The sequence below is a fragment of the Methylovulum psychrotolerans genome, from assembly GCF_002209385.1.
Taxonomy (GTDB): Bacteria; Pseudomonadota; Gammaproteobacteria; order Methylococcales; family Methylomonadaceae; genus Methylovulum; species Methylovulum psychrotolerans.
The window spans coordinates 4,784,415-4,840,105 of sequence record NZ_CP022129.1; the positions used below are offsets into that span (position 1 = coordinate 4,784,415).

59 protein-coding genes and 3 pseudogenes (2 of these 62 cut by a window edge) are annotated in these 55,691 nt (G+C 49.7%); 28 read left to right on the forward strand and 34 right to left on the reverse strand.

Translation table 11 applies throughout. From position 1 onward, the window contains the following. The 3 genes from CEK71_RS21580 to CEK71_RS21590 form a co-directional block, all read left to right on the forward strand. Nucleotides 1-237, forward strand: partial view of a hypothetical protein gene (locus CEK71_RS21580; RefSeq protein ID WP_232463712.1) — the 3' portion only. It extends 216 nt beyond the left edge of the window; only the last 237 of its 453 coding nucleotides appear in the window; its start codon lies off the left edge, out of view; the stop codon is at nt 235-237. 10 nt (nt 238-247) lie between these two features. Next, entirely contained in the window at nt 248-697 is a 450-nt protein-coding gene (locus CEK71_RS21585) for a universal stress protein (RefSeq protein WP_088621307.1), read from the forward strand. Nucleotides 698-953: 256 nt separating this feature from the next. Next, nucleotides 954-1,385 carry an NINE protein gene (locus CEK71_RS21590; RefSeq protein ID WP_088621308.1) on the forward strand — a complete coding sequence of 144 codons (432 nt, stop codon included), beginning with the start codon at nt 954-956 and terminating at the stop codon, nt 1,383-1,385. Nucleotides 1,386-1,453: 68 nt separating this feature from the next. On the opposite strand, the gene CEK71_RS21595 is transcribed toward CEK71_RS21590, so the two are convergent. Together CEK71_RS21595 and CEK71_RS21600 are read right to left on the reverse strand one after the other, a co-directional pair. Then, complete coding sequence (locus CEK71_RS21595) at nt 1,454-1,717, reverse strand: RNA recognition motif domain-containing protein (RefSeq protein WP_088621731.1); 264 nt, start codon at nt 1,715-1,717, stop codon at nt 1,454-1,456. 554 nt (nt 1,718-2,271) lie between these two features. Continuing rightward, a complete protein-coding gene (locus tag CEK71_RS21600; RefSeq protein WP_088621309.1) occupies nt 2,272-2,823 on the reverse strand; it encodes a hypothetical protein in 552 nt (183 codons plus the stop codon). A gap of 559 nt (nt 2,824-3,382) precedes the next feature. Here CEK71_RS21600 and CEK71_RS21605 point away from each other — a divergent pair. The 4 genes from CEK71_RS21605 (at nt 3,383) to CEK71_RS21620 (ending at nt 9,470) form a co-directional block, all read left to right on the forward strand. Further along, on the forward strand, nt 3,383-4,285 hold the full coding sequence (locus CEK71_RS21605; RefSeq protein WP_088621310.1) for a LamG-like jellyroll fold domain-containing protein: 903 nt from the start codon (nt 3,383-3,385) through the stop codon (nt 4,283-4,285). A 294-nt stretch (nt 4,286-4,579) separates the two neighbouring features. Then, on the forward strand, nt 4,580-4,966 hold the full coding sequence (locus CEK71_RS21610; protein ID WP_088621311.1) for a M10 family metallopeptidase C-terminal domain-containing protein: 387 nt from the start codon (nt 4,580-4,582) through the stop codon (nt 4,964-4,966). Nucleotides 4,967-5,240: 274 nt separating this feature from the next. After that, nucleotides 5,241-7,610, forward strand: coding sequence for a hypothetical protein (locus CEK71_RS21615; protein ID WP_088621312.1), 2,370 nt, complete (start codon nt 5,241-5,243; stop codon nt 7,608-7,610). A 189-nt stretch (nt 7,611-7,799) separates the two neighbouring features. After that, nucleotides 7,800-9,470 carry an RCC1 domain-containing protein gene (locus CEK71_RS21620; RefSeq protein WP_157679555.1) on the forward strand — a complete coding sequence of 557 codons (1,671 nt, stop codon included), beginning with the start codon at nt 7,800-7,802 and terminating at the stop codon, nt 9,468-9,470. On the opposite strand, the gene CEK71_RS21625 is transcribed toward CEK71_RS21620, so the two are convergent. From CEK71_RS21625 to CEK71_RS21640, 4 genes are all read right to left on the reverse strand, one after another. Beyond that, complete coding sequence (locus CEK71_RS21625) at nt 9,443-11,674, reverse strand: relaxase/mobilization nuclease domain-containing protein (RefSeq protein ID WP_088621314.1); 2,232 nt, start codon at nt 11,672-11,674, stop codon at nt 9,443-9,445. The two genes, CEK71_RS21620 and CEK71_RS21625, sit on opposite strands and share 28 nt — an antisense overlap. Beyond that, a complete protein-coding gene (gene mobC, locus CEK71_RS21630) occupies nt 11,664-12,152 on the reverse strand; it encodes a plasmid mobilization relaxosome protein MobC (protein ID WP_088621315.1) in 489 nt (162 codons plus the stop codon). Before mobC ends, CEK71_RS21625 begins: the two co-directional genes overlap by 11 nt. Nucleotides 12,153-12,346: 194 nt before the next feature. Then, nucleotides 12,347-13,294 carry a replication initiation protein gene (locus tag CEK71_RS21635; RefSeq protein ID WP_088621316.1) on the reverse strand — a complete coding sequence of 316 codons (948 nt, stop codon included), beginning with the start codon at nt 13,292-13,294 and terminating at the stop codon, nt 12,347-12,349. A 563-nt stretch (nt 13,295-13,857) separates the two neighbouring features. After that, entirely contained in the window at nt 13,858-14,277 is a 420-nt protein-coding gene (locus tag CEK71_RS21640) for a hypothetical protein (RefSeq protein ID WP_088621317.1), read from the reverse strand. 114 nt (nt 14,278-14,391) lie between these two features. Between CEK71_RS21640 and CEK71_RS24370 the strand changes: the two genes are divergently transcribed. Next, nucleotides 14,392-14,589, forward strand: coding sequence for a ParE family toxin-like protein (locus CEK71_RS24370; RefSeq protein WP_088621318.1), 198 nt, complete (start codon nt 14,392-14,394; stop codon nt 14,587-14,589). Between the two features lie 171 nt (nt 14,590-14,760). Here the strand turns inward: CEK71_RS24370 and bioB are convergent, their stop codons facing one another. Further along, nucleotides 14,761-15,723 carry a biotin synthase BioB gene (bioB, locus tag CEK71_RS21650; RefSeq protein ID WP_088621319.1) on the reverse strand — a complete coding sequence of 321 codons (963 nt, stop codon included), beginning with the start codon at nt 15,721-15,723 and terminating at the stop codon, nt 14,761-14,763. A 61-nt stretch (nt 15,724-15,784) separates the two neighbouring features. Here bioB and CEK71_RS21655 point away from each other — a divergent pair, with 61 nt between their 5' ends. Both CEK71_RS21655 and CEK71_RS21660 read left to right on the forward strand, forming a co-directional pair. Beyond that, entirely contained in the window at nt 15,785-16,492 is a 708-nt protein-coding gene (locus CEK71_RS21655; protein WP_088621320.1) for a ComF family protein, read from the forward strand. Nucleotides 16,493-16,666: 174 nt separating this feature from the next. Beyond that, a complete protein-coding gene (locus CEK71_RS21660) occupies nt 16,667-17,314 on the forward strand; it encodes a hypothetical protein (RefSeq protein ID WP_088621321.1) in 648 nt (215 codons plus the stop codon). A 76-nt stretch (nt 17,315-17,390) separates the two neighbouring features. Here CEK71_RS21660 and tgt read toward each other — a convergent pair whose 3' ends face one another. Together tgt and CEK71_RS24025 are read right to left on the reverse strand one after the other, a co-directional pair. After that, complete coding sequence (gene tgt / locus CEK71_RS21665) at nt 17,391-18,503, reverse strand: tRNA guanosine(34) transglycosylase Tgt (protein ID WP_088621322.1); 1,113 nt, start codon at nt 18,501-18,503, stop codon at nt 17,391-17,393. 345 nt (nt 18,504-18,848) lie between these two features. Further along, nucleotides 18,849-18,977 (reverse strand): hypothetical protein, encoded by a 129-nt coding sequence (locus CEK71_RS24025; protein WP_269766590.1) that lies wholly within the window; start codon nt 18,975-18,977, stop codon nt 18,849-18,851. A gap of 9 nt (nt 18,978-18,986) precedes the next feature. Here CEK71_RS24025 and CEK71_RS21670 point away from each other — a divergent pair, with 9 nt between their 5' ends. The 4 genes from CEK71_RS21670 (at nt 18,987) to CEK71_RS21685 (ending at nt 21,590) form a co-directional block, all read left to right on the forward strand. Then, on the forward strand, nt 18,987-19,304 hold the full coding sequence (locus CEK71_RS21670) for a hypothetical protein (protein WP_157679557.1): 318 nt from the start codon (nt 18,987-18,989) through the stop codon (nt 19,302-19,304). A 44-nt stretch (nt 19,305-19,348) separates the two neighbouring features. Further along, nucleotides 19,349-19,642: a CopG family ribbon-helix-helix protein gene (locus tag CEK71_RS21675; RefSeq protein WP_005166297.1), complete on the forward strand. Its 294-nt coding sequence runs from the start codon at nt 19,349-19,351 to the stop codon at nt 19,640-19,642. Then, a complete protein-coding gene (locus tag CEK71_RS21680) occupies nt 19,632-19,901 on the forward strand; it encodes a type II toxin-antitoxin system RelE/ParE family toxin (RefSeq protein WP_005166293.1) in 270 nt (89 codons plus the stop codon). The genes CEK71_RS21675 and CEK71_RS21680 overlap by 11 nt, the downstream gene beginning before the upstream one ends. Nucleotides 19,902-21,278: 1,377 nt before the next feature. Continuing rightward, on the forward strand, nt 21,279-21,590 hold the full coding sequence (locus CEK71_RS21685) for a RepB family protein (protein WP_005166290.1): 312 nt from the start codon (nt 21,279-21,281) through the stop codon (nt 21,588-21,590). A gap of 23 nt (nt 21,591-21,613) precedes the next feature. On the opposite strand, the gene CEK71_RS21690 is transcribed toward CEK71_RS21685, so the two are convergent. Then, complete coding sequence (locus CEK71_RS21690; protein WP_068550206.1) at nt 21,614-21,883, reverse strand: hypothetical protein; 270 nt, start codon at nt 21,881-21,883, stop codon at nt 21,614-21,616. 290 nt (nt 21,884-22,173) lie between these two features. On the opposite strand from CEK71_RS21690, the gene mobQ reads away from it, so the two are divergent. From mobQ to CEK71_RS21710, 3 genes are all read left to right on the forward strand, one after another. Next, entirely contained in the window at nt 22,174-24,030 is a 1,857-nt protein-coding gene (gene mobQ, locus CEK71_RS21700) for a MobQ family relaxase (RefSeq protein ID WP_198328380.1), read from the forward strand. A 145-nt stretch (nt 24,031-24,175) separates the two neighbouring features. Then, nucleotides 24,176-26,485 carry a hypothetical protein gene (locus tag CEK71_RS22970; RefSeq protein ID WP_157679559.1) on the forward strand — a complete coding sequence of 770 codons (2,310 nt, stop codon included), beginning with the start codon at nt 24,176-24,178 and terminating at the stop codon, nt 26,483-26,485. 354 nt (nt 26,486-26,839) lie between these two features. Then, entirely contained in the window at nt 26,840-28,414 is a 1,575-nt protein-coding gene (locus tag CEK71_RS21710; protein WP_088621325.1) for an RCC1 domain-containing protein, read from the forward strand. 230 nt (nt 28,415-28,644) lie between these two features. On the opposite strand, the gene CEK71_RS21715 is transcribed toward CEK71_RS21710, so the two are convergent. The 7 genes and pseudogenes from CEK71_RS21715 to CEK71_RS23790 form a co-directional block, all read right to left on the reverse strand. Then, entirely contained in the window at nt 28,645-29,130 is a 486-nt protein-coding gene (locus tag CEK71_RS21715) for a PEP-CTERM sorting domain-containing protein (RefSeq protein WP_088621326.1), read from the reverse strand. Between the two features lie 68 nt (nt 29,131-29,198). Then, nucleotides 29,199-32,549, reverse strand: coding sequence for an ExeM/NucH family extracellular endonuclease (locus tag CEK71_RS21720; RefSeq protein WP_088621327.1), 3,351 nt, complete (start codon nt 32,547-32,549; stop codon nt 29,199-29,201). A gap of 239 nt (nt 32,550-32,788) precedes the next feature. Next, nucleotides 32,789-32,971 (reverse strand): hypothetical protein, encoded by a 183-nt coding sequence (locus CEK71_RS21725; RefSeq protein ID WP_088621328.1) that lies wholly within the window; start codon nt 32,969-32,971, stop codon nt 32,789-32,791. 16 nt (nt 32,972-32,987) lie between these two features. Next, entirely contained in the window at nt 32,988-34,115 is a 1,128-nt protein-coding gene (locus tag CEK71_RS21730; RefSeq protein ID WP_198328382.1) for a replication protein, read from the reverse strand. 80 nt (nt 34,116-34,195) lie between these two features. Beyond that, nucleotides 34,196-34,528, reverse strand: a complete 333-nt coding sequence (locus CEK71_RS21735) for a ribbon-helix-helix domain-containing protein (RefSeq protein ID WP_088621329.1) — start codon at nt 34,526-34,528, stop codon at nt 34,196-34,198. 10 nt (nt 34,529-34,538) lie between these two features. Further along, on the reverse strand, nt 34,539-35,168 hold the full coding sequence (locus CEK71_RS21740; protein WP_088621330.1) for a ParA family protein: 630 nt from the start codon (nt 35,166-35,168) through the stop codon (nt 34,539-34,541). Nucleotides 35,169-35,410: 242 nt separating this feature from the next. After that, nucleotides 35,411-35,692: pseudogene (locus CEK71_RS23790) on the reverse strand (ArdC-like ssDNA-binding domain-containing protein). Nucleotides 35,693-36,019: 327 nt separating this feature from the next. On the opposite strand from CEK71_RS23790, the gene CEK71_RS21750 reads away from it, so the two are divergent. Both CEK71_RS21750 and CEK71_RS21755 read left to right on the forward strand, forming a co-directional pair. Beyond that, nucleotides 36,020-36,334, forward strand: a complete 315-nt coding sequence (locus CEK71_RS21750; RefSeq protein WP_088621331.1) for a type II toxin-antitoxin system RelE/ParE family toxin — start codon at nt 36,020-36,022, stop codon at nt 36,332-36,334. 16 nt (nt 36,335-36,350) lie between these two features. After that, nucleotides 36,351-36,674, forward strand: coding sequence for an addiction module antidote protein (locus CEK71_RS21755; RefSeq protein ID WP_088621332.1), 324 nt, complete (start codon nt 36,351-36,353; stop codon nt 36,672-36,674). Nucleotides 36,675-37,214: 540 nt separating this feature from the next. Here CEK71_RS21755 and CEK71_RS22975 read toward each other — a convergent pair. Continuing rightward, nucleotides 37,215-37,520 carry a hypothetical protein gene (locus CEK71_RS22975; protein WP_157679561.1) on the reverse strand — a complete coding sequence of 102 codons (306 nt, stop codon included), beginning with the start codon at nt 37,518-37,520 and terminating at the stop codon, nt 37,215-37,217. Between the two features lie 315 nt (nt 37,521-37,835). On the opposite strand from CEK71_RS22975, the gene rfbC reads away from it, so the two are divergent. The 4 genes from rfbC to rfbA are packed head-to-tail and all read left to right on the forward strand — an operon-like array spanning nt 37,836 to nt 41,319. Then, nucleotides 37,836-38,387, forward strand: coding sequence for a dTDP-4-dehydrorhamnose 3,5-epimerase (gene rfbC, locus CEK71_RS21760; RefSeq protein ID WP_088621333.1), 552 nt, complete (start codon nt 37,836-37,838; stop codon nt 38,385-38,387). Nucleotides 38,388-38,404: 17 nt separating this feature from the next. Then, nucleotides 38,405-39,478 (forward strand): dTDP-glucose 4,6-dehydratase, encoded by a 1,074-nt coding sequence (rfbB, locus tag CEK71_RS21765; RefSeq protein ID WP_088621334.1) that lies wholly within the window; start codon nt 38,405-38,407, stop codon nt 39,476-39,478. Further along, nucleotides 39,478-40,368 carry a dTDP-4-dehydrorhamnose reductase gene (rfbD, locus tag CEK71_RS21770; protein ID WP_088621335.1) on the forward strand — a complete coding sequence of 297 codons (891 nt, stop codon included), beginning with the start codon at nt 39,478-39,480 and terminating at the stop codon, nt 40,366-40,368. Before rfbB ends, rfbD begins: the two co-directional genes overlap by 1 nt. A gap of 33 nt (nt 40,369-40,401) precedes the next feature. Then, nucleotides 40,402-41,319 carry a glucose-1-phosphate thymidylyltransferase RfbA gene (gene rfbA / locus CEK71_RS21775; protein WP_088621336.1) on the forward strand — a complete coding sequence of 306 codons (918 nt, stop codon included), beginning with the start codon at nt 40,402-40,404 and terminating at the stop codon, nt 41,317-41,319. Nucleotides 41,320-41,639: 320 nt separating this feature from the next. Here the strand turns inward: rfbA and CEK71_RS21780 are convergent, their stop codons facing one another. After that, complete coding sequence (locus tag CEK71_RS21780; protein WP_157679633.1) at nt 41,640-43,136, reverse strand: tetratricopeptide repeat protein; 1,497 nt, start codon at nt 43,134-43,136, stop codon at nt 41,640-41,642. Nucleotides 43,137-43,597: 461 nt separating this feature from the next. Here CEK71_RS21780 and CEK71_RS21785 point away from each other — a divergent pair, with 461 nt between their 5' ends. Beyond that, a complete protein-coding gene (locus CEK71_RS21785; RefSeq protein WP_088621338.1) occupies nt 43,598-43,975 on the forward strand; it encodes a hypothetical protein in 378 nt (125 codons plus the stop codon). Nucleotides 43,976-44,020: 45 nt separating this feature from the next. Here CEK71_RS21785 and CEK71_RS21790 read toward each other — a convergent pair whose 3' ends face one another. The 3 genes and pseudogenes from CEK71_RS21790 to CEK71_RS21800 all read right to left on the reverse strand — a co-directional run bounded on the left by CEK71_RS21790 (nt 44,021) and on the right by CEK71_RS21800 (nt 45,941). Then, complete coding sequence (locus CEK71_RS21790; RefSeq protein ID WP_088621339.1) at nt 44,021-45,370, reverse strand: DUF3298 and DUF4163 domain-containing protein; 1,350 nt, start codon at nt 45,368-45,370, stop codon at nt 44,021-44,023. A gap of 86 nt (nt 45,371-45,456) precedes the next feature. Next, a pseudogene (locus tag CEK71_RS24235) lies at nt 45,457-45,588 on the reverse strand (IS3 family transposase); the annotation flags it as partial. Beyond that, nucleotides 45,525-45,941: a TerD family protein gene (locus CEK71_RS21800; protein ID WP_088621340.1), complete on the reverse strand. Its 417-nt coding sequence runs from the start codon at nt 45,939-45,941 to the stop codon at nt 45,525-45,527. The gene CEK71_RS21800 and the pseudogene CEK71_RS24235, both read right to left, overlap by 64 nt. A gap of 42 nt (nt 45,942-45,983) precedes the next feature. Between CEK71_RS21800 and CEK71_RS21805 the strand changes: the two are divergent. Next, a pseudogene (locus tag CEK71_RS21805) lies at nt 45,984-46,208 on the forward strand (transposase); the annotation flags it as partial. 161 nt (nt 46,209-46,369) lie between these two features. Here CEK71_RS21805 and CEK71_RS21810 read toward each other — a convergent pair. Both CEK71_RS21810 and CEK71_RS21815 read right to left on the reverse strand, forming a co-directional pair. Next, entirely contained in the window at nt 46,370-47,302 is a 933-nt protein-coding gene (locus CEK71_RS21810) for a ParB/RepB/Spo0J family partition protein (protein ID WP_157679563.1), read from the reverse strand. 7 nt (nt 47,303-47,309) lie between these two features. Continuing rightward, entirely contained in the window at nt 47,310-48,368 is a 1,059-nt protein-coding gene (locus tag CEK71_RS21815) for a ParA family protein (RefSeq protein WP_088621343.1), read from the reverse strand. A 119-nt stretch (nt 48,369-48,487) separates the two neighbouring features. Between CEK71_RS21815 and CEK71_RS21820 the strand changes: the two genes are divergently transcribed. Next, nucleotides 48,488-49,051: a hypothetical protein gene (locus tag CEK71_RS21820; RefSeq protein ID WP_157679565.1), complete on the forward strand. Its 564-nt coding sequence runs from the start codon at nt 48,488-48,490 to the stop codon at nt 49,049-49,051. Here CEK71_RS21820 and CEK71_RS21825 read toward each other — a convergent pair. From CEK71_RS21825 to CEK71_RS21845, 5 genes are all read right to left on the reverse strand, one after another. Next, nucleotides 49,038-49,265 (reverse strand): transposase family protein, encoded by a 228-nt coding sequence (locus CEK71_RS21825; protein WP_232463713.1) that lies wholly within the window; start codon nt 49,263-49,265, stop codon nt 49,038-49,040. The two genes, CEK71_RS21820 and CEK71_RS21825, sit on opposite strands and share 14 nt — an antisense overlap. Before the next feature lie 129 nt (nt 49,266-49,394). Further along, nucleotides 49,395-50,087 carry a hypothetical protein gene (locus CEK71_RS21830; RefSeq protein WP_088621345.1) on the reverse strand — a complete coding sequence of 231 codons (693 nt, stop codon included), beginning with the start codon at nt 50,085-50,087 and terminating at the stop codon, nt 49,395-49,397. A 34-nt stretch (nt 50,088-50,121) separates the two neighbouring features. Continuing rightward, nucleotides 50,122-50,520 (reverse strand): hypothetical protein, encoded by a 399-nt coding sequence (locus CEK71_RS21835; RefSeq protein ID WP_088621346.1) that lies wholly within the window; start codon nt 50,518-50,520, stop codon nt 50,122-50,124. 31 nt (nt 50,521-50,551) lie between these two features. Then, the gene (locus CEK71_RS21840) at nt 50,552-51,625 is read right to left on the reverse strand and encodes a Fe(II)-2OG oxygenase family protein (protein ID WP_088621347.1); all 1,074 of its coding nucleotides are present in this window, start codon (nt 51,623-51,625) and stop codon (nt 50,552-50,554) included. A gap of 161 nt (nt 51,626-51,786) precedes the next feature. Next, on the reverse strand, nt 51,787-52,287 hold the full coding sequence (locus CEK71_RS21845; protein WP_332455546.1) for a transposase family protein: 501 nt from the start codon (nt 52,285-52,287) through the stop codon (nt 51,787-51,789). Here CEK71_RS21845 and CEK71_RS21850 point away from each other — a divergent pair. Both CEK71_RS21850 and CEK71_RS21855 read left to right on the forward strand, forming a co-directional pair. Further along, on the forward strand, nt 52,275-52,586 hold the full coding sequence (locus tag CEK71_RS21850) for a transposase (RefSeq protein WP_088621349.1): 312 nt from the start codon (nt 52,275-52,277) through the stop codon (nt 52,584-52,586). The two genes, CEK71_RS21845 and CEK71_RS21850, sit on opposite strands and share 13 nt — an antisense overlap. Beyond that, complete coding sequence (locus CEK71_RS21855) at nt 52,583-52,996, forward strand: IS3 family transposase (protein WP_157679567.1); 414 nt, start codon at nt 52,583-52,585, stop codon at nt 52,994-52,996. The genes CEK71_RS21850 and CEK71_RS21855 overlap by 4 nt, the downstream gene beginning before the upstream one ends. A gap of 208 nt (nt 52,997-53,204) precedes the next feature. Here the strand turns inward: CEK71_RS21855 and hypD are convergent, their stop codons facing one another. The 5 genes in view from hypD to hypB are tightly spaced (at most 43 nt apart) and all read right to left on the reverse strand, a layout consistent with a single transcriptional unit that may run on beyond the window. Further along, the gene (gene hypD, locus CEK71_RS21860) at nt 53,205-54,335 is read right to left on the reverse strand and encodes a hydrogenase formation protein HypD (protein WP_088621351.1); all 1,131 of its coding nucleotides are present in this window, start codon (nt 54,333-54,335) and stop codon (nt 53,205-53,207) included. Then, nucleotides 54,332-54,562 (reverse strand): HypC/HybG/HupF family hydrogenase formation chaperone, encoded by a 231-nt coding sequence (locus CEK71_RS21865; RefSeq protein ID WP_088621352.1) that lies wholly within the window; start codon nt 54,560-54,562, stop codon nt 54,332-54,334. Before CEK71_RS21865 ends, hypD begins: the two co-directional genes overlap by 4 nt. A 43-nt stretch (nt 54,563-54,605) precedes the next feature. Further along, entirely contained in the window at nt 54,606-54,896 is a 291-nt protein-coding gene (locus CEK71_RS21870; protein WP_088621353.1) for a type II toxin-antitoxin system RelE/ParE family toxin, read from the reverse strand. Then, nucleotides 54,893-55,108, reverse strand: a complete 216-nt coding sequence (locus CEK71_RS21875; protein WP_088621735.1) for an addiction module protein — start codon at nt 55,106-55,108, stop codon at nt 54,893-54,895. The genes CEK71_RS21870 and CEK71_RS21875 overlap by 4 nt, the downstream gene beginning before the upstream one ends. A gap of 40 nt (nt 55,109-55,148) precedes the next feature. Beyond that, a protein-coding gene (hypB, locus tag CEK71_RS21880) for a hydrogenase nickel incorporation protein HypB (RefSeq protein ID WP_088621354.1) crosses the window boundary here: on the reverse strand, nt 55,149-55,691 show its 3' portion. It continues 243 nt past the right edge of the window; only the last 543 of its 786 coding nucleotides appear in the window; its start codon lies off the right edge, out of view — the gene reads right to left on this strand; its stop codon occupies nt 55,149-55,151.

The following is a 55,691-nucleotide window of genomic DNA, read 5'->3' on the forward strand; positions in this document are numbered from 1 at the left end:
CTGCTGAGTTTTTTTGCCCTGCCGGTGATGGCGACCCTGATCTTACAGCAAGGCGGGGTGGCGGTGTTTTTAGTGATGGTGGCGATTATTATCTGGCATTGGGCGGTGGTAGGCCACATCTTACGCCACGCCTTAGATAAGCACATCAGCTTTAGTTTGGGCTTAGCGTTGTTATATTTAGTGGCTTCTTATAAAGTAATGGCTTTATTGTTCCCGGAACTACCCAGTGTTAACTAACGAGGCGAGCATGGCAATGTATCAGCATATCTTATTGGCGGTCGATTTTTTTGAGCATGACCAGATAGTCATTGACCGGGCGAAAGCATTGGCGGCCAGCTATCAGGCAAAACTAAGCCTAATTCACGTTGTCGACAATACCCCGATGGTCGATGCCGGTTATGGCGATATGCCGTATCCCATCGACTTGGGCAATGAGCTGATGGCTATTGCCCAGGCTAAGCTGCATAAATTGGCGGCGGCGTTGGCAGTGGCCGAGGCGGACATTTGGTTAGAGTCGGGCAGCGCCCACCAAGAGATTGTCCGCGTCGCCCAAGAGCAACAGGCCGATTTGTTGGTGGTCGGCTCGCACGGTCGGCATGGTTTGGCATTATTGCTGGGGTCTACCGCCAACAGCATCCTGCACCACGCCCGCTGCGATGTCTTGGCAGTACGCTTGCCGGATCAGCCCGCCGCCTGAGCGGGTGTTCTGCCTTACGCGCTTTTAAGTAGTGGTGCAAAAGTCTTTTAACATTCGTGAATTCAACCCCACCCCTCCTGAGCGAAGCCGAAGGGGAGGCTGGGAGGGAGTTACAGAGCTACCAATGTTAAATGTTAAAAATATATGAACACCCACTTACTGCTACGCGCTGCACCATAAAGCCTGCGTAAATGCGGGCGGTTGCCGAAAAAAAGTGTTTCAAAAACAAAAATTAGAATAACTATAGAGGAAAAAAATGAGTGGCACTATTGAGAGTTATGACCCTGCAACAGAAACCGGCACGATAAGCAGCGAGGGCCGTCTGCTGGCTTTCCGGCTGGGTGATTGGGTTGCCGTTGCCGCGCCTGAAGCGGGCGATGCCGTGCGGTTTATTGAGGAAGAAGGCGTTGCGAAAAGCGTTGACCTGGTCGGGGCGTATTTGGAAAAGCCCAAGCCCGTTAAATACAAATATCTGGCGGCATTGTTGGCGTTTACCTTAGGTTGGGCAGGCGGTGGCCGCCTATACTTGGGGTTTTACCGTTTGGCTTTCGCGCAGATGCTGGTGACGTTTGCGTTGTTTATCACCCAGTATTTTGTTGTCTACGCGCCAGTCTGGGGCTTTATCGAATGTGTGCTTATTTTGGCCGGGCATATAAATCAAGATGCCAAAGGGCGGCCATTTAAATAAGCCTTGACCGCCGCCCCGCAACCTTAACCGCAGGTTGCGGGGCAGAAGGCCTTACGGCAACCGCCCGTTTAGTGGCGGCGGCCTTTTTTGGCGGCGGGTTCTTCAAACTTTACTTTTAACGGCTTGCCACAATACAAGTTGCCGTCCAACGCCGAAATGGCGGCACGGGCTTCATGGCCTTCCATGCCGATAAAGGCAAAGCCTCGGCATTTGCCGCTAAAAATATCCGAAACCAATTCAATGGAGCGGACTTTGCCATATTGCGAAAATAAGGCTTGTACGCTGGTCTCGGTGGCGTCGCTAGGTAAGTTTCCTACAAAAATACGTTTCAAAAGACATGTCCTAAATTCAGAGGTGGGTTGATGGGCCGGATGTTGCCGGTTTTGCCACAGTCCCGCAAGACGGGGTGTGCCGGGAAAATAACCGCTTAAAGCGGCGTTTGCCTGGGGTGCTTGCAAGTCTTTAGGCAAGTTTGGCCTGTCTGTTACCGTCAGGGGCCTTTGGGGCAGACGGCAGCAAGCAAGCCGAAACCGCTTAACCGTATCTATCAATACCAACATAGCTGAGCCGCTTATACCGCTGAAGCGGCAAGTAGGCATTTGCGCAGCATATAAAGGCAAAAAGCGAGGGAGTTTCTGGAAAAGTGCTGATGGATATGCAAAGCGTAACTAGAAAATGTCGGCACAAGACCGGCAAATTTTCTACTAGCTCCGCCATTATAGTGATAACGTTCTGTTATAGCTATCTAAAAGTTTGGTTGGGCAAGCAATGGGGCTTAAAATATACCGATAGCCGCCTGTTTTTTGAGCCAAAAGCAGGCGTTTGGGGAAAACGGGGCTTGTCCGCCGGACAGTTTGGGCCTGCGGTGCAAAAGCAGGCTAGCGGCTCAGTCATGTTTGGGGCAGGGGCTGAGCGGGTTGAATTTGGCAGCGTTATCGGACTCATGGCCAGCGATTTTAGCAAGGTTGGGCAACTGGCTTAAACGCCCGTTAAGCCGATTTAGAAAAGTCTGCACAGGTAGAGGGTCTTGGACTGGCGCGAGACCTTGTTGCAATATTTCATTGGCGGCGGGGCTGCGGGCAAATTCGGACAGTAAATTCGCTATGCGTAGCCCGGCTTCTGGGGCAATTACCCCGTCTTTGCGGCCTTGGCTCAGTAAAGCGGCAATGGTTCTGGCTTCTGCCGCGGCCAAGTTGCGTAACCTGTTGTCATGTTGTGTTGCCAGTAGCGCGTAAGGCAGGAGCTGATAAAATTTTTTTATAACCGCTTGGCCTTCCGGGGTGGTGTCCAGCATTTCGTTGCTGAACGCCACTAACTGTTGGCTGCTGTCTACGCCGCCTAACAGTTGTGCGGTATGGTCATCCATACTGTTTATAGGCTCGGCTTGGACGGACAAACCCGCTAACGCTAAGGTAATCGCAATCAAGGTTTTTTTCATATAAAGGCTCTGCATAAGTGATGATCGGTTGTCCACTTGTCAATCCAGACAGAAACAACTTATATTTATAAATGGCTACAAAAAAATAACCACTTACTCACAATAACAGCAATACTAGGGTGAAAAAAATTAACTAATACCAAAAAAACTGTGATTTTTTCACAAAAAATAGGCAATCCTCTCCTAGACATTGATTTTTAAAGAAAAATATTTTTAATACCCAAGGCTAAAAAATAAGGATTTTGCTGTTTTTATTCAAAAATGTGCAGCAACCCCAAAAAAGACCGCCGTTGTTTGCGGTAGCGAATAATGCGACACACCCTTAGATTAATATCTTTTTTGTTTTCATAACGACTGATATAATAGTCTTAGGTATCTAAATGTTTTTAACCTTGGGTTTTTGGTATCCCAGTGACGTGCCCATTGCCCTTACGTTAGACTTCCATAGAGATGCCGTCACTAATCAAGCAACACAAATAGCCAAATACTCAGGCTAAGGCGGGGTTTTAGCCTGTCGTTTGCTTAACGTTGGACTCTATTAATATGGGGGAATAAGCGTATGAAAAAAATAAAGGCGGCAATGTTACTGGGGGCGCTGCTGATGGTTAGCGGCACAGCCATAGCAGATTTAAATGATGGCTTGATTGTGCATTATAGTTTTGATGACTGCACAGCGAAGGACAGTTCAGCTAACGCATTGGACGGGACAATAATAGGTGACCCAAAATGTGTGGACGGCATAGCACTTGATGGCACAACAAATAATAAGGCATTAGAATTTAATGGTAATGATGTTATTGAAAGGTTATTTTCCGGTAATCCGGCCGCCCATTACACCGTCAGCCTTTGGTTAAAGGCAACCGATAATAATTCGGGCATTTTTTCGGTGGATGCCGGCGTAACGGGAGGCGGTACGGCAGGCAATGACCGCCATATTTATTTGTCGTCAGGGAGGATTTGCCACCGCGTTTGGAGTATGAACAAGAAAGACCAAAATGGTGATGGTTCAACACAATATATTTCTTGTACAGACCAAACCATCGGTAACGGGTTTACGTTGGTCACGTTAGCGGTTACCGGCAAATCCACCCGCTACTACATTAATGGCGAATTAGTAAAGCAATCCCTTTCACGCCCCTCTGAATTTAATTGGGATAACCGCTTCTATGTAGGCTATAGCTATGATCGGGCAAGTCAAAAATTTAAGGGGGTCTTAGACGAGTTCCGCTATTACCGACGCGCCTTAAAAACCAGTGAAATCAAAGAATTATACAAACAAAGCATCACTGTTGCCGGAACAATGAAGGGGTTAAACCCGGTCGGTTTCAGTGCGGAATGCCAGAATGTGACGACCGGGCAAAGCGTGATGCTCACTACCCGCCACTTTAATTGTGAAGCTGCCGGATTAACCATTTCGCCTAATGACGTGATCCATATTACCGTTGATGGCAAAGCAAAATAACAAGTCCGCTTTATGCCGCAAGCCGTTAAAAAAGCGGCGCAACTGCGTCGCTGGCAATTATTTTTCGGCTTATAAGTGGGTGTGCATATGTCTTTTAACATTTAACATTGGTGTCTCTGTAACCCCCTCCCAACCTCCCCCTTGCCAGGGGGAGGGGCTTTTTCCCCTCATTTTCGTCTGTTCGACGGGGAAGGTACTCCCTCTTACAAGTGTAGGTTTTTAAAAAGTGACGGGGCAAAGCGTTGAGAGTAAATTGATGAGTGTCATCAACATCCGTTTACCGAAGGTGCCGCCATGCCCCGCCATCCAGAACTATACCAATGGATCGACGGCGGCTTGGGCAACGACACCCTGACCGGCGGCGCAGGCTCGGACGTTTTCCGCTTCAACACCGCACCTTCCGCCGGCAACACCGACACCGTACTCGACTTTACGGTCGCCGACGACACCATCCAACTGGAAAACGCCGTCTTCACCCAACTGACGGCCACCGGCGTGCTCAATGCCGCCGAGTTTAAAATCGGTGCGGCGGCGGTCGACGCCAACGACTTTATCATCTACAACGCCGGCACCGGCGCCCTGTCTTATGATGCCGACGGCAACGGCGCGGGCGCGGCGGTGCAGATCGCCATCTTGGGCGTGAACTTGGCCTTGACCAACGCCGATTTTGTGGTGATTTGATAGGGATGGGGGTTGCTGCACGTTTAACAACAATATGCCGGGGCGGCTTTTTAAGTGCGGGGCCGGCATAAAAAACGTCAGCATTGTTTAAGGCAATACCTTCGCCAAACGCATAAACCCAGTTAAAACAAGCGCTTTAGATAAACTTGAACCATTGGTTTTGTAACGGCCTGCGTCAGTTTGCTCAATCCGACTCAACATCCAAATGGGCGGAGGTATTATTAATAATTGTCTATTTTAACCACTTTTTTTAATCATTATTTTGGGTACTAGCATGACCGTAACAGCAACAAAAAACACTTTATCATATTCTGGGCATTCCTTAGGGGAGTTTCGTAACAAATACGCTTTTGCTGTGATTAAGGCCGATGGTTCAGTGGTCACTTGGGGAGCTACTACTTTCGGCGGTGACAGCAGTGCGGTGGCGGATCAGCTTAACGGCACCCTGGACGTGAGGCAAATCTTCTCCACAGATAAGGCCTTTGCTGCGTTGCGGGCGGACGGTTCGGTGGTCACTTGGGGGGATATCGGCTACGGTGGCGACAGCAGCGCGGTGGCAGGCAAGATTGACGGCACTCCCAACCACACCGTGACGCAAATCTTCTCCACAGAATTTGCCTTTGCCGCCTTGCGCACGGACGGCTCGGTGGTCACTTGGGGGAATAGTATAGAGGGCGGCGACAGCAGCGCGGTGGCAGGCCAGATTAACGGCACTCTCAACGGCACTGCGGCTGTGACACAAATAGCTTCCACATACGAAGCCTTTGCCGCGCTACGCACGGACGGCTCGGTGGTTACTTGGGGGGATCGCTCTGCTGGCGGCACCACCAGCACCGCAGTGGCGGCACAACTTAACGGCACCGTGGATGTGGCGCAAATTTTTTCCACTTATGGTGCTTTTGCAGCGTTGCGCACAGACGGTTCGGTGGTCACTTGGGGGGATAAAACTAATGGTGGCAACAGCAGCGCGGTGGCAGGCCTCGACGGCACCGTGGACGTGACACAAATAGCTTCCACAGAATTTGCCTTTGCCGCCTTGCGCACGGATGGCTCGGTGGTCACTTGGGGATATAGCCCTAATGGCGGCGACAGCAGCGCGGTGGCAAGCCAGATTGACGGCACTCCCAACCACACCGTGACGCAAATAGTTTCCACAAACACTGCCTTCGCCGCGTTGCGTACGGACGGTTCGGTGGTCACTTGGGGTAATAACTCTGCTGGCGGCGACAGCAGTACGGTAGCAACCAGCCTCAACGGCAGCGTGGATGTGACACAAATCTTTTCCACAGTAAGCGCCTTTGCCGCCTTGCGCAGTGATGGCTCGGTGGTCACTTGGGGGAGTAGCTCTGGCGGTGGCGACAGCAGCACAGTGGCAATCGGCGGCACCCTGGACGTGACACAAATAGCCTCCACACAAACTGCCTTTGCCGCACTGCGTACGGACGGCTCGGTGGTCACTTGGGGGGATAGCACTAATGGCGGCAAAAGCAGCGCAGTGGCTGCACAGCTCGACGGCACAGTCGATGTGGTGAGCATTTATACCACAGACGGGGCCTTTGCCGCGTTACGCGCCGACGGCTCGATAGTCACCTGGGGCAATGCCAGTCTTGGCGGCAACAGCAGCACAGTCGCCAGCCAACTGACCTCCGGCGTGGTCGGTGCCGCCAACATCGGCGGTAACGATGTCTACATCAACCATGCCCCCACCGGCACGGTCAGCATCGCCGGCACGGATACCCAAGGCCAAACCCTCACCGCCAGCAACACCCTCGCCGATGCCGACGGCTTGGGGGCCATCACTTACAATTGGATGATTGGCGCCAGCGTCATCGGCATCGGCAGCAGCTATGTGCTTCAGGCCGGCGATGTCGGCCATACCCTGACCGTCACCGCCAGCTACACCGACCAATACGGCAAGGCCGAGAGCAAAGCCAGCGCCGCCACCGGCATGGTCGGCATCGTGGTGCTCGGCACCGCCGGCGCCGACACCCTGACCGGCACGGCGGGCAATGACCGTCTTGATAGCCGCGGCGGTATTGACACCCTGAGCGGAGGGCTGGGCAATGATGTGTATGTCGTCGACAACAGCGCCGATGTGGTGAACGAAGCCAGCGGCGGCGGCACTGATTCGGTCTACGCCTCGGCCAGCTATAGTTTGCCGGCGAACGTCGAGAACCTGTTTTTGACCGGCACCGCCGCCATCAACGGCACTGGCAACACCCTCGCCAACATCGTCTCCGGCAACAGCGCCGACAATGTCTTGTCCGGGGGTGACGGCAACGACACCCTGCTCGGCGGCTTGGGCAACGACACCCTGACCGGCGGCGCAGGCTCGGACGTTTTCCGCTTCAACACCGCACCTTCCGCCGGCAACATCGACACCGTACTCGACTTTACGGTCGCCGACGACACCATCCAATTGGAAAACGCCGTCTTCACCCAACTGACGGCCACCGGCGTGCTCAACGCCGCCGACTTCCGTATCGGCACGGGCGCGGCCGATGCTAACGACTTTATCATTTACAACGCCGGCACCGGCGCCCTGTCTTATGATGCCGACGGCAACGGCGCGGGCGCGGCGGTGCAGATCGCCATCTTGGGCGTGGGCCTGGCCTTGACCAACGCCGATTTTGTGGTGATTTGACCGGCCACTAAGTGTGTCGGGCAAACCCTCCTGATCGACACTCCACCCTCAGTAAACTGACGATAAAATCCAGCTTACCCAAGCCCCGCCGTTACGGCGAAAAATCGCGTAGCAGCATAAAACCTTTGGGTATTGTTTAATATCATTCCGCTTTAACCCTTTTTAATTCTTATTTTTTTGAGGCATAGCATGACTATAACGACAACAAAAAACACCTTATCATTTCCTGGACACTCTTTGGGGGAGTCGCGTAACAATTCTTCATTTGCCGTAATTAAAGCCGATGGTTCGGTGGTCACTTGGGGAAATAGTAATTTTGGCGGTGACAGCAGCGCAGTGGCAGGCCAACTTAACGGCACTCTCAACGGCACTGCGGCTGTGACGCAAATCTTCTCCACAGCCTTTGCCTTTGCCGCGTTGCGTACGGACGGCTCGGTGGTCACTTGGGGAACTGGCATTAATGGTGCTAATAATGGCGGTGACAGCAGCGCGGTGGCGACGCAGCTCGACGGCACCGTGGATGTGAAGCAAGTCTTCTCCACAAACACTGCCTTTGCCGCGCTACGGGCGGACGGCTCGGTGGTCACTTGGGGGGCTACGGTAACCACGAATGGCACTAATAATGGCGGTGACAGCAGCGAGGTGGCAAGCCAGCTTAACGGCGCCGTGGACGTGACGCAAATCTTCTCCACAAACACTGCCTTTGCCGCGCTACGTACGGACGGCTCAGTGGTCACTTGGGGGGATAGCTCTGCTGGCGGCAACAGCAGCGCAGTGACAGTACAACTTAACGGCAGCGTGGATGTAACGAAAATAGCTTCCACACTGGGGGCTTTTGCCGCGTTGCACACCGATGGTTCGGTGGTCGCTTGGGGGAATAGTAATTTTGGTGGCAATGGCGGTACGGTGAACAACGTGACGCAAATCTTTTCCACAGATTATGCCTTTGCCGCCTTGCGCACCGATGGTTCGGTGGTCACTTGGGGATATGGTACTTTTGGCGGCGACAGCAGCGCGGTGGCGGCACAGCTCAACGGCACGGTGGACGTGACACAAATCTTCTCCACACACGATGCCTTTGCCGCCTTGCACACCGATGGCTCGGTAGTCACTTGGGGGATGGGTGCTGATGGTGGCGACAGCAGCGCAGTGGCAGGCCAGCTCAACGGCACGGTGGACGTGACACAAATCTTCTCCACAGATTATGCCTTTGCCGCCTTACGCGCCGATGGCTCGGTAGTCACTTGGGGGCAGCCTACTTTGGGGGGTAGTCCCAGCAGCGCGGTGCTGGCACAGCTCGACGGCACCGTGGATGTGACGCAAATCTTTTCTACAGGCTCTGCCTTTGCCGCCTTACGTGCCGACGGCTCGGTGGTCGTTTGGGGGGCTGGCAGTGATGGTGGCAGCCCCAACAGCACGGTGCTGGCACAGCTCAACGGCATAATCGATGTGGTAAGCGTTTATACCACCGGTGGGTCTTTTGCCGCCCTGCGCACGGACGGCTCGATAGTCACTTGGGGAACCAGCGACAGCAGCGCACCGGGAAACATCAGCAGCAGCGCAGTCGCCAGCCAACTCACTTCCGGCGTGGTCAGCGCCGCCAACATCGCCACCAACGATGTCTACATCAACCATGCCCCCACCGGCACGGTCAGCATCGCCGGCACGGACACCCAAGGCCAAACCCTCACCGCCAACAACACCCTCGCCGATGCCGACGGTTTGGGGGCCATCACTTACACTTGGATGAGTGGGGCCAGCGTCCTCGGCACCGGCGGCAGCTATGTGCTTCAGGCCGGCGATGTCGGCCATACCCTGACCGTCACCGCCAGTTACACCGCTTGGCTCATGTATTCCTGAATACTTTCTAACTTTTCTTTTATATTTTCAATGACTTGAATCGGATTGTTGTTTTCATAGGCTTGCTGTTGTTTTTCGCATATTTTTTTGTGATAGCTGACGTAATCAGGATAATATCCATCGCTCCGTAATCTGCTGAAATCCGTAGCTGGCTTTGGTTTGAGCCGAATTTCATCGACTACGGTTTCTAGTCGTTCAAGCTGTTTATTGATACGATCAATTTTTCTACAGCTTTCCCAAGTGTGTTGATCTGCTCGCTCTGCTGCTCTAAGTCCTTGTACAAGGATTCGGGTGCTTTGAGTTGCAATATCTTCAAGAGTGCTTTCTCGATGTCTGCCTGTTGTGTACCAATGGTCATCTGCATTGGTTTCAATTCGGTTTTTACTAAATCCCTGACAATGCTGTTCAAATCCAGTTGATTTAATGCTCTGGTTAATTGCGTGGTCAATTGGGTTCTCAAGTTTTCCTGAAACGCTTGTTGTAACTGCTCGGAAAAGTTGCCCTGTTCGATCTTGGATAGCTCGGTTTGCTGTGCTGAAATCAATGCTTGTTGTTGTTTGAGTTGGATTTTTAAGCTCTGCTCGACTTCGCTGTATGCGGTCAAAATGCTCTTTAATGAACTGACCTGTTGACTCAAGGCTTCGTTTTGCTCGGCTAACAAGCTGTTTTGTTGACTCAATAAGGCGTTTTGTTCCGTTAAAAATTGGTCGATCTCGGTCAGCATGACTTACCTCTGTTTTAAACTGTTCAAGTAATTGATTTGGTTTGTTATTGCCTGTGAATTCTGCTGTATCATTTCGCGCTGCGCTGCGATGGTTTTTAGATTTGAACTGGATTGATAGCCCAGATAGGAAGTCATTAAGAGCATCAACACTGTGAATATCCATGCTCCCAGAACTATGTAACTCGCTTTCTGGCTGCTCAGTTTTTCTGTAATCAGCGTTTGTAGGTGGCTCTCGGTCTGTTCGCTTTGCCTTGCTATGGCTTGCTGTACTTGGGCTTGGATGCTCTTGCTCAAACTCTGTTTGTCGATGGAGATGCTCTGCAACTGGCTGTTGATATGGGTTTGTAGAGCCTGAATTGAGGTTGAAAACGAATCTATGCTCGATGTCACTTTCAAAATTTCCGCAGTATCTATATTCGCTAAGTTTGCCAGAAGTGCCTCTATTTGCTCCGTATAGCTCGCTGACAGCGTTTTTATGGCTTGGGGTGATAGATTCCCTATCTCGGTCAAAATCGAGCTTATACGCGATTCTAGGGCTATTGTCGTTTGTTGTACTTTTTGCAAAAGAGAGATGCTGTTGATTGTAGGCTGCTCGCTTTGCTCGATAAGTTGCTCGAAGTTGATCAGCGTCTTGGAGAGCTGCTGCAAGCTCGCTTGGAGTTGGTCGGCTTGCTGCTGCTGCTCTGAGATGCTCTGAATAAGATCCAATTTCGAATTTTTCATGATAGAAATCGCCTTTCAGTCGATGTTTGTTGCCGTTGTTAAGTGTGACTGTCAAAAATTCTTTGCTCGGTTTTATCGAGTCAATTCCATCCAGTTGCGTGATACAAGCCACTATGTCGGCTCTGTTCTCTGCTGTTTGGGTCTTTAAGAGTGTTTGAACATAGTTATCAATTGCCTTGCAAAACTGCTTTTTAGGCAAGGTTTCTAGCTCTTGGCTCGAAAGGATGTTTTTTGCATGTTTGTTCAGCTTGGCAACGTGGTTCGGCTCTTGTGTCGTGTGCATTAGCAGCAAATCGTCAGGGCGCGACCACTGATATTTTGTGTTGAAGTAATCCCGTAATGAGTCGAAATGTTTCTCATGCCCTGGGGGCGCAATATTGAGTGATTTTCCACTCTGTAAATCAAGGCGTGGTACTAAAACATGAATATGCTTTGAGCCATCATCATCCGTATGTTGAACGGCAAACAGATGATATTGAGATGGGTCTAACCCTGAGAAAGCATGTTGTTCAAAGTCGGTTAAAACCTCCCTGATCTGCTCGTCTGTAGGGGCATCATCCTTTGACCATGCAATCACGCCACTGGTGTATTTCCACAGATGGGGGCTTGCATCACAAATGGCGTTAAATGTGGTCGCATCACCTTGCAAAACCTCAATGCCTGCACGGATATTGCCAAGATGATCAAACTTGTCGAGTAAGTATGCCGATGCTTTGGCAGCATTGCCTTTGCCATGATTCAAAAATTTAATATGCACTTTCGTCCTCCTCGGCTAATTGGGTTGAGGACAATTGTTTTTTTAGCCGTTCAGGGCTTTGCCGACTGATTTTCGGTAGGACAGGGAAAAGTTGTTCTAGTTCATTCTGTATGCCTTTAAGGACAAGCATTAGGCTAAAAATATCAAGTTTACGCTGTTGCTGTTGATCTGCATTTTTGATGACGTTTAAGGCTCTGGCAATTTGGTTGAGGTTGTTGCCGATTCTGGAAAGCCCAAGCAATAAATCAGGGTCGGTTTTTTGGTAACGCTTAACCACTTCAAACACCGTTTTAATTTTAATTCTGGGGCGTTGCATGTCTTGGGGCTGTTGCACGGTAACAGCATCTTGCATGACTTCACGTTGAATTAAAGACTGGATGAAATCGGTGAAGTTGGTGTTTTCTTTTTTGAGGTGTTGCTCCAGTTGCTCAAGCTGTAGATCGGTGAGTCTAAATTTTTTGATCTTATCTTTTGCCATATCCCACCTCTCTAACAGGCTTTTGCTTTTGGGGTCTTAGGGGTGAAACCCCTAACAAGTCCCTGTGACATAAATTTCGGAGAAATTTGTGGTCACAGGTAGGCTTGCTTATTTCATTAGCAGCATATTCCCATTATACAATTTTAATTTGGTGACTGAGGTTAAATGATCAAAAAATGCAATAACTCGTTTAACTATTTAAAATCGGTATGGGTTCTAAGGGCTGTAAAAATCCGTTTGGCTGTTTCAGGTCTGACTGATTCTGGATCACGCAAAATATTAGCAATCCAGAGTTTAAAGTCATCATAGGTTGGAAATGTTGAAAGGTCTGATATATCACTTACACGGCTTAAAATCGCACTGTATTTATTAACTTGTGCATCAGTGAGCTTACAAAACATATCTATGGTTTGTTGATCTCGTCCTGTTTCGATAACTTTCGGTTTTTTCTTCTCTTTGACAGTGAACTTAAAGCCAACCACAGAACGACCAAGCTTCACGTTCTCATAGCTTAGGTCTATATCTGTATTGGTGGTGATTTCTTGCAGTGATGGCTTGATGACACGATCTTTTAAGTTGCCGATTCTTCTATATGATTCAGGCAGTCCAAGCTGTTCAAAAAGTTCATCTAGGCTGATCTGGAAACCGCCCATGCTTTGGTGTTTTTTGGCTAGGTGGTAAAAGTCCAGTGAATAGTCCTTTTTGAGCCGTAGTACCACTTCTTTTTTATACTTGGTATATGGGTTAAGGGCATCAAATTCACGCAATAGCAGCAGAACTTCATCGCTAAAATATAACGCTGTACCGCCTTGCCCTGCCTTATAGATTACCTTATTGAGCCAACGCATTTTTATTCGATCACCATTCTCAGCGGTATAGCCAAAAAAGCGGGTAAACAATCTTTCGGATGCTGTTTCTAGGGCTGTATAAGCGGTTGATAGATCAACGCCACACTCTGCTGAAAACTCACTGGAGGAAATGAAAATGGGTTCATTACTCGATATTTTTGTGGTTCTAGCCAGTGGGGTTGCCATGATAAATAGCCGTTTCTCATCTAATGACATTCCCCTAAAACACTCAACAACTTTGTTTTGTAGAACAACCCAGTCTTTGGGGTAATGTTTTTTTATGTCTATTGTCATAATAATCTACATTGTTTAAGTATGTATATTTTTATATATTAAGCTACAAACATAATCAAGTAGTTTAATACTTGGCGTTTGTAGTTTTTAAACTTGGCGTTTGTAGTTTTTTAAGGGCGTTTAACTTGGCGTTTGTAGTTTAATACTTGGCGTTTGTAGTTTTTTAAAGTCTGAAAGCTATATGTACCAATGCTTACAGGCTGCCGAAAAATATTTAAAAGCTTTTTAAAAGTATAAAAAGCGGGTAGGGGGGTCAAAAACACCCCTATGGCACTCGCTTCGCTCGTGACATTTTGACTTCGCTTCGCTCAGTCTGAGGGGGTGTTTTTTCGGTTAAAGCCGGATGTGAATTCAGAACAGCAAAAGCGACTATGAATTCGCTTCGCTCATAAAGCTTTATGCTCGCTTCGCTCGATCTAGGTTTAAATACCTATGGTCGCTTTGCTCGGTTCTGACAGTTCCAAAGCGACTGGAAGCCTGTAATCAGGGAAAAGGCGGGGCGAAAATTTGATTTTGCTCAATCGCTCGTAGACACTCGCTCGGTAAGTTATTGTTTAGATTTACTAAAAACCCAAACCAAAATCATTTTTCGGTTTCGACTCTGGCTCTGGTTCATAACTCCGTTGCCTAGAAATCTGAGCTTCAGGACTTGGATTTTTAATTTCTTGAATATCCATTTTTATCGTTTTAATACTCGTCAGACATGCCTCATATTTATCTCTATGCCTTGCTAGATGGTCGTTTCGTGGTTCTAGAATTTTCTCACAGTGCATATATTTCAGCATCCGTTGATCATTTTTGACCATGTTTTCAAGTTTGTCATAATCCTCATGGGTTAGGTTTCGATGACGCGCTTGGCTCATGTATTCCTGAATACTTTCTAACTTTTCTTTTATATTTTCAATGACTTGAATCGGATTGTTGTTTTCATAGGCTTGCTGTTGTTTTTCGCATATTTTTTTGTGATAGCTGACGTAATCCATCCCTCCCCATCAGGGGAGGGGGGCGGATTCCATTGCAACTTGTTGTTTTAAATTAATTTGTTAAACTTTTCAATATCCGGTAGCTGAGCTATTTATCCGAATATTAAAAACTGGATGATCGAGTATCAGCAATTCAAGCGCGACCCCTATCATCCGAGTTTACAATTTAAATGTGTCCACGCCACTAAGCCCATTTATTCGGTTAGGGTCAATAAGGATTATCGGGCGGTGGGTATTATCCAAAACCATGAAATCCTATGGTTTTGGATTGGCTCACATCAAGTTTATGATAAATTGCTTAAACAGCTTTAGCCGCGTAGGTCGGGCAGGCGGTTTTGCCCGACATTTGCCCGTTCCGCCAGAATCTGGGCAACCGTACCTAGCAGCCAACACGCTTAAGGGCGATGATGCAAATACAAGGTATGGCCAGCCGCGCGGCAATCTGTCGGGCAAAACCGCTTGCCCGACCTACGCGGCTCCTACTTAATTCGCGTAACTGGAACCACCCGAATGCAAGCCTAACCGATCAAACAACGCCATATCATGGTTGGTCATCGGGTTATCGGTGGTCAACAGTTTGTCGCCATAGAAAATCGAGTTCGCGCCCGCCAAAAAGCACAGCGCCTGCATTTCGTCGCTCATTTCTTTACGGCCTGCCGACAGGCGTACCCGTGAGGTTGGCATCATGATCCGTGCGACGGCGATGGTGCGGATAAACACCAAAGGGTCTAGCGGTTCGGTACCCATTAACGGGGTGCCTTCGACCTGCACCAACATGTTAATCGGCACGCTTTCGGGGTGTTTGGGCATATTCGCCAGTTCGATCAGCAGTTTGGCGCGGTCGGTGCTGCTTTCGCCCATGCCGACGATACCGCCGCAACAGACGTTAATCCCCGCATCCCGCACCCGCGCCAGGGTGTCCAGACGGTCTTTATAAGTGCGGGTGGTGATGACTTCGGAATAATAATCTTCCGAGGTGTCCAAATTGTGGTTGTAATAATCCAAGCCGCCTTCTTTCAGCCGCGCGGTTTGGCTATCGGTCAGCATCCCTAAGGTGACACAGGTTTCCATGCCTAGGGCTTTAACGCCTTGCACCATTTCGACCACCCGCTCTATATCGCGGTCTTTCGGTTGCCGCCACGCCGCGCCCATGCAAAACCGTGACGCGCCTTGATCTTTGGCCTGTTGCGCCGATTCCAGCACTTTGGCTATCGGCATCAGGGCTTCGGGGGTCAGGCCTGCATCATAACGCGCACTTTGTGGGCAATAGCCGCAGTCTTCCGAGCAGGAGCCGGTTTTGATGCTCAATAAACTGCTGATTTGCACTTCATTCGGGTCAAAGTTTGCCCGGTGGGTAGTTTGGGCTTGAAAAATCAAGTCGTTAAAGGGCAGGGCAAACAGGGCTTGAACTTCGGCAAGCTGCCAATCATGGCGTAATAAAGACATTGGGGGCGACTCCGGCTATAGTTATTGTTAAGCGTAAAACCACACTTATCAACTTGTTATTATGGATTGGGTAGACAACTGGCTTAATATTATACAGGATTACTGGCTGCCGCCTACCTGTCTGTTATGCGGCAATGCGGGCGAGCGGCCCCGTGATTTGTGCCAAGCGTGTTACGGGCAATTGTTGCGCCCTACCCAGCATTGCTACCAATGCGCCGAACCCCTGCCCAGCCCTAGTGCCGTGCCCCTGCGCTGCGGACGCTGCATCAGCCGCCGCCCGGCGTTTGACGAAACCCACGCCGCGTTTGTTTATGACGATGCGTTGCGCTATTTGGTGACGGGCTTAAAGTTTGCGGCGCATTATAAAAATGCCCGCTTGCTGGGGCATTTGCTGGCCGAGACGGTACGGCAAAACGCCGAAACGCCCCAGTTGCTGATCCCCGTGCCGCTGCATAAGCACCGTTACCGCCAGCGCGGTTTTAACCAGTCGCTGGAAATCGCCCGCACTGTCGCCCACAGCCTCAACATACCCTTAAGGGTCGACGCGTGCCAACGCTGCCACGACACCCCGCAACAAAGCCGCCTGAACGCCAAACAGCGCCGCCAAAACCTGCGCCACGCGTTTGTCGTCGCCAAACCGTTAAACGTCCGTCATGTGGCGATTATTGACGATGTGATGACCACCGGCAGCACCGTGCATGAAGTGGCGAAAGTGTTGAAAAAAGCCGGGGTGGAACGGGTGGATGTGTGGGTTTGCGCCAGGGCTTAAGCTATCGCTAAAAATTTTGCACTTCAGTTGGGCAGGCGGAAAGTAAGGGGATAGGCCAATAAATTAGCGGTATAATCCTTAAGATTAAGCGGCAGAAAAGCCGATTAATGAGGTATAAAGCCTCCTTAAACACCCTGACAAACTTAGAAACCTCATCAGAATAAGAGTTTAACCATGGCCATATCAGAACAGCAACGGCAAAAAAAACTTGCCAAGAAAAAACAAAAACGCGCGGCGGCGGTAAAAAAATCGCCAGTGATGTCAACCAGCAAAGCCAAGCCTTATGCCGGGTTTCCCATTTATGAATGTCTGATCCCAACGAATTTATTTATTGATGGTATCGGCGAGTTGGTGGTGACGCGCCGACTGCCTAACGGCTATATTGCCATGAGCGCTTTTGTTATAGATGTCTTTTGCTTGGGGGTAAAAGATGCCATGTTTAGGGTGCTGCCGGAAGGGGATTATGTGCAGGGTATTAGGGCGAGAATGTCGGAAGTCAATGGCCGGAGCTTTGAAGCATTGACCCCTGGCTGCGCCAAAAAACTGCTGGATGGCTTGGTGGACTATGCTAAGGGTTTGGGTTTTGCGCCCCATGCGGACTACAACAATGCCAAAGACCTGTTGGCTGCCCCAGATGCCGATGAGGCCTGTCCGGTGCAGTATGTCTACGGCAAAGACGGCAAACCGTTTTATATGAACGGCCCTTATGAGTCGCCTGCCGCTATACAAAGAATTATCAGGACGCTGACGGAGAGTTGCGGCGAGGGTGGCTTTGACACGCTGGTCGGCTTGTCTGAGGGCGATGATTATGATGATGATTAGTGAGTTAGGCCGACGGTAATGGGAGCGCGGGCATCCTGCCCGCTGTTGCGGCCAAGATGGCCGCGCTCCCAGGGTGTTACGCCGGACGGTTGGCCGGTTCGCGCAGGCGGTAAAATTCTTTTACAAACGCTGTCAGTTCTTGGCGTTCGATGGCATCGCGCAAGCCCTGCATCAGGCTGAGATAGTAATACAGGTTGTGGATGGTATTCAGCCTAGGGCCGAGCATTTCTTGGCATTTGTCCAAGTGCCGCAAGTAAGCACGGGAATAGTTCTGGCAGGTGTAACAGGGGCATTCTTCATCTAAAGGGCGGTTATCAAATTCATATTGGCTGTTGCGGATTTTTATCACGCCAAAGCGGGTGAACAAGTGGCCGTTGCGGGCGTTACGGGTCGGCATCACGCAGTCGAACATATCAATGCCGCGCTGCACCGCTTCCACCAAATCTTCCGGCGTACCCACTCCCATCAGATAGCGCGGCTTATCGCTGGGCATTTGGGTGTGGATCGCATCTAAGGTCGCCATCATCTCGTCTTTGGGTTCGCCCACCGACAAGCCGCCAATCGCATAGCCGTCAAAACCTATATCGACCAAGCCGTTAATGGATTCTTGGCGCAGTTGCGGATACATGCCGCCTTGGACAATGCCGAAGAGGGCAGAGGGGTTATCGCCATGTGCGGCTTTGCTCCGTGCCGCCCAGCGTAAGGACAGGCGCATGGAGGCGGCGGCTTCGTCTACGGTGGCCGGGTAGGGGGTGCATTCGTCAAAAATCATGACGATGTCTGAGCCTAACTCGCGCTGCACTTGCATCGACTCTTCCGGCCCCATAAAAATCTTGCTGCCGTTAATCGGCGATTGGAAAGTCACGCCCTGCTCGCTGATTTTGCGCAACGCCCCTAAGCTGAACACCTGAAAGCCGCCGGAATCGGTCAGGATAGGTTTTTGCCAGCGCATAAAATCATGCAAATCGCCATGCGCTTGAATCACGGCGGTGGTCGGGCGCAGCATCAGGTGGAAGGTGTTGCCGAGGATGATTTGTGCCCCGATGCCGGTCAGTTCTTCCGGGGTTAAGGATTTGACCGTGCCATAAGTGCCGACGGGCATAAATATCGGCGTTTCCACCACGCCCCGCGCAAAAGTCAGCCGTCCACGCCGCGCGTAGCCGTCGGTGTTGAGTAAATTAAATTCCATACAGTCGTGTGTTTCGGGTTGGTGGGGCTTTACGTCCCTGTGGTAAAAAAGTGGGGGCTTAATGAAATGATGGGCGCGAGCGTCTGCTAGGCGTGGCGGATAGTTTAATCGGATGTGCTTGGGTACACAAGTTAAGGGCGGGTAAAGATGTTGGCGCTATAGGTAGGTTTTGAGGGCTTTTTCTGAGAATATACGGGAAGCCGTTATCCGTATGGCGACCTTAAACCTCACCATAGAGCCATAAGTAAGTAGATGTGCATATATCTTTTAACATTCGTGAATTCAACCCCACCCCAGCCCTCCCCTTCGCAGGGGAGGGAGTACCTCTTACAAGTGTAGGTTTTCTTACCCTCCACCCCCTTCTGCGTAAATAGCCAAAGTCACGCCGTTGATTTCCGTCAAACCGGGCCATGCCTCAGGCCGCCCCGGTTTGACGGGCAGGAGTTGGTGGTTCAGCAAGGCGGCGACAATCAAAGACCAACCGTGTTGGAAAATGCCGCATGGGCAAGTAACGATATGCAAGAGTACATAAGGTGTTCAAAGCAAAAATACGAGCAGATCAGCGACAGAATAGCCTATGAGCGTGACTTGAAAAAAATCGGGCAATTGAGCCGTATCCTGGATAAAGACAGACAGGCACTTGCTGATATTTTACCGCAGTTGATGCCTTACTATGAGCAGATGCAACAGGCTGTTAATAAACGGAAAATTTTACTTGAGAATGAGCGACAGCCATCATTTAAACCACGTTATGACCAAGAACAGCCTAAGCCGAAAAAAGACAATGACCTAACTTTTTAATGTGTTACAATAGCATTCAAATGTAACACATTGGAGTGAAAAACATGACAGAAGCGACTTTTACCTTTCGGGTAGACCATGACCTAAAGCAAGAATTTTCAAGCCTTGCTAAGACTGTTGATCGGTCGGGGGCGCAGCTAATCCGTGACTTCATGCGTGACTTTGTTAAGAAGCAACAGGAAGCCGCAGACTATGACAAATGGTTCAAGCAGCAGGTACAGATCGGCTTAAATGAAGCCAATGCAGGCAAGTTGATTCCACATGAGGACGTAAAGGCAGAGTTTGCCGCTAGACGTGCTGCAACATTGGCGAAACTGGCAGCGAAGAATGAAGATTGAGTGGACTGAAACAGCTCGCCAAGATCGTAGAAATATCTATGATTATCTTGAAGAACGCAACCCTATAGCAGCTATTGAAATTGATGATTTAATTGAAGAAAAGACAGATTTACTTGTTGATAATCGACTGATGGGGCGCACAGGCAGACAGAAAGATACTAGGGAGTTAGTGATACATCCGCATTATGTGGTTGTATATGACATCACTGATATAATACGGATACTCAGAGTGCTACACACATCGCAGGAGTGGTCATGACTTACTCATGTACTTTGGATTATTTAGTGTTATAAAATCCTGATTTATAAATTTTTTTGTTAAAAAAGATAAAAGCCCCTTGCAATTGCTTGGGGCTTTACCGTAATTTATGGGGTACAGATTTTCGATACTGACATATCGGCAATCGAAAGCATTAAGGTTTGACGACCGCTAATGATTTCACCACAGGGGCTTAATGTACCTGTCTTAAATTCTAAGGTTTTAACTCGCTTTGTCAAGCATAGACCCCAAAAATTTAGCCAATGTCTGTAACTCAATCTGTCCATGTGTGGGTGATGAGGTACAGTGACGCTAGCACACATCGGAAAAACGCTATTACTAGGGGAACTGAACAGAGTAGCGGACGCAATGAGTAGTCATTTAATTGGCGGTTATGAGCGTGTTCAGGCGGTGCTATCAATCGTAATCATAACAGTGGCAGCTTGATACAGTGATGTCATCCCTGATGCGAAAGCGACCGACCGACGGTACATCGAATGGGAATACTTTAGGGTGATTTTTAAGAATCGCTCTAGGGTGAGTATTTCCCATTCAGCTCTGCTCCCTCCCTCTGGTACTTTAATCAAAAGCACTACTAAACATATGTTTTTAAATAAAAAATATTGATATAGAGATAATATTAGTAAGAATAATTAAACAATTGAATATAGATAAATCATTGTTAAATAAAGATTAATTATTAAAATGAATGTATACTTATATATAAATCAATGATTTAAAATATTTGATAAAGAAAACTTTTCAAAAAAAATATAATTGAGATTGTGTCATTTCGGTCAATTCTTAATATGTTCCACGCAAGTTTTAGCTATGGTGCTAAACAGAAATTTGCTGAAAAAGAACTTTTCACTGAACTGGTTAAAATGTAAGCAGCCTGAGAGCCGCCAAAAATTTTAAAAACAAACCGCCTTAATCATCTTCAAAAAATACCTCTAAAACCTCACCATTTGCGTTTTAAGACCCATATTTCATCCTGCCCTTATGTTCCCATGCTGATAGCTATAAAGTGTCTGTAATCGCTTCCTATGACGTTCTAGGCTGTTGATAACTTTTGGAACAACGCAAAATGTTAAAATCCGATCATTTTTTAACCTAGTTATTTTCGTTACAGGGTAGCTTTGGTAGTATTATTTCAATATTTAGTTGTTACAGGATAACAAAATATATGTTACAGGGTAATTAATTTAGCGTTACAGGATAACTATAGTTACAGGGTAACGTTAAATAGTTATCCTGTAATTTAAAAATAGTTGCAGGATAGCATAAATTTTTACAAATAAATTTTATAAAAAGTTATCCTGTAACTAAAAACAATGTTATCCTGTAACTATGATATACTATATGGGAGTTAAAGACATGAAAGACCCGAACGATCAGAAAACACAGGACATGCTAAAAGAGCCGCCAAAAACCAATGCCGAACGACAAAAAGCATATCGTGAAAAACGCAAAAGCCTTGATAGTCAACGTTTGGAGGTGTTTATAGATAAGGGTGTGTCGGATATGCTTGCGGACATGGTGGGCGCAGCAGGGGAGAGCCAAAAAGCCATTTTGACCGCATTGATTGAGAAAGAGTATAAGCGGCTGTATGCAGTGAAAAATAGCAAGCTAAAAAAGTACATTGATTCAAAAAGTAATGCAGATAAAAAAGAAACCCTCGATTTATGAGGGTTTTTTATAACTACTAATGCCTATGAAAATAAGTGCTTATCATTTTCTCTAATGTACCCAATAAAATCGGGGTTTTGTTCCAATAGTTTCTTGATGTCATTATCATGTTTCTTCAGTAAGTAAGCCCCGATCAGGATCTTGCGTTTTGCATCGTCTGACCTTGCCTGTTTTTGCTCTCGACCTTTCACCACAGCGTCAGCTAGATCCTTTCTTGCCTTTTCCTGACGTTCCAATTTTTCCTTTTCTTCATCGAGCATTTGACCCAATTCCATAGCTGTTTTTTTGACCATTTTTAATGCCTGTGTCTCAACCTATTTTCCGAAGTATGAACCATCATCAATGTGAAAAGTGTTCTACTTCAAAAACTCGACTTACATCAAGATCCGAGCGCAGCGAGCAAAATCAAAAAACAAAGTCAAAGCCTTATTGCTCTTGCTTTTGCTTTTAGCCTCGCAGAGTTCCCGAAGGGCGCACTTACGCAAAATTTTTGCTACGCCAAATTTTGCAAGTACGGTCAGGGAAACCCCGACACCCCAACCGCCCAAAACTTGGGGCGGCTGTTAATAAACAGGTGATGAAAATGGCAATTTACCATTGTGAAATGCAGAACATTTCGAGGTCAGATGGTCGCTCAATCGTGGCATGTGCAGCATACCGAGCAGGCGAAAAATTGTACTGTGATACGTACGGAAAAGAGCAGGACTACACCAAAAAAACAGGCATTGAATACACCCAAATTTTTGCCCCAACTGGGGCAAGTCCTGACATGTTAGATCGTCAAACCCTATGGAATCGGGTAGAGCAATCCGAACTAAAAAAGAACGGTGACATCAAACAGGAGGCAAGATTAGCAAAGGAAGTAGAGATAGCATTGCCGCATGAACTGGATAAGACACAGCGTCAGGCACTTGTTACCGAGTTGTGCCAGTCCTTAGTTAAAGCCTATGGAGTGGCGGTGGACGTAGCGATCCATGCCCCTCATGTGCATGGGGGAAGTGATGAAAGAAACCATCACGCCCACATACTAATGACAACAAGAAGCCTTACACCGCAAGGGCTAGGGAAGAAAGTCAGGGAGCTAGATCAGAACTCAACGCTGAAAAAAATCAGGGAAAAAGTGGCGGATCTGACGAACGTCCACCTAGAGCGAGCAGGGCTTGAGGTGAGAGTTGATCACCGCAGTCATAAGGATCGTGGACTAGACATCGAGCCGACATTCAAGGAGGGACTTGAAGCCACCCACGCCAAGCGCAGGGGGGAGGAACTGGAGATCGTCAAGCGTAATGATGAAATCAAAAAGCGCAATAAAAAAGCTGAAAGGCTTGATATGTCTATCATTGAGACGAGCAACAGAGTAGAGCAATTGACACTTGAACAGCAGCAACAGCAGCAGCTGGAGGATGCCGTAGACCAAGCCCCCGCAGTCTATGCCACCGCACAACAGGCACTATACGACCACCAACAACACCGCCAAACGCTTATAGATGTGTATTTGATTGAAGTAAAAACGGATGAGAAGCGAGCAGAGCATAGATTTTACAAGGCTTTGCAAGACAATATCGACCGCTTGCAGCTTGATAAAGTGATCAAAGAGGGACGAGCAGCTACAGCACTGCTAAGGGAGATCGGAGAGCCACTGCCGCCACCAGTGAAAGTGAAAACAGGTTGGTTTAGTGCTGATTATTACGGCTTTGAGGACATGCTCACACGTTGGGATAATGATCAATCTAGCCTTTCCATTTATCACAGAGAGATAAAAGAGGAGCAACAGGAACAGCAACGAAAACAACAGCAGATAGAAAGAGAAACTAAACAAAAACAGGAAGATGACAAAAAGAGACGGCAGGACTATGAAAGATATTTATCAAAATACGGCTATGTCAAAGATGCTGAGTATGACCATATCAGCGACCATGTTGCTTCAGACATTTCCATGTTTACACGTCTTCAGGCGCAGGCATGGGCAAGTAACGATATGCAAGAGTACATAAGGTGTTCAAAGCAAAAATACGAGCAGATCAGCGACAGAATAGCCTATGAGCGTGACTTGAAAAAAATCGGGCAATTGAGCCGTATCCTGGATAACGGCGGCTTGGGCAACGACACCCTGACCGGCGGCGCAGGCTCGGACGTTTTCCGCTTCAACACCGCACCTTCCGCCGGCAACACCGACACCGTACTCGACTTTACGGTCGCCGACGACACCATCCAATTGGAAAACGCCGTTTTCACCCAACTGACGGCCACCGGCGTGCTCAATGCCGCCGAGTTTAAAATCGGTGCGGCGGCGGCCGACGCCAACGACTTTATCATCTACAACGCCGGCACCGGCGCCCTGTCTTATGATGCCGACGGCAACGGCGCGGGCGCGGCGGTGCAAATCGCCATCTTGGGCGTGAACTTGGCATTGACCAACGCCGATTTTGTGGTGATTTGATAGGCATGGGGTTTGCTGCGCGTTTAATAACAATATGCCGGGGTGGCTTTTTAAGTGCGGGGCCGGCATAAAGAACGTCAGCATTGTTTAAGGCAATACCTTCGCCAAACGGATATTTTTTTAATCATTATTTTGGGGTAGTAGCATGACCGTAACGGTAACAAAAAACACTTTATCATATTCTGGACATTCCTTAGGCGAGTTTCGTAATGACGGTGCATTTGCCGTGATTAAGGCCGATGGTTCGGTGGTCACTTGGGGAAATACTACTGATGGCGGTGACAGCAGTGCGGTGGCAAACCAGCTTAACGGCACCGTGGACGTAAAAGAGATCCTCTCCTCCTTCTACGCATTTGCCGCCTTGCGCAGTGACGGTTCGGTGGTCACTTGGGGTGGCAGCGGAGGAGATAGTAGCGCGGTGGCGGCACAGCTCAACGGCACCATCGACGTGACGCAAATCTTCTCCACAAAAACTGCCTTTGCCGCGTTGCGCACGGATGGTTCGGTGGTCACTTGGGGTGGCAGCGGAGGAGATAGCAGCGCGGTGGCGGCACAGCTCGACGGCACAGTCGACGTGACGCAAATCTTCTCCACAGAAACTGCCTTTGCCGCGTTGCGCACGGATGGCTCGGTGGTCACTTGGGGAGTCAGCGGCTACGGTGGCAGCAGCACAGCAGTGGCAACGCAACTTAACGGCAGTGTGGATGTGACGCAAATTTTTTCCACTTATGGTGCTTTTGCCGCGTTGCGCACAGACGGTTCGGTGGTCACTTGGGGATATGCCTCCGCTGGCGGCAACAGCAGCACGGTGGCCACACAACTCGACGGCTCGGTGGATGTGACGCAAATAGCTTCCACAAACGATGCCTTTGCCGCCTTACGCACCGATGGTTCGGTAGTCACTTGGGGTAATATTACTGATGGCGGTGACAGCAGCGCGGTGGCAAGCGACCTCAACGGCACTGGGGATGTGACGCAAATAGCCTCCACACAAACTGCCTTTGCCGCGTTGCGTGTGGACGGCTCGGTGGTCACTTGGGGTAATGCTACTTTTGGTGGCGATAGCAGCACGGTGGCCATACAGCTCAACGGCACGGTGGATGTGACGCAAATAGCGTCCACGAACAGTGCCTTTGCCGCATTGCGGGCGGACGGCTCAGTGGTCACTTGGGGGAATGGCTCTTATGGCGGTAACAGCAGTGCAGTGACCCTGCAACTCAATGGCGTAAAACAAATCTTTTCCACAGGCTATTCTTTTGCCGCCTTGCGCACCAATGGCTCAGTGGTCACTTGGGGGGATACCATTAATGGCGGCAACAGCAGTGCGGTGGCGACACAACTCGTCGATGTGGAGACCATTTATACCACAACCCGGGCTTTTGCCGCGTTACGCACGGACGGCTCCATCATCACTTGGGGAAACAGCGACAGCAGCACAGTCGCCGGCCAACTGACTTCCGGCGTGGTCGGTGCCGCTAACATCGCCACCAACGATGTCTACATCAACCATGCTCCCACCGGCACGGTCAGCATCGCCGGCACGGACACCCAAGGCCAAACCCTCACCGCCAACAACACCCTGGCCGACGCCGACGGTTTGGGGGCCATCACTTACACTTGGATGAGTGGGGCCAGCGTCCTCGGCACCGGCGGCAGCTATGTGCTTCAGGCCGGCGATGTCGGCCATACCCTGACCGTCACCGCCAGTTACACCGACCAGGACGGCAAGGCCGAGAGCAAAGCCAGCGCCGCCACCGGCACGGTCGGCATCGTGGTGCTCGGCACCACCGGTGCCGACACCCTGACCGGCACGGCGGGCAACGACCGTCTTGATGGCCGCGGCGGCATTGACACCCTGAGCGGGGGGCTGGGCAATGACGTGTATGTCGTCGACAACAGCACCGATGTGGTGAACGAAGCCAGCGGCGGCGGCACCGATTCGGTCTACGCCTCGGCCAGCTATAGTTTGCCGGCCAATGTCGATAACCTGTTCTTGACCGGCACCGCCGCCATCAACGGCACTGGCAACGCCATCGCCAACATCGTCTCCGGCAACAGCGCCGACAATGTCTTGTCCGGGGGTGACGGCAACGACACCCTGCTCGGCGGCTTGGGCAACGACACCCTGACCGGCGGCGCAGGCTCGGACGTTTTCCGCTTCAACACCGCACCTTCCGCCGACAACACCGACACCGTCACCGACTTTACGGTCGCCGACGACACCATCCAATTGGAAAACGCCGTTTTCACCCAACTGACGGCCACCGGCGTGCTCAATGCCGCCGAGTTTAAAATCGGTGCGGCGGCGGCCGACGCCAACGACTTTATCATCTACAACGCCGGCACCGGCGCCCTGTCTTATGATGCCGACGGCAACGGCGCGGGCGCGGCGGTGCAAATCGCCATCTTGGGCGTGAACTTGACCTTGACCAACGCCGATTTTGTGGTGATTTGATAGGCATGGGGTTTGCTGCGCGTTTAATAACAATATGCCGGGGTGGCTTTTTAAGTGCGGGGCCGGCATAAAGAACGTCAGCATTGTTTAAGGCAATACCTTCGCCAAACGCATACACCCAGTTGAAACAAGCGCGTTGGATAAACTTGACCCATTGGTTTTATAACGGCCTGCGTCAGTTTGCTCAATCCGACTCAACATCCAAATGGGCGGAGGTATTGTTAATAGTTGTCTATTTTAACCACTTTTTTAATCATTATTTTGGGTACTAGCATGACCGTAACAGCAACAAAAAACACTTTATCATATCCTGGACATTCCTTAGGGGAATGGCGTAATGGAGGAGCATTTGCCGTGATTAAAGCCGATGGCTCTGTGGTCACTTGGGGTGGCAGCGGAGGCGACAGCAGTGCGGTGGCGGCACAGCTCGACGGCACTATCGATGTGACGCAAATCTTCTCCACAAACACTGCCTTTGCCGCGCTGCGTACGAACGGCTCGGTGGTCACTTGGGGATTTGGTGCTTTTGGTGGTGACAGCAGTGCAGTGGCGGCACAGCTCGACGGCACGGTGGATGTGACACAAATATTATCCACATATTATGCCTTTGCCGCATTGCGTGCGGACGGTTCGGTAATCACTTGGGGAGGCGGTGCTGAGGGTGGCGACAGCAGCGCGGTGGCGGCACAGCTCAACGGCACCATCGACGTGACGCAAATCTTCTCCACAAACACTGCCTTTGCCGCACTACATACGGACGGCTCGGTAGTCACTTGGGGGAGTGGATCTGGTGGCGGCGACAGCAGTACGGTGGCGACACTGCTCAACGGCACAGTCGATGTGACGGAAATCTTTTCTACATCCTCAGCCTTTGCCGCCTTGCGCAGTGACGGTTCGGTGGTCACTTGGGGAGCTTCTGCTTTCGGCGGCAGCGGCACGGGCGCGGTAAATGTGACACAAATTTTTTCCACATATTATTGTTTCGCTGCCTTACGCACGGATGGTTCGGTAGTCACTTGGGGAGATAGCCGATATGGTGGCGACAGCAGCACGGTGGCTGCACAGCTCAACGGCACCGTGGACGTGACACAAATAGTTTCCACAAATACGGCTTTTGCGGCCCTGCGCAGTGACGGCTCGGTGGTCACTTGGGGGAGTACTGCTAATGGCGGCGACAGCAGTACGGTGGCAAGCCAGCTCAACGGCACCATAGATGTGACGCAAATAGTTTCCACAACAGATGCTTTTGCCGCCTTGCGCGGTGACGGCTCGGTGGTCACTTGGGGGAGTAGCTCTGGCGGTGGCGACAGCAGCACAGTGGCAATCGGCCTCAACGGCACTGTGGATGTGACGCAAATTTTTTCTACAGGCTTTGCCTTTGCTGCCTTGCGCGGTGACGGCTCGGTGGTCACTTGGGGGGATTCCACTGATGGTGGCAACAGCAGCGCGGTGGCGGCACAGCTCAACGGCATAATCGATGTGGTGAGCATTTATACCACAGGAGGGGCTTTTGCCGCGTTACGCGCCGACGGCTCGATAGTCACTTGGGGCAATGCCAGCTTAGGCGGCAACAGCGGCTTGGTCGCCGGCCAACTCACCTCCGGCGTGGTCAGCGCCGCCAACATCGCCACCAACGATGTCTACATCAACCATGCCCCCACCGGCACGGTCAGCATCGCCGGCACGGACACCCAAGGCCAAACCCTCACCGCCAACAACACCCTGACCGACGCCGACGGTTTGGGGGCCATCACTTACACTTGGATGAGTGGGGCCAGCGTCCTCGGCACCGGCGGCAGCTATGTGCTTCAGGCCGGCGATGTCGGCCATACCCTGACCGTCACCGCCAGTTACACCGAAGCTGTCCGCATCGATCAGATCCCGGCTCCGCTCAACTGCCCGCTTTTTTTAACCATGTTAATAATCTAAAAAATTCGTTTATTATCGTCCATATAGCCACAAAAACCCTTAACTTAATGGCAGTGACCCCAACCCTCCCCATCAGGGGAGGGAGCCGTCTACCTTGACAAGCCTTAGCTCTTCGCTAATCTTTTCCACTATTTAGAGGTGACTTTATGAAAAACTTGATGATCGAGTATATAGAGCAAAAAAAAAACCGCCCAACAGGCGGTTTTTTTCTACCCAAAATCCTTACAACCCTAGCGGCGGCGGCGCAACATCCCCACCCCCAGCAACACTAACACCGCCGTCGCCGGTTCCGGCACATAAGTCAACGAACCATAGCCGCTATCGCCCGTACTGCTGCTATACGACAAATACGCCACGTCACCCGGCAAACCGGAGCCGCTGGCGGAAATAAAGCTAAAACCCGGATCTACGCCGCTAACCACATAGCTCAAGCCCAAAAAAATCCCGTTCAGAAAATCGGCGGTCGGGCTAAAATCCGCATCGCCCAAACCAAAATTACCGCCCATAAACTGAAACGACAAGGTGCTTAACGCCACCGACTCCACGCCGCTATCGGTCAAACTGCCGTCATCATAACTAAAACCGCCGCTATAACCCGTACTGGCCAACAACCCCGAATCCACCGTGCCGCTAAAGGTATAAACCACCTGTGCCGCTTGCGCGTTAGCCGCTGTCAACAGACCCGCCAACACCGCCATTTTTAACCACTTCATCATTACACTATCCTCGTTTTTCCGGTAAAGTGGCTAACGGATAAACTACGCTACCCGTTAGCCCCGCCGCCTTAGAATTTAAAATTAGCCGCGTTGTTTACGTTAAGCACGCTAACGCCTTGGATACGCACCAACACCCGCGCGGGTGCGCTACCTGCCGTACCGTCCGGGTCTACCGACACCAAGGTATCGGCACCCGTCGCCGCCAACTTCACCACACCGTCACCTAAGGCATTACCGCCCTCGTAACCGATGCTTAACAGCAACGCCGTCAAATCCAGCGTATCTTCACCCAGCGTAAAATCGGTAATCGTGTCGATACCGTCAGTCGGGCTAAGATACACAAACACATCCTTACCCATACCGCCCGTCAGCAAATCCGCCGACCCCAAGCCCGTCATCCGGTCTTTACCCGGCGTACCCGTTAAGGTATCCCGCGCCGCCGTCCCATCGATACGGTTAATGCTCGCCGCCAATTGGATGCCAATCACCACCGGATCATGGTCAGACGTGCGGTAAGGGTTAGCCGCATACAACGGCAACGCCGACGGCTTCACCTCAAACGTCGCTTCGCCCGTATCGGCCACCGTGTCGTTATAATCAAATGACGGCGGCTCGTCGGCATTGATATGCCAATCCCCCGCGCCCGTCACCTGCGCCAATAACGACGGACTCGCCAAAGCATGGTCTATATAGCCGGTTTGGCCATCAAAAACATAAGAATACGCCGCCGTACCGCCAAAAGTTTTCACCAAATTGGTAAAATCATCGCTGGTGTTGGCGGTATCATCCGCGCCTTTTTCAATGGCTTGGATAGGATGCTCCTTGGCATAACTGTTCATATCGCCAATCAGCAAAAAGTCAGGGTCAAAACTGCCCGTCGGATCGCCCTGCACCCAATCCACCAACGCTTGCGCAGCGGCGGTACGCGTCAGGTTACAATTGCCTTGCCCGTCATTGTTATCAATATCGCTAGGGTTAATATCGGTACAAGCCGAACCTTTCGACTTAAGATGATTCACTACCACCGTCAGCTTCTCACCCGTACTGGTTTGGCTAAAAGTCTGCGCCAAAGACGGACGGTTTTTCGTATCGATAAAACGCGCATCGGCACTGCTGGTCAACAACGCAAAACTGCCCGATGGCGCGACCGTATTCGTGTTGTACAACAACCCGACCTTAATCGCATCCGTGCCGATAGTCCCCGTATTGATATAAGCAAAAGGCCCGCAACCGCTGATCGCATTCGCCGCCGTCACCAACGACGTTAACGAAGCCGTGGCGTTATTCTCCAACTCCATCAAGCCAAAAATGTCGGCATTAATGCCGCACAACGCCGTCGCCGCCTTCGCCGTTTGACGGCTCAGCTCACTGGCCGAATCCGCACCCCGGCAATCTTGCGTACCGCTAGGCGCACAAGGCCCCGTCGTATCGCTGGCCGTCGTATCAATCGTGGTGAAATAATTCAACACGTTAAAACTCGACACCTTCAAGGTGCCGCCCACCGTCGGCACCGCCTTACGCGGGTTAGTGGCGGCAAAGGTATAACTGTAACGCTCACTGACCGGACGGATACGCCAAGCGTCCGTACCGGTAAACCCGGCAAACGACCAATGCAACACCCCCGTCAGATTAGCGATACTGTCGCCGCCCCGGAAACGGTTGGTCGTACTTAAGCCGCCCGTCGGATACGGCAAGGCTTGATTATTGGTCAACGCCGAATTTTGGGTATTGTCCTTATCATCCAAAATAATTTGCCGTTTCGCCAAATTAATCAAATGATTGGTATAACCCGCCGTACTCGGCACACTCACATTCGTATAAGTCGGAATCCGGCCACCTTGGCTTAACACCAACTGCCCGTACCGCTCCAACTCAAAATACTCCGACACCTTCAAAGTCGTCGGGAACGTCACCAACATGCCTTCAAAGGCTTCATAATAACTGTTCACCGCCGCTGTCGCCGCCGTCAAATCATTCGCAGGCACATTCGGCACCGGCAACGTCAACACCGCCGCCGTCGGCAAGGCTTGGTTACTGGCGCAGACTTCCACACCCGTGACCGTACCCAACTGGGTCATATTGAAAAACTCCACAGGCGTACCAGTGACCCGCACCTTATCGCCGACACTGACATTCGCCAACGCCGTCGTGCCGTCAAACACAAACACCCCTTCCGAGGTCGCGGCATTACCGTCGCTATCGGCATCTTCTTCCTGAACAAAAAAGCCCCGCAAAGAATTCGCGCTGGTGCCCTGATAATCACCGACCACAATCCCCTCAACCGACACCGACCCGCTCAACGGCGTCGCCGCGCCGCTGCCCTGCACCGCCGAAATTTTCGTCGCCGCCAAGCCGCAAGCCGAATCGTCATTGGTAATCGTACCCGCACCTTGCGCATCGGCAATTGTCGCATTACTGGCGTTACTCAGATTCACCGTAAAGCCCTCGTTAGGCTCATAAGTGCCATCGCCCTTCACCTGCACCGTAAAAGTATACGAACTGCTGCCCGCCGCAATCGTCTGTCCGGTCAACGCATTAGCGACATAATCGCTACCCGCCGTCGCCGTACCGTCCGCCGTGGCAATATCAAAACTCACCCCGCCCACAGGTGCTGGCGCACTCAAACTCACCGTAAAAGTAAACGCCGTGTTACCGCTATTGCCTTCAGTTTGCGAGACATCATCAATGCTCAGCGTCGGCAAACCCGCACTGCCTGTCGGCGTTAACGAAAAATCATCGACCGCCAACCCGTCATCCGCACCCGTGGCATCAACATCCGTCCAGCGCAGCCAAAACGTCGCCCCGTTGGCAATATTCAAAGAACCGACCGTCGCCGATAACGCCGTGCGCTCACCCGCATTATTGCCGACTTTCGCGCCCGCCGTCGCCGTATCCGGCGTAGTGAAATTCAACGCCGCCACCCCCGTCCATGTACCCGTCGCCAAATCCGTCGCGCTGGTGCTGTACTCAAACGTCAACTGATCGGTACGGTTCGCCGTACCCAAACGCCATTCCTCGCCCGTATAAGCGATGCTTAACCCGCTCAAGGCTGCGCCCGTATTATTGGTAAAACACGCCCCGATTGTCGGCACCAACGTGCCGCTACGCAACGTACCGAACGCCCGGTCAGCCGCCGCCGACGCGCCAAAACTGATCACATCGCCCGTCGTGCCGCTACCCGTATCCGCCGCATACTGGCCGTTATTGCGGGCACTGGAACCGCTTTCCGCCAACGCCCAACCCGTCAAAGCCAAGGTATTGGCCGTGCCGCTAGTCGCCAAACCATTAAAATCCTGCGTGTACGCACTGCCCAACGCCGTTAGGGAAATACATGTCGCCTGTGCCGCCGGCACCAAATTTAACGCGGCAAATATCGCCAACGCCAAAGGCCGCGGCTTTTGCAAAAATAACTCACTCATAGCCCATCCTACTGTTTTTATAAAAGTTTTAATAAATCGGCATTCGCACAAATAAGCAAACAGTGAAGCCTTACCTATTTCGCTGTGAAAATAGCCGCATTTTAGAAAACAGTAGTTATGGGAATATGAACGTTATGCGTTAATTTTATGAAATGTCATACAGATAGATTGAGGGGCAAGAAGAGAACAGCTCCTCCCCCTGACAAGGGGGAGGCCGGGACTTACAAGTGTAGGTTTTCTTACCCTCCACCCCCTTCTGCGTAAATAGCCAAAGTCACGCCGTTGATTTCCGTCAAACCGGGCCATGCCTCAGGCCGCCCCGGTTTGACGGGCAGGAGTTGGTGGTTCAGCAAGGCGGCGACAATCAAAGACCAACCGTGTTGGAAAATGCCGCGCCCCCTATAACTACCGAAAAGCATCATGACCCGCCCCCTATAACTACCGCCTTTTTGGGTTTTGCAAATGATCCACAGGGTCAGTCTTTTTCCCCACGGCTAAATTTTCCCGTTTGTTGGCGGCTTTTATGGCTGAGATAAAATCAAGTGATGGGGTTAGTGTGTAGATGACTTCTTCCAGTTTTCCGCGCCCTCCCCTTACCTCGCTTTTTTGTGTTGTCAGTAATACGCCGTTTTTTATGAGTTCGCTCCAGGCCTCATCTAAGGCTTCAATGGCTTTTCGTCCGCGCGAATAGTTGTTTAACAGTGCGCTATCACGCCTGATTGTGCTGTAGCGCATTTCAAAGGGCGTTGTTAGGCTGGCAAAGGTGAATTTTAGCGATAACTGTTTATGAATCCATCGAGCCAGTTGTGAAGTGTGACTCATCATCTGCGCGTAATTGAATTGTCGGTAAGTTAATGAATCAATACTTTGTGTAACCAGAGGGTGGAATTGGACAATCCATTTTGCGGTTGGGTCTTCGGCAAGTCTATATTTTGATGCCGCCGCCAGCCCTGAAAAATAGCAGCTTACGGCGAACTTTTCCCCGTCTTTACCGTTTGTTGATCGGATTTCAATAGTGCTGCGGGCAAGGATGTTTAGGCTTAAAATGATTTGCTGATAGGATCGGGTGTGGCCGCGCCGCTTCAATTCTTCGCGCAACGCATGGAGTGAAAAGACAACCCCGCTGCGGTAGTTGGGTTTGTCGAAAAAAGCATTGCGTTGTTCTGCGGCAATTTTGCGTAAAGCATCTTCAATGAGTTCTTCATTGGCCGAAGGGTAATAATCTTTGGTTGTACCTGTTTTTTCATCAAGGATTCTAGCAGCCTGAATGATGGTTTTTAGTTTTGTGCCACGGTAATGGAATTCAACTTGTTGCAAATCCAGAAAGCCCTTTTCTTTCCTGATTTTATCCATTTGTTGCCGTGATACTGCATAGCGTGGCACTGAATCCCAAAGGTCAAACGTGTTTGAAAGTTGGTCGCGTTCGTTGTCTGTATTGCACAGGAACGCCCGGAACAGGTCGAGTTGCTGTCCGCCAAAATCCGCTTCGTTGGGCGGAATGACAGGCGTTTCCTCGTCTGTTGTCTTGTTTTCTGAGGTCTCTGGCTGCTTTTTTCTGATTGCCATGTTTGTGCTTCCATGCTGCTTAATGATTTAACAAATTAACATGTTTACATGTTGAATTGTCAATATGTTGAATAGTGAACTTAATCATGTCGTACGGTTGGCACGTCATACTTGCTGAAAAGATCGTTGAGTGATTCAGCAATGAGGGTTTGCAAACTTTTGCCTGTACGGGCTTGGATCAGGCGCAGGCTGGATTTGTAGTCGGGCGATAGGTAAGCCGTGATGTTGGTCTTCCCTTCCCTGCTTGGAGCCATGTAGCCGCCTGTTGGCGTTTCCTTGACAGGTTCCGGTGTGGCAACCATTTGTGCTTCTTGTTCCGGTTTTGTTTTTTTCGTGACGGATCGGGGCGCACGTTCAGGTCGTGCGCTGCTGTCAAGTGCCTGTTGTAAAGCTTTCAGATTGTTAGCTGCCATGTTTATATGTTCACATGTTAAGTTGTTGGTTGATGAACATGTAAAGCCGTCCGATTTCTTCGGCGGCTTTACCGTCAGGGTCTAGTTCTTGCGGGGCTTTGCCGGAAGCCGGGGCAGAGGCATAGCCTCCACGGTGACAAATATGCACGGGGCAAACTTTGAATCCAAAAGCTTTTTCCACCATTGTTTTGGCTTCCTCGGCCTGTTTGTGTGCTTGCGGATGTACACCGTTTAAGACAACAAAAGCAGGGGCGGAACCCGCAACACGGAGCAAGTCACGCATGGCGGATAAGGTTTCAAGATCGAAAATCTGCGGTCTGACGGGCAACAAAATAAAATCGGCGATGCGGGCGGCTTCAATCGCGGCGGTATCTGACTTTCCAGGGGTGTCAATCACCAGAAATTCTGCCCCAAAATCTTCGGCAGATTGGACTGCGTGTTTGAGTCGGCTCACTTGTGCTGAAACCACGGCAGGGTTTTCGGCGGTGCGGCGGTCTTTCCAGTTGGCGGCGTTGGCCTGCGGGTCAAGGTCAATAATCACGGAAATTTTGCCGGAACAGGCTGCGGCTACCGCTAGGCCAATCGCGGTTGTGGTTTTTCCTGTGCCGCCTTTCTGTCCAAGGATCGCTATTTTTAACATGTGATCTACTCAAGATGTAAACATGTGAACATTTTGACATGTTAGAAATTAAAGTCAAATGCACTGTCTAGCCAGAAGCACGGGGTAAGGTTGGGTAAGATGTGACGATACGGCCATTTTTTCAATAACTTATTTTTTAACATGTAAATTATCCAACATGTAAACATGTTAATTTATTAAATAAATAACCGTTTTTTGTGGTGGCTGTTGGGGTTATTTGTGCTTATCAGGCTGCTGCATTTTTAATAGCCACCACTGCCATGCTCGCCTTTGCGGACGTGGCCGCCCAATTCCTGCGCTTGTTTGAAGGTCATCCACAGCGGGGCGTTATAGCCTTTTTCCACAGCTTAAGCCCATAACATCACAACATTGATGCCGGAATAGGGCAGGCCGTTATGCCGTAGCGGACGGGTGATTTTTCCGGCGGCGTGTTAGGCGTTCCACGGTTTCAGCCAAGCCCGTTCGCCTTTTTTAAGTTCGGCGATAATGGTATCTGTGACACGGTTATAAACATCTGTGGTCATGGTCGGAATCCTTTCCTATTTTTTAGCGTTAAATCCGCGGTTTGGCAAGCCGCCGCCATCTGCCTTTTGTGGCTTGGGGTTCAGTGCTGCTGAAGCCCTGGCTGTCGGCGAGACTTGGGGATGCAAGGGTAAACAAAATCACGGAAGCTTCGGCCATAGCGCGTAGCGGCGGCTGAAAGCCATTTTTCTGCGGGGAAAGCCGTTATTTTGCTTGTCCCGCGTGAGGGCGAAGCCCTTTAGCCTTAACTTTTTTGGGAAAAGACGGCTTGCATCCAAGGCTATTGCATACTACAGTACGCAGTGATATAAATTGAAGGGAATAAGTCCGTGACAGATGCAGCAAAGCCAAAGCAGGTGGTTGTTTATGCCAGGGATAACGGGAAAGAGCCTTTTACCGAATGGATTTATGGCTTGCGGGATGTCATGGGGCGGAAACGTATCCTTGCCCGCGTTTCCCGCCTGCAACAGGGCAACTATGGGGATTGTGAGCCAGTCGGGGAAGGGGTCAGCGAACTGCGGTTATTTTTCGGTTCCGGCTACAGGGTTTATTTCGGGGAACGTGATAACCATATCGTCGTCCTGCTGTGTGGCGGCGACAAGGGTAGCCAAAACCAAGACATTGAACAGGCCAAGGCCTATTAGAAGGAGTATCTAAGCCATGAGCAGCTATAGAACGATTGGTGAGGTTGAAGAAGAATACCTCCGCAATCATCCTGACGAGATGGACGATTACATTACTGTCCTCTTTGATGAATATGCCGAGAGCGGCGACACCGCTTCCCTGATGGCTTCTTTGCGCGTGGTGAGCCGCGTCAAAGGTGTAAGCCGCATCGCGGAAGTTTCCGGCCTTAGCCGGAAGGGTGTGCAAAAAGCCCTGTCGGAAAACGGCAACCCGCAATTTGGCAGCGTCAACGCCATTATGCACGCGATGGGCTACCGCCTGACCCCACAAAAGCTGCCTGTGGAAAATCACGCCCCTTAAAGGCGGGTGACAGGCTAACAAATCAACATGTAAACATGTTGATTTGTTGCGGATATAGGTAAGCTTTCGCAAAAGTGGGCGTTACCGGATGGTCGAGACTGTTGAGGCTCGGTGCGGGTAGCGCATAGCACCCGCCCGCCGCCAAAGCGGGTTTGCCATGAAATAATCCCTTCTCGTGCGGTGCTGGCAAGGTTTTGCGGATGCCCCAACAAAACCCGCATATCGCCCAGCCGCGCACCGGATACTTGTAGCGGCTCGGGTTTGAAAATGGTTGGGCTTGCATTTCATTTTCGCGGGATCACAATAATTGCAACTGTAGGATGATCTGTGTGTTGTCCTCTAAAGATGAGGTGAATTTGAAAAATATAGCCGGGAATGATGTATCTATCTTTTTATACCGCTTTGAATTACGCGGTAATGGGGTACAGCCGACATACGTGTAAAAATAGGACATAGCAGCTATCCTAAGCCGCATTGCAGAGGCCATGCAAAATTCAATTGCAACCGGCTATCTTTCCATCCCGTCGACGATATTAATTTTTACGCTTCGAAAACACCGAGGACACCGACGGCTGGTTCAGCAGCCCCGAAATCCACCCCGGCGACGAGATCATGGTGCTGCCCGCCGTCGACCCCAAATACCGCCAGCTCTTCAAAGAGGTGGCCACCATGATTTACCAGATGGGCTTGGGCGCACGGGTATTCCTGAAATAGCGTGGCGGATTGCCTAACGGGCGGATAAAAACGGGTGCTGCTACACAAATACCCTGTCCAACGTGTCCACAGTATCGCCAATAATGTGCGGGCCTTCGTCGCGGATAGGCTTAGGACGGTTAATCCGCTCATGGTTCGACGACCATCGGAAGTCCCAGCGGGACAGGGTTCTCCTGAGCTTATCGAAGGGCTCACCACGAACGGATTAACCGAAAATTTGACCATTCAGAGTATAGGTTGCGGCTTGCTGGCTTGTTTGTGCAAAAACAGGCACTTTTTGGGTAATAGTTCATATTATTTGGCTGATTTTCTTGTTATCCTGAAACAAATGTGCAATATATAAGCGGATTCGGCCATTGGTTTGTCGTCAGCATAAAAATTTACCGCCATTATTGGCCTAGCGTCATTACCTTAAATTACCCCTTTAATCAATAACGAGGAAAAACTATGCAAGTTCATAAAACGGATCTCCCTGGTGTTGTGATTGTCGAGCCTAAGGTCTTTGGTGACGAACGCGGCTTTTTTATGGAAACGTGGAACCAAGCCCGCTATGCGGAAATGGTGACCGCCGATGCGTTTGTTCAAGATAATGTCTCTTTCTCCAGAAAAGGTGTGTTGCGCGGCCTGCATTTTCAAAAAATCAATCCGCAGGGTAAGTTGGTTTATGTGTTACAGGGCGAAGTGTTTGATGTCGCGTTGGATATTCGGGTCGGTTCACCGACGTTTGGGCAATGGGCCAGCGTGGTGCTGTCGGCGGAAAACAAACGCCAATTTTTTATCCCGGCCGGTTTTGCGCACGGTTTTTGCGTCACCTCCGAAACGGCCTTGTTCGCCTATAAATGTACCGATAAATATAACCCGCAAGCAGAAGGCAGTGTGTTATGGAACGACCCGGATCTGAATATCCCATGGCCTACCGATGCCCCCGAATTGTCTGCCAAAGATGAAAAAGGCACAAAGCTTGCTGACTTCTCAGTCGAACTTCTCCCACACTATTAAAAAACGGTAAGTATATTATGAATAAAGCGATTATTGTCACCGGCGGCGCGGGTTTTATCGGGGCAAATTTTGTTCTTGATTGGCTGGCTAATTCCGATGTCACAGTCATTAATTTGGATTGCCTGACGTATGCCGGCAATAGGGAAAACTTGGCTTCATTAGAGGGCGATGCCCGCCATATTTTTGTGCAAGGCAATATCGGCGATAGCGAATTGGTGCGTGGCCTGTTTACTCAGTATCAACCTTGTGCGGTGGTCAATTTTGCCGCCGAATCGCATGTCGACCGCTCCATCCATTCCCCTGAAGATTTCATCCAAACCAATATTGTCGGTACCTTTAGGTTGTTGGAAGCGGCGCGTATTTATTGGGGCGGCTTATCTGATGATGATAAGGCGGCGTTCCGTTTTCTGCATGTGTCGACCGATGAAGTGTACGGCTCTTTGAAAAAAGACGATCCTGCCTTTAGGGAAGATAATAAATATGAGCCGAACAGCCCGTATTCGGCCAGTAAGGCGGCTAGTGACCATTTGGTGCGGGCTTACCACCATACTTACGGCTTGCCGGTGCTGACGACTAACTGCTCGAATAACTACGGCCCTTACCATTTCCCCGAAAAGCTTATCCCGTTGCTGATCACCCATGCTTTGGCGGGGAAAAATTTGCCGGTTTATGGTGATGGCCAGCAAATTCGTGACTGGTTGTTTGTGGTTGACCATTGCCGGGGTATCCGCCGGGTACTGGAAGCGGGTAAAGTAGGCGAGACCTATAATATCGGCGGCTGGAATGAAATGGCGAACTTGGATATTGTCCATACCGTTTGTGATTTGTTGGATGAAGCGCGTCCGCGTGCCGACGGCAAATCCTACCGTGAACAAATCACCTTTGTCACTGACCGCCCCGGCCATGACCGCCGTTATGCGATTGATGCTACGAAAATTGAAAAGGACTTGGGTTGGAAGCCGCAAGAGACTTTCCAAACCGGTATCCGCAAAACTATCCAATGGTATTTGGACAATCCTGAATGGGTGGCGAATGTCCAATCCGGCTCTTACCGTGACTGGGTGGAGAAAAACTATGCGGAGCGCGGCTGATGAGGATACTGCTGTTTGGTAAAAACGGCCAAGTCGGTTGGGAGTTGCAACGGGCGTTAGCGCCGTTAGGCGAAGTGATTGCTGTAGACAGGCATTCGGCGTTATGCGGCGATTTGAGTAACTTGGCGGGTATCGCCGAGACCATCGCCAGCGTCAAACCGGACGTGATCGTTAACGCCGCCGCCCATACGGCGGTGGATAAGGCCGAAAGTGAGCCGGAACTGGCCCGCACCATCAATACCTTGGCCAGCGAAGTGATGGCGCAAGCCGCGTTGCGGTGCGGCGCGTGGCTGATCCATTACTCGACCGATTATGTGTTTGACGGTAGCGGCGACCAGCCTTGGCAGGAAGATGATGCCACTGGCCCTCTGGGAGTTTATGGGGCGACCAAGCTGGAAGGTGAGCAGCGCATCCAAGCATCGGGTTGCCAATATGTGATTTTGCGCACCAGTTGGGTGTATGCGGCCAAAGGCAATAACTTTGCCAAGACCATGTTGCGTTTGGCGCAAGAGCGTGACAGTTTGAGCGTGATTAACGACCAAACCGGCGCACCGACTGGGGCGGAGCTGATTGCCGATGTGACCGCGCATATCATCCGTACCGCCTTGAGCAAACCGGAAGTGGCCGGGGTTTACCATCTGGTCGCGGGTGGTGAAACCACTTGGTTCGGTTTTGCCAAGTTGGTTTTGGAGACTGCCAGCTTGGCGGGTAAGGTACTGAAAGTGCAGCCTGACGACGTGCAGGCTATCCCGACCAGCGCTTATCCCACCCCGGCCAAGCGGCCGCATAATTCGCGCTTGAACACCGAAAAATTGCAAACGACCTTTAATTTAACCCTGCCAAGTTGGCAATCGGGTGTGGTACGCATGTTAAACGAGTATTTGGCTTAATGGGCTACCGCCTTAATCACGCATGGAGATTATATGACTACACCAACAAGCAGTACCCCAGCGACACTGCCTACCCGTGGCATTATTTTGGCGGGCGGTTCAGGTACCCGGTTATATCCGGTCACCAAAGTCGTTTCTAAGCAGTTGTTGCCGATTTACGATAAGCCGATGATTTATTATCCGTTAGCGACGTTGATGCTGGCGGGTATCCGGGATATTTTGATCATTTCCACCCCGCAAGACACCCCCCGTTTTGAGCAACTGTTAGGCGACGGCAGCGATTGGGGCTTGAATATCCAATATGCCGTCCAACCTAGTCCCGACGGTCTGGCGCAAGCGTTTATTATTGGCCGTGAGTTTGTCGGCGAACATCCGACGGCGTTGGTGTTGGGCGACAATATTTTTTACGGCCATGATTTGCAGACGCAATTGGAGCGGGCGAATAGCCGTAACAACGGTGCGACGGTGTTTGCCTATCACGTCCATGACCCCGAACGCTACGGCGTAGTCGCATTTGATGCCGACGGCCAAGCGACCTCTTTGGAAGAAAAGCCCGCTAAGCCCCAATCCAATTATGCGGTGACGGGTCTGTATTTCTATGACAACAGCGTTTTGGATATTGCCGCGACAATGAAACCGTCACCGCGCGGTGAGTTGGAGATTACCGATGTCAACCGGATTTATCTGGAGCGTAAGCAGTTGTCGGTGGAAATTATGGGGCGCGGTTATGCGTGGTTGGACACGGGCACGCATGAAAGCTTGATCGAAGCGAGTAACTTTATCGAGACGATTGAGCATCGGCAAGGCTTGAAAGTGGCCTGTCCTGAGGAAATTGCTTTCCGCAAAGGCTATATTGATGCCGAACAGTTGCAAAAACTGGCCAAGCCGTTGGCGAAAAACGGTTATGGGCAGTATTTGTATGGCTTGTTGACGGATACCGTGTTGCGGTAGGTTTGTTGCTGCTAGGCTGAGGTTTACGCCGCCCCCTTTACCCGTGTTGGTAAAGGGGGCGGCGGCTTCCGGGATGGTCAGGCCCTGTTCTTTCATCACTGAAAGCAGTTTTTTTCTGAATGCCGCTGGATAAGCCATTCGTTTTCCATTCAAGATGATCGTTTTTACAATAGCCTATTATCATATCAAATTATATTGGCTTGGCTATATAAACGGTTGGCCTTTCCTTGGCTTGATAGTCGCTGAGGGTGTAAACCCAAAAGCTGGCGATGGCTTTAGCAAACCAAATCCTAACCGCCAGTCGCCCCATAACCCGCCATTTATCGCTTACGGTCGAGGCGTTTTTCAAGCGCTAAGGCTTTTTGCCGATATTCCTCCGCCTTCTCGCCATTGTTCTGCTGGGCGTAAATCCGCGCCAAGCTCAGCAAAACAGAAGGGTCAAATCCCTCCATCCCTCCCCGGTCAGACAAGTGGGAACGAACATCCCAAGACCTTTCAAAATACGCCACAGCCTTATCCAGCTCACCGTTTTTCTCATAGAGGCCGCCTAAAAAAGAGGTATAGTTTCCTATCGCTTCTTGGTCGCCTAAGTCTTCATAAACCGCTAAGGCCTTATGCAGAGACTCTTCCTCCTTAGCCCGATCATGGCTCTTGGCATAGGCAATAAATAAATTGTGATAGTCGAGACCCAAGGCCTTTTTATCATTGCCACTCTCGTGTACCGCCAAGGCTTTTTGATAACAGGCCACCGCCAAATCCGTTTGCTCATTCTCATCATAGATTTTGCCTAAAAAAGTGGCATTGGCGGCCATGGCTTCTTTATTGCCCAAACTGTCGTGTGCCGCTATGGCCTTTTGGTAGTTCTCAATTGCCTTCGGTGCATTATCCAACATCTCATAATGATAGCCCAGGTTGCCATAATCACTCGCCATACCGATGTTGTTACCTAGTCTGACGTATATCGCCAGGGATTTTTGGAAAAAATCTATCGCCTTATCATGTTGCTCACGCATGGCGTAGGTATTGGCGATATTGTCATATTGCGTCGCCATTCCCGCCTGATCGCCTAAGCCCTTATAGAGCGCCAAGGCCTTGTTATACTCAGCCACCGCCTTCGGCCATTTGCCGAGGACATGATAGATAGCCCCCAAATCACCTAACGCCCACGCCAACTCCGCCTTCTGCTCAGGCTTACCCTGTAAGGCGCGTACCTTACTGGCCACCGCCTTCATTATCTCCGGCTGTTTCAGGTAGTCCACGAATAACGGCCATTGCGTGTTAACGAAGCCATTATCGTCAGGCTTCCATTGTGCCGCCAAATTGAAGGCCTGCATAGCGGCTTGCGGGCTATCGAAAAACGCCAAAGTGCCTAGGTTGCGGAAGGCTTGGGCATGTTGTAAGCCGTTGAGGCCGTTGGCCCTTGCGGCTTGGTTGAACCACGCCTTAGCGGGGGCGAGGTCGCCTTGCGCCAAGGCGGTTAAGGCCGCGTCGCGTTGGGGCTGGTCGTTTAACGCCGCGTAACCTTGGCTTAAGGCGGTGACAGTTTCGGTTAACACCAGCCGTTGCCCGTCTTTAATAGCCCCGTCTTTCAAGGGGCGGATTAAGGTGGCGACAATGCTTTGAATGTCCACTGCCGCCTGTGTTTGCGCCGGGGCGGGGCTTTCGGCATTTACGGCTTGGGCAAGCGGTAAGCTGAGTGCCATGATTAGCAATGCGCTTAGGTGGTTGGTAGGCTTGCTTGTTGCCGGGTGTTGGGGGGCTGGCGCGGCAATTTGTTGCGGCGGGTGTTTTTTGATGGGGGCGGATGGGGTAGGCATGGGTAGTTTTATGGGAAAAGGGTTTTTAATGTAGTCGTTAGGTAAAGAATAGCCCAAGATTTAGAGTTCGGCAAGATTGGATGGGCTGAGTGAAGAGTTAACAGAGGTAGGAAGGATATGCGCTTTATTTGCTACTGCCACCGCTTGCACCACCGTCGCCGCCGCTCGCACTGCTAAAACTGCTAAAACTGCTAAAACAGCCAATGCTGCTGATGCCGCCGCCGACACTATACAGAATAGCCAGAACAAGACCTTGCAAGACCCTAGATACTGAGGGGTTAAATCCAAAAGTCGGCGATGGTTTTGGCAAACCAAACCCTAAACGGCATCAAACCCGCCGCCCAAACCTTAGGCGAACCCGCTGAGCCTGTGCGTAAAATAGCCGACCAACTGGCGGCGGTGTTGTTATAAATCCTATAACAGGGTATCCAGTTGATTTTTAAGTCTTTCAGGAGGTATCTATGCCAGTGGCCGCAATATTTATCATCGACCAGCTCTTTTACGCGCTGGATTTTTTCACCGCCGGCCCCCGTTTGCAAATTACCGTGCTGGCGGACGACCCAATACAAACGGAAGGCGGCTTGCGTTTTGAGGTGGAAAATGTCGGCAACCGCCCGACCTGCCTGCACCCTGTAGTCAGGGCGGCTTTTATAACGGCGGCGGGTGAGCGGCGGGATATGCTGTTTGATGTGCAAGACACCGATTTGGCGTTACCGCCGTTTACCCCCAAAACCTTTCAGGCCACGGCGCGGCAAGTGCAACCGGAACGCCAAGGGGTAGCCCGGCAGTATTGCTTTGACCATGGCGACGGCGCGGCAATAGAGATTCAGGTTGATTAACGGTGTGAGCTTTGTTTGCCAGCGGGGCAAGTGGTTAGCCAATGCCTAATGCTTCCCCAACGCCGCCAAAATACTCGGCGCGGCGATATAGCTAGCGGGTATGGGCACTTCGAACATGCCGGCGGCATAAGGAGCGACCGAATATTGGCCAAAAAGCACAATTAGGCCTTGTTTGTTCAATATCACAGTGCAGCCGTTACATTTACCGTCAGAGATAAAGGTATTTTTCTGCTCTTCAACCAGTTCCTGTGACGTATCTTCCATGGCCTTCAGTTTTTCATAAAGCAGCCGGTTGACGGCGGCGCGGTGCTGGCCAAAAATGCCATCGACCGTTAAACACTGGCTGGCCGCTATGTCGATAATGCAATCGCCGCCACCATCACTGTAGGGGTGGGCGGCATGGTAATCATATTCGTAGCTGCTAATCTGCAACGCCAATACCGTCGGGGTATGCAAGGTGACGCTATAGCCCCGTTCCCTGAAACTGGGCGATTCATAGCTGGCTTTGCCGGACAAGGGTGTGCCGTTACATTGATGTTGCTCGGCGGCGGTTTTTAGGTCTTGGTTAAGTTGGGTTTGCGCCGCCGCGTTCGGCAAACCGCTGATGACGGGATAGCTAATGTCGGCCTGGCACACACATTCGCCGCTATTAGGGTCTTCGCCGGGGGTCAGTTCGCAATCTTTTTCTTTGAACAGGCCTTTTTGTAAGATCGCCTCCTCGACTTTGACCTTTAAGACGGCGGTACTCAGGGCGGGTGCGGCTTCGGTTGGCCCTAGGGAGAACTGGCTGCTGGCCTGGGCGGTGGCTTTGGCGAGGGCGGCGCGGACATCGGGGCTGTCTTCGGCGAGTTGGGGGTTTTGCAGGAGTTGGTGGGTTTTCTGGCGGTCTTTAGAATAGCGGTAGACGTTAAGATAGGCCGCCGTCGCCAAATCGACACGGCCTTGCAGGGCGAGGACATCGCCGAAGTTACGCCAAGCGTTAGCGCGGCTAGGCTGCAACGCGATCACCGCGCTTAGCACTCGGTAAGCGGCGGGCAAGTCGCGGATTTTCATCAAAACAAAGCCATAATTGTTGGCGATTTCGATATTCTTGGGGGCGAGTTGGTAAGCCTTCGCCAAAATCACCTGCGCTTCGGGCAGTTTTCCGGCCTTAATCAGCCCCAACGCCGCTCCGTTGAGCTTCTGGGCGGCGGGGCTAGCGGCGGCGGCCGGCTGCATTTTTGCTACCATTTCCAATAACGCTTGGCTTTCCAACACCGCCGCCTCGTCGTTGGCCAGCACCCCGGTGAGCATATTACTGATATAGTCTTGGCTGGTGGACGGGGCGGCTTGGGCTTGGGGGGCTAAGGCCAGCAGGGTTAGGGCAATGGTTAAGGCGCGGCTTGGGCGGGTCATGGGTGGGTTCCTGGTTGGAGGGTTGTTAGTGCTTAGCCCTTAGGGTGTCGGTTTACGCCTATTTGCAGCGCGGCGGTTTAGTCGTTAGAATCAGTGGTTGCTTTAAACTTACGCTTGGTTTTACACGCTAAATTCTCCTGATCCATCAATCGGCTTATTCGGCGACGGCTGACGGTGCGCTGTTGATCGAATAACGCCTTCTTGATACGCCGCCGCCCATTTGCGACATCACACCATATCCGTCAATAGCCGCCGCAATAACCAAGTGCTCAACAGCAGCCGGCAACTTCTGTAAGTCAATGGTAAAAATGGCGGCATTGTTGTCCGGACATTTAAACAGCACCCCGCCACAGGGTGTGGTTGGCTGATTGTAAAAGCTCATATAACGTTTATCGGCCAGCTTACTGTCGGCATCCAAGCCGAAACAAGAAAAATTAATCCGCAATACGGGTGCATCAACGGTGGCCTCAAGCGTAAACAGTGTGCTAACGTCAATTAAATCAGCAAGATTTAACCGTTGTCCGCGAAGAATATTCATATGTGTTGGTTCAGTCATACGCCAGAAAGGCATGTTGCTAGAAAGTAGCCCGGATGGATAGTTTGCAAAGCCCCGGGGTTCACCAGCGAGGCTATTGCCGACTGGGCGAAAACCAACTTGGAATCCGGCAGTACCGTCTTATCTGACGGGCTGGCCTGCTTCGCGGCGGTAACCAGGACAGATTGCCAACACGGGGCGATCATTGTCGGCGGACGAAAACCTAAAGACATGGTTGAATTCCTATGGCTCAACACCATACTCGGCAATCTCAAGACCAGCTTTGGCGGCTCTTACCATGCGCCTGCTCGTTGCCGCCGTTGGGCCTCGCCCAGAAGTTTGACTTCGCTCGGCTAAAGCATCTTGCTAATCAGGAAATGTATTGCAATATTTCTCAACAAGAAGAAGAAAAAAGTACCTAGTAGGTGCTTTTATATAAGCAATTGTTTTATATTAAAAATATTTTAATTTTCTACATATTTATTAAGCAAGCTTTCGAGAACAAATGAAGATTGAGATCCCGTACTACATTCTATAATTATTTTTTTTCCTTCTATATAGGCTGTCCCAATTTGCTTATTATCATAGAATAATGGCGTATTTTTTCTTGTTTTTTTAGCTCTTGTTGAAGATGTGGACTGGCTCCGAAGCCAAAACATCGCTTTTTGCTCACTGGCTCCATTAACAATCATATCAACGGCTAAAATAACATTATCCTTATAACCTTTAAGAATATAACCAGCAAAAAACTCGGCACAGTTCGCACCAAATAATTTAGGATTTTTTTCTAGTTGATCAATAACCAATATTGGCAATTTAGTAAAATCAAGGCAACGATCTATTTGTTGCCTTGAAATACCAATGTATCGACTCAGTTCACTGACAGATCTAACGTATTGGCTATCCAACAATTTTTTAAAAGACCTGCCTAATTCAAAGTCAGATAAGTTTTCACGAACTGTATTTGATGCAATAGATAGCAATGCAGACTGTTTATCATCTAATATCTTGATGACGGCTGGGATTTTTTCATATCCAAGGATGATATGAGCCCTATATCTACGTTCGCCAGAAATTAATTCATACCTATTATTATCTTTTTTTCTTATTGTAATGGGATCAATTAATGTTCCTGTTGAAATCGAGTCTGCTAAAGTTTGTAACTCATTATCATCAAAATTTATTCTTGGTTGAAATGGCGATACATCAAGGTCGTGTATTGAAACTTCAAATATAGTTGAATCATTAATATCTGATGTTACATTCAATTCATTAGCGTCTGTAAACTGAAGTTCATTGCCTTCTAATTGCGGCATACGTTCCACGATGGACTGATCTGCATTTGGAAAGCCATTAGCTCTAAGCAAGTTACTAATTTTCATGCCATTTTTTTTCACGGTTTTGCTACCTTAAAAGTGGTTTAATATTTTCACTAAATCCAAGGAGTGTAATTTCATAACGGGTTAACAGACTTTTTGCCAAATCTAATATAACCCTTCCTCCAATAGAAGTGGGATCTTGTTCTACTAAAGGCCCTTTCGATTCCTCAGTTAAAAAAGATTGCTGGCGCACAAACCCACTATAATGGGGTATGACATTTTCATTCATAGCATTTTTGTATGATTCGGCAAGAATTGCTAAAGCTTCCTTACAATGCCTGTAAGATGGATGATACCCGTTAGCAACAATTTCCACATCTAGATTTTTTTCAGGGTAAACATGATTTATTTCAAGCAAATTGCTAAAAAGTAGGCTCATCGCTTTTAAAGACTCTCTATCAAGCCAAGCTACTGCTAGAATAGTTTTACAAGCAGCCATTAAATTATACGAGAGTAGGGTAGTTCCTGGTGCGCTATCTATTACAATCACATCGTAATTGTTAAAAAAATCTGGATTATTTGTAATTAATCTATCAAAAATTAGATCACGCCCCATTCGGGTCATTAACCAACTATCGGTTTGTGTTAAGGTAATGTCTGCTGGGATTAAATCTAACATATTATCTGGATAGATTGGACGAACAGCTTCGTTAATATTTAATGTTCTTTTTCCTTCAAAATGTTCCATAAGATGACCTATATGTTGGATGTTTTCATCTGATGGATCGACACCTAAAATATTCGTTAATGATGCTTGAGGATCACCATCAATAGCTAATACCTTATAACCTAACATTGCGAAAGCGGATGCTAGATTAGCAGAAACCATAGATTTTCCAGTCCCACCTTTAGCCATTCGAACATTGATAATAGGTGGACGTACATTTAATTCGTTTTTTTCATCTAGATTGTTTAATGCTACTTTGACCCTTCGTATATCTAAGGGTGAATAGTTTTTTGAACTTGTACTGCTATCTTTACCAGAAATTTTTTTTAACTGATAGCTTGTAATCGGAGTGCTTATGAGAAGATCAGTAACAGTTTTAATTTTGTACTTTGGGTTACGAATGGGTTGTGCTTTCATATAATTTTTACGAATTAGATGGGTTTTATATATTTTACAGATTTTTTATTTTTTTATAAATTTTTTATTTTTATGTTATTTTATAAAAATAAAAAATTTAACATTAAATTTAAAATTGTATGGAAAACAAAAAAACGTTGCCTCTGTTGAATAATGTGGAACCTGAAACTTGTTTTGATAATCAAATTGATTTGTTTCGTTTTTTATTAGGCAATAACTATGAAGAACGGGATAAATTGTCGAATACATTTGATTTGTGGGATAGCATTCCTAGATATTCGACTTCTCGGCAAGCAATGGTAAAAATCAGAAAAGAAAAAGGTTTTTTACCTTTAAAGCAAATTACATTTAAATATCGTGGACGTATTCTTCAGGCTCATATACAGGCAGCAAGGATTATTGATAAAAAAACTGGTCAAGAAACAGATTATTATCCTAGTGCTAACGAAGAACTTGTAGAAGATGCGCTTAGAAAATTAGCGGCTGATCAAAAAGAGTTGGGATTTTTTGACAAAAAAAATTATACGAGTGGTGTAGTTTTTACACTTTACCAGTTAAGTACAGAGTTACAAAAACGTGGTCATAGTAGGTCTTATCCTGAAATTGTCTTGAGTCTGAATATTTTGGCGGGTAGTTTAATTAGAATAGACATCTTTCCTAAATGTTGCCCTATCTCAGGTTAACCAGTGCGGCCACCAGGCTCCATGTCAGGGAGTAGTTTTTGTGTTTGCCCCGGTAAACGTCCTTGACGATCCTGAAAATTTTGCAGCGGCGGTTGACATGCTCAATGAAAACCCGCTGTTTTGAAAGGGCTTTGTTATGGGCTTTGTCCTCCGCAGAAAGCGGTTTGCCTTTTTGTTTCTTGATGGGCAATACCGAATTTTGGTGGATAACCACTGTAAGAAGACAATAAAGTCCTATACTTAGCTGACCGCATCCCGAAGGTACTGCTTACAGATATAATCAACTGATATTGGCAGCTATGTACTATTTTTACATGTATGTCGGCTGTACCCGACGGTGGGATTAATTTACGGGTAAGCGCTTCGTATTACCCACTTGAAGGCCTTGCACGATACCCAAGGACATAGAGATTCGGGTATTATCGTTGATCCAGCCTTCCTCTGAAGCAACCCCAATTTCGTCTATTAACACATTGAGGAAATCAGCCAATTCTTCGGCGCTATGTAACCATGATTCCATTGATATTAGCGGAAATAAATTATCATTAACCATTGCTAAAAAAAGGCCGTAAGATTTTTCCATACTGGCCTGAAACATAAGCTTTTCCTTTTCATTATTTGCCAACTGCGCAAGCCGTTGATGGGCGAATTCTTCGCGGACGCTTGGGTGGGGGTGCTGTAGATTACTATGATAATTTGCCAATGTTTTTCCAGAGTTTGCATATTTTCCCGCAAGACTTGCTTCACCTAAAATACCGAATAAGATTTTTGATGCCAAACCAACTGTTACGACAAAATGAGCCATATCTTTTATGCTGCCATATAAGCTACTTTTTGTAAGCAAAAACTCAGACAGCCCAATTAAGGTGTACAAAGCCACGCTATCCGCATCTAACTCCAAGGCAAGCCGCCGCAGGTTAGGCAACACTTCTTTTTCTTCATCTACCTCAAACAACCCTGCATGTGAAAGTTTTAAATAGTAATCCAAGTGTCCCCGGATAATGTGGCTTAATTCGTGCAAAACTACAAAATCCATGGTTATTCTTGACATATAACAACAAAATGCCTGCTTATTCTGAAAATCCCCATAACCCCAACCTAGTGCAATCCATGGGCGCATGGTTATCTTTGCTTAGGATATCAATGCCTTTTTTCATGCGCTGATAAATTTTGTGGTATGTTCCGGTACTTATCCTCATTAGCGGCGAAACACCGTCGCTAGGATCAATCGTCACAGAAGCCTGAAACCTCTCATCTGCGACTGTTTCGACATTGATACCCTGCACCAGGTAATGCAGGCCGCGTACGCCCGCAAATAGCCCTAAAATTGAATTCGAGCCGCATATCATTTCCCATAATTCCCCCGCACTAACTTGGGTATGCTGGGTAAGATGATTATTGGCTGTCATTTGCTTATGTAGCCTACCGTTCCTAAGCCGCACAGCCTTCATTTGGTTTACTTTTTTCATAAGTTTCCTTAATGGTATAATTAATATGTAATCAAAGCATTACATCAAAAACTCGATCGGTTAATGCGCGGCAGCCGTTAAAAGCATCCAAGCGGGCGCATACAAAAACGCGCTGTATCCAGCGTTGAGCCCGGCCATTTTCATCAAAGATAGGATTAAAATCCGATCTGCCATGCAGAACTCTACCGTTAGCTAAATACACTATCCGACCAGGGACAATTGGAATTCCGAAGGCTACTTCATCAAGTTTTTCGTTTAACAATCCTACTGCCCACAAGGCCTTGGCGTTAATCGGACGCATCATATCACCATAAAAAGCAGCAATAACCTCTTCCTTGCCATCAGCACCTAAAATTATCGGGACGGGGCCAATGGCGGATTTTTTAGTTTCCCCAGTACGTTGGCGTATTGGCAGGCCTAACCTCGAACAAGGTCGGCGTAATATGGTTACAGCTTGATTGGGTAATAGGGCGCAAGCTTTTGAAGCGATGGAAACCATCGTTTTTGGCCTTCCTACCTTCTGTTCGCTAACCTCACCCAACAACAAGCCTTTCGGTGACCAGTCAAATCCAGGTTTGGCAAACCGCAATGCGGCGTTTTCGGTATGCAGCCCCAAGGGCATACGCGAGCCGTTGCCGGTTAGCTTATCCAAATCTTCCTTAGACGGTATCAAATCGTTGACCAAACGGTTACCTTCCTTAGCTACCCCATAGGCTTCGCCAAAAAAAGTAGATATTGCCAACAACAGATGTTCGCTCAACGACGTGGCCTTTGCGCTGTGCGGCGGCATTCCTAAGGCCGGTGACCAAATGATAGGTTCGAACGGCAGATTATCGAAAACAACGACACCTTTGCCGCGCCGCCCGCTGGCTAAATCAAAAAGGTATTCCGACTCCCACGGGCCGATTAGAGCCAACAATTTCGAGCGTAGGTACGCGATATGGCTATTTTCGTCGTGTGCAATATAGCCAAGATAGGTGAACGTCTCTTCGAGCCTCCCCTTAAAATCATCGCTAAAAGTGACAAAAACCACACCGTTTTCATCCGTGCATACTCGGAATGCCTGTGGAAATAACGGCTTGTAATTAAATGCTGGGTTGTACATAATTTATCCTCCGGAAAGCCTGTTAAAGACAGGCTTAGTTTCGGTGAAGCCGGAAAATAAATGTAGGGTATAAAAATCGCGGTTTTCGCGGAAAAGGAATGCGTGTGGAATGTCGTAATCTAAAAATCATCGTTGAACTAATAAAGCATTAGACATCTTTCCTAAATGTTGCCATATCTCAGGTTAACCAGTGCAGCCACCAGGCTCCATGTCAGGGAGTAGTTTTTGTGTTTGCCCCGGTAAACGTCCTTGACGATCCTGAAAATTTTGCAGCGGCGGTTGACATGCTCAATGAAAACCCGCTGTTTTGAAAGGGCTTTGTTATGGGCTTTGTCCTCCGCAGAAAGCGGTTTGCCTTTTTGTTTCTTGATGGGCAATACCGAATTTTGGTGGAGGCCGTGCATCCCTTGGTATCCCGAATCCGCCAACAGCAGGGCGTCGGGGTGCAGCAACAGGCGGCATCCTTTGAAGACCGAAAAATCATGTTGACTGCCTTTGCCGACCACGACCGAGAGGATGGAGAGCATCAACGCGCAAATGATGAGCTGCGCCTTAACCGTGTGGCTTTTTTTTTCCGGAGTAGAAGTGAAATGGTCTAATAAAGCCGGACACTTCCAAAGGCATATTATAATGTCAGCAGAGGTGAAAAATGAGCAAAACAGATAAAGTCAAAAAACCCAAATTTACCCTGGAATTTAAGCAAGATGCGGCCAAATTGGTGCTTGAGAAAGGCTATACCCACCAACAGGCGGCGGATAGCTTAGGAGTGTCGTTAAGTGCTTTGGGACGTTGGGTCAGGGCCGAACAGCCCCAACCTGCCGTTTCTGGTGTCAAAGCCCAAGCAATGAATCTGGCGGATCACAACGAGCTAGTGCGGCTGCGCAAAGAAAACGAGCAGTTGCGGATGGAGCGCGAAATAATAAAAAAGGCCGCGGTCTTCTTTGCGAAAGAACTCGGGTGAGGTACGGATTCATCCAAGGGCAACAGAAGACTTATCCTGTCACCGTATTATGCAAAGTGATGGCCGTCAGTACCAGCGCCTATTATGATTGGGCAAAACAGCCGGAAGATGCCGATAAGATAGCCGAAAAACAAAAGCTTAGGGAACGCGCCCAAACGTTATTTGATGCCTCCAAGCGTTCGTATGGGTCGCGGCGGCTGTCGGACGGGCTGAAAAAAGCAGGATTCCCCGTGGGCCGTTATAAGGCCCGGCGGGTGATGGCCGAGTTAAGTTTAAAGCCCCGCTATCCAAAACGCTTCAAGGCCACGACCGACAGCAACCATAACGATGCTATCGCGCCGAACTTGCTGGACCGGAAATATTTTTGCCAATATAGGATTGCCTTTATTGACCTAAAGGCCCCACAATAACCCGAAAAAACCGTCACCCATGTCCCCGAACATGTGTTACCTATGTCCCACGTCCATACACCCATCAGGGGAGGGGGCTGCCCACCTTAACAAGCCTTAGCTCTCCGCTAATCTTCCCCACTATTTAGAGGTGACTTTATGAAAAACTTGATGATCGAGTATAAGACACCTTTGGAGACAATTCCTACTTTATTGGCACTGAGCGGCATCAAAGACTGTTACGCCGATACGACCAATACGCCGCACAAGCCCCCTCAGACGACACCATACACGATCCCATAGGGTTTTCCGGGGTACATACCGTGCCTAACAATTTGCAATCTTGCGGTTTTTTTACGCCGCGCAAGATGGCGGGGCATTCGCAGCCTTTGGTGTCGGCGGCTTGGATGGCGGGCAGGTTAAAGCGTTGTTCGGCATCAAAGTCGGCATAGTCGGCTTTCAGCGTTAAGGCGCTGTCGGCAATCAGCCCTAAGCCGCGCCATTCAAAGTACGGGCGCAGTTCAAACACTTCCCGCATCAATGCCTGGGCTTTCAAGTTGCCTTGCGGGGTAACGGCGCGGCGGTATTCGTTTTCGACCTCGTGGCGGCCTTCATTGAGCTGGCGTATCAGCATCAAGGCCGACTGCATCACGTCCAAAGGCTCAAAGCCCGCAATCACAATCGGCTTGGCGTACTGTTCGGCAAAGCGTTCGTAAGGTTGGCTACCAATGACGGTACTGACGTGGGAAGGCCCTAAAAACGCATCGATTAACAGCGGAGGGGCGTGTGCCGAAGCGGCTGGGCGGGGTACGTCTAAGATGGCCTGCATGGCCGCCGGGGTCAGGACATGGTTGCAGAACACCGAAAAATTGCCCAGCCGTTCGGCTTGTGCTTGCCGTATGATGACGGCGGTCGGCGGGGTCGTGGTTTCAAAGCCGATGGCGAAAAACACCACTTGCCGGGCCGGATTATCGCGGGCGATTTTTAAGGCATCTTGGGTCGAATACACCATGCGTATATCGCCGCCGTTGGCTTTGGCTTTCAGCAAACTGTGGCGGCCTGTCGCGGGTACGCGCATTAAATCGGCATAAGTGCACAGGATCACGCCATGCTGTTCGGCCAGTTGGATGGCGTTGTCGATACGGCCTGTCGGCAATACGCAGACCGGACAGCCGGGGCCATGGATAAACTCGACATTGTCCGGCATTAAGTCTTGGATGCCGTAACGGAAAATGGCATGGGTATGCCCGCCACAAAACTCCATCAGCCGATACTGCCGCTCAGGGTTGACGGTTTGGGCAATCGCATTGGCAAGCTGTAAGGCGAGCGTATGTTCGCGGAATTCGCTAATGTATTTCATGGCGCGGACAGTAAACCGGCTTCGGCAAATAAGGCCAAGGTTTTTAAAGCCTCCTCCTCATCGATTTTATTCAGCGCGTAACCGACATGCACCAGCACATAATCACCGAGCGCGACATCATCGACTAAAGCCAACGACACTTCAACGCTGACCTGATTAATCGACGCGGTGGCCATATCCGTAGCGGTGTCGATGGCGATGATTTGCGCGGGTAGGGCTAGGCACATAAGTTTAGGTTTTTTGTTGGGTTATAAGGCGTGTTTAAAACTATTATAATCTACCCTGCCAATACATCGGTTTTTGGTGTAAATGGCTTACGGCGATAATCAATATTTCATCGTCGCGTATTTGATAAACCACGCAATAGGGAAACCGATGGGTAAGACAACGCCGGGTACGTTGGCCCAATGGTTGCCACGCTTCAGGGAAGTTGGCTATACGGCTGACAGTCGCCTTTATTTCTATGAGAAACGCTTGGCCTAATCCTGTTTTTTTCAGATTATAATAATTTATGGCCGCTTCCAACTCCGCCTCGGCAACTTCAAGGAAACGGACTATCAATTCGCTTCCAAGCGGTTAAAAACTTGTTCGGCTGGGCTTGAGCGCAGTTCGCCGCGCTCATATCCGTCAATTCGGCGTTCGGCTTCAAGCGCCAATAAATTATCAATTTCCCGAATGGGCGGATCCATGCTCGCCAACAACTGTTCAGCCAATGCCGCCCTGTCTGCTAACGGTAAGTTTAACGCCTCGTTAAATAATTGTTTCCTGTTCATTTTAATAACCTCTACATGGGTAACGGCAAAACCTCTGCCATCAAGCATAAGCAATCCGCTGCAAGGCCAGTTCAGCCTTTAGCCATTGCAGCCAACCGTCCATCCCTTCGCCCGTTTTTGCCGACAAGGACAAGACCTTAATCTTAGGGTTAACCTGCTTAGCGAACTGTATGCACTCTTCGCTGTTAAAGTCCAAATACGGCAATAAGTCGGTTTTGTTCAGGATCATCAAATCGGCGGCATGGAACATGTCAGGGTATTTGATGGGCTTGTCCTCGCCTTCGGTGACGGACAAAATCACCACTTTATGGGCTTCGCCCAAGTCGAAGGCCGAAGGGCAGACCAAATTGCCGACATTTTCGATAAATAGCAGGCTGTGCTTGGGCGCTTGCAAGGTTTCTACGGCATGGCCGACCCGATGGGCATCCAGATGGCAACCTTTGCCGGTATTGATTTGCACCGCCGAAACTCCCGTGGCGCGGATGCGTTCGGCATCGCGGGCGGTTTGCTGGTCACCCTCGATGACCGTGATGGCGACCTCATTTTGCAAACGGGCGATGGTTTCGGTCAACAAAGAGGTTTT

What these genes read in the sequence shown, in the direction of transcription:
- CEK71_RS21585 (WP_088621307.1), top strand. Translation starts at nt 248, where the DNA reads ATGGCAATGTATCAGCATATCTTATTGGCGGTCGATTTTTTTGAGCAT.
- CEK71_RS21590 (WP_088621308.1), top strand. Translation starts at nt 954, where the DNA reads ATGAGTGGCACTATTGAGAGTTATGACCCTGCAACAGAAACCGGCACG.
- CEK71_RS21600 (WP_088621309.1), bottom strand. Translation starts at nt 2,823, where the DNA reads ATGAAAAAAACCTTGATTGCGATTACCTTAGCGTTAGCGGGTTTGTCC.
- CEK71_RS21605 (WP_088621310.1), top strand. Translation starts at nt 3,383, where the DNA reads ATGAAAAAAATAAAGGCGGCAATGTTACTGGGGGCGCTGCTGATGGTT.
- CEK71_RS21610 (WP_088621311.1), top strand. Translation starts at nt 4,580, where the DNA reads ATGCCCCGCCATCCAGAACTATACCAATGGATCGACGGCGGCTTGGGC.
- CEK71_RS21615 (WP_088621312.1), top strand. Translation starts at nt 5,241, where the DNA reads ATGACCGTAACAGCAACAAAAAACACTTTATCATATTCTGGGCATTCC.
- CEK71_RS21620 (WP_157679555.1), top strand. Translation starts at nt 7,800, where the DNA reads ATGACTATAACGACAACAAAAAACACCTTATCATTTCCTGGACACTCT.
- mobC (WP_088621315.1), bottom strand. Translation starts at nt 12,152, where the DNA reads ATGGCAAAAGATAAGATCAAAAAATTTAGACTCACCGATCTACAGCTT.
- CEK71_RS21635 (WP_088621316.1), bottom strand. Translation starts at nt 13,294, where the DNA reads ATGACAATAGACATAAAAAAACATTACCCCAAAGACTGGGTTGTTCTA.
- CEK71_RS21640 (WP_088621317.1), bottom strand. Translation starts at nt 14,277, where the DNA reads ATGGATTACGTCAGCTATCACAAAAAAATATGCGAAAAACAACAGCAA.
- CEK71_RS24370 (WP_088621318.1), top strand. Translation starts at nt 14,392, where the DNA reads ATGATCGAGTATCAGCAATTCAAGCGCGACCCCTATCATCCGAGTTTA.
- bioB (WP_088621319.1), bottom strand. Translation starts at nt 15,723, where the DNA reads ATGTCTTTATTACGCCATGATTGGCAGCTTGCCGAAGTTCAAGCCCTG.
- CEK71_RS21655 (WP_088621320.1), top strand. Translation starts at nt 15,785, where the DNA reads ATGGATTGGGTAGACAACTGGCTTAATATTATACAGGATTACTGGCTG.
- CEK71_RS21660 (WP_088621321.1), top strand. Translation starts at nt 16,667, where the DNA reads ATGGCCATATCAGAACAGCAACGGCAAAAAAAACTTGCCAAGAAAAAA.
- tgt (WP_088621322.1), bottom strand. Translation starts at nt 18,503, where the DNA reads ATGGAATTTAATTTACTCAACACCGACGGCTACGCGCGGCGTGGACGG.
- CEK71_RS21675 (WP_005166297.1), top strand. Translation starts at nt 19,349, where the DNA reads ATGACAGAAGCGACTTTTACCTTTCGGGTAGACCATGACCTAAAGCAA.
- CEK71_RS21680 (WP_005166293.1), top strand. Translation starts at nt 19,632, where the DNA reads ATGAAGATTGAGTGGACTGAAACAGCTCGCCAAGATCGTAGAAATATC.
- CEK71_RS21685 (WP_005166290.1), top strand. Translation starts at nt 21,279, where the DNA reads ATGAAAGACCCGAACGATCAGAAAACACAGGACATGCTAAAAGAGCCG.
- CEK71_RS21690 (WP_068550206.1), bottom strand. Translation starts at nt 21,883, where the DNA reads ATGGTCAAAAAAACAGCTATGGAATTGGGTCAAATGCTCGATGAAGAA.
- mobQ (WP_198328380.1), top strand. Translation starts at nt 22,174, where the DNA reads ATGGCAATTTACCATTGTGAAATGCAGAACATTTCGAGGTCAGATGGT.
- CEK71_RS22970 (WP_157679559.1), top strand. Translation starts at nt 24,176, where the DNA reads ATGACCGTAACGGTAACAAAAAACACTTTATCATATTCTGGACATTCC.
- CEK71_RS21715 (WP_088621326.1), bottom strand. Translation starts at nt 29,130, where the DNA reads ATGATGAAGTGGTTAAAAATGGCGGTGTTGGCGGGTCTGTTGACAGCG.
- CEK71_RS21720 (WP_088621327.1), bottom strand. Translation starts at nt 32,549, where the DNA reads ATGAGTGAGTTATTTTTGCAAAAGCCGCGGCCTTTGGCGTTGGCGATA.
- CEK71_RS21725 (WP_088621328.1), bottom strand. Translation starts at nt 32,971, where the DNA reads ATGATGCTTTTCGGTAGTTATAGGGGGCGCGGCATTTTCCAACACGGT.
- CEK71_RS21730 (WP_198328382.1), bottom strand. Translation starts at nt 34,115, where the DNA reads ATGGCAATCAGAAAAAAGCAGCCAGAGACCTCAGAAAACAAGACAACA.
- CEK71_RS21735 (WP_088621329.1), bottom strand. Translation starts at nt 34,528, where the DNA reads ATGGCAGCTAACAATCTGAAAGCTTTACAACAGGCACTTGACAGCAGC.
- CEK71_RS21740 (WP_088621330.1), bottom strand. Translation starts at nt 35,168, where the DNA reads ATGTTAAAAATAGCGATCCTTGGACAGAAAGGCGGCACAGGAAAAACC.
- CEK71_RS21755 (WP_088621332.1), top strand. Translation starts at nt 36,351, where the DNA reads ATGAGCAGCTATAGAACGATTGGTGAGGTTGAAGAAGAATACCTCCGC.
- CEK71_RS22975 (WP_157679561.1), bottom strand. Translation starts at nt 37,520, where the DNA reads ATGAGCGGATTAACCGTCCTAAGCCTATCCGCGACGAAGGCCCGCACA.
- rfbC (WP_088621333.1), top strand. Translation starts at nt 37,836, where the DNA reads ATGCAAGTTCATAAAACGGATCTCCCTGGTGTTGTGATTGTCGAGCCT.
- rfbB (WP_088621334.1), top strand. Translation starts at nt 38,405, where the DNA reads ATGAATAAAGCGATTATTGTCACCGGCGGCGCGGGTTTTATCGGGGCA.
- rfbD (WP_088621335.1), top strand. Translation starts at nt 39,478, where the DNA reads ATGAGGATACTGCTGTTTGGTAAAAACGGCCAAGTCGGTTGGGAGTTG.
- rfbA (WP_088621336.1), top strand. Translation starts at nt 40,402, where the DNA reads ATGACTACACCAACAAGCAGTACCCCAGCGACACTGCCTACCCGTGGC.
- CEK71_RS21780 (WP_157679633.1), bottom strand. Translation starts at nt 43,136, where the DNA reads ATGCCTACCCCATCCGCCCCCATCAAAAAACACCCGCCGCAACAAATT.
- CEK71_RS21785 (WP_088621338.1), top strand. Translation starts at nt 43,598, where the DNA reads ATGCCAGTGGCCGCAATATTTATCATCGACCAGCTCTTTTACGCGCTG.
- CEK71_RS21790 (WP_088621339.1), bottom strand. Translation starts at nt 45,370, where the DNA reads ATGACCCGCCCAAGCCGCGCCTTAACCATTGCCCTAACCCTGCTGGCC.
- CEK71_RS21800 (WP_088621340.1), bottom strand. Translation starts at nt 45,941, where the DNA reads ATGCCTTTCTGGCGTATGACTGAACCAACACATATGAATATTCTTCGC.
- CEK71_RS21815 (WP_088621343.1), bottom strand. Translation starts at nt 48,368, where the DNA reads ATGAAAGCACAACCCATTCGTAACCCAAAGTACAAAATTAAAACTGTT.
- CEK71_RS21820 (WP_157679565.1), top strand. Translation starts at nt 48,488, where the DNA reads ATGGAAAACAAAAAAACGTTGCCTCTGTTGAATAATGTGGAACCTGAA.
- CEK71_RS21830 (WP_088621345.1), bottom strand. Translation starts at nt 50,087, where the DNA reads ATGGATTTTGTAGTTTTGCACGAATTAAGCCACATTATCCGGGGACAC.
- CEK71_RS21835 (WP_088621346.1), bottom strand. Translation starts at nt 50,520, where the DNA reads ATGAAAAAAGTAAACCAAATGAAGGCTGTGCGGCTTAGGAACGGTAGG.
- CEK71_RS21840 (WP_088621347.1), bottom strand. Translation starts at nt 51,625, where the DNA reads ATGTACAACCCAGCATTTAATTACAAGCCGTTATTTCCACAGGCATTC.
- CEK71_RS21850 (WP_088621349.1), top strand. Translation starts at nt 52,275, where the DNA reads ATGAGCAAAACAGATAAAGTCAAAAAACCCAAATTTACCCTGGAATTT.
- hypD (WP_088621351.1), bottom strand. Translation starts at nt 54,335, where the DNA reads ATGAAATACATTAGCGAATTCCGCGAACATACGCTCGCCTTACAGCTT.
- CEK71_RS21865 (WP_088621352.1), bottom strand. Translation starts at nt 54,562, where the DNA reads ATGTGCCTAGCCCTACCCGCGCAAATCATCGCCATCGACACCGCTACG.
- CEK71_RS21875 (WP_088621735.1), bottom strand. Translation starts at nt 55,108, where the DNA reads ATGAACAGGAAACAATTATTTAACGAGGCGTTAAACTTACCGTTAGCA.